The organism is Pseudomonas sp. 5Vm1k, assembly GCF_056161485.1.
On the sequence record NZ_JBSPCZ010000010.1, the window covers coordinates 227,617 to 277,979 of the forward strand.

General features: G+C 60.3%; 49 protein-coding genes (1 of these 49 running past the window's edge). 22 read left to right on the forward strand and 27 right to left on the reverse strand.

Annotated features, from left to right (window positions below; all coding sequences use genetic code 11):
* Together ACWIKB_RS20745 and ACWIKB_RS20750 are read right to left on the reverse strand one after the other, a co-directional pair.
* On the reverse strand, positions 1–376 hold the 5' end (the start) of the coding sequence (locus tag ACWIKB_RS20745) for an AraC family transcriptional regulator (protein WP_475269123.1). The gene continues 458 nt to the left of window position 1, outside the view; 376 of the gene's 834 nt are visible here — the first part of the coding sequence; the start codon lies at positions 374–376; its stop codon lies off the left edge, out of view.
* Positions 377–410: 34 nt separating this feature from the next.
* Positions 411–908, reverse strand: coding sequence for a VOC family protein (locus ACWIKB_RS20750; RefSeq protein ID WP_475269124.1), 498 nt, complete (start codon positions 906–908; stop codon positions 411–413).
* A 149-nt stretch (positions 909–1,057) separates the two neighbouring features.
* Between ACWIKB_RS20750 and ACWIKB_RS20755 the strand changes: the two genes are divergently transcribed.
* Positions 1,058–2,401, forward strand: a complete 1,344-nt coding sequence (locus tag ACWIKB_RS20755; protein WP_475269125.1) for an XAC2610-related protein — start codon at positions 1,058–1,060, stop codon at positions 2,399–2,401.
* On the opposite strand, the gene ACWIKB_RS20760 is transcribed toward ACWIKB_RS20755, so the two are convergent.
* The 3 genes from ACWIKB_RS20760 to ACWIKB_RS20770 are packed head-to-tail and all read right to left on the reverse strand — an operon-like array spanning position 2,398 to position 6,335.
* Positions 2,398–4,788, reverse strand: coding sequence for a TonB-dependent siderophore receptor (locus tag ACWIKB_RS20760; protein WP_475269172.1), 2,391 nt, complete (start codon positions 4,786–4,788; stop codon positions 2,398–2,400). The genes ACWIKB_RS20755 and ACWIKB_RS20760 overlap by 4 nt on opposite strands.
* A gap of 35 nt (positions 4,789–4,823) precedes the next feature.
* Entirely contained in the window at positions 4,824–5,807 is a 984-nt protein-coding gene (locus tag ACWIKB_RS20765) for a FecR domain-containing protein (protein WP_475269126.1), read from the reverse strand.
* Positions 5,808–5,810: 3 nt separating this feature from the next.
* The gene (locus tag ACWIKB_RS20770; protein WP_475269127.1) at positions 5,811–6,335 is read right to left on the reverse strand and encodes a sigma-70 family RNA polymerase sigma factor; all 525 of its coding nucleotides are present in this window, start codon (positions 6,333–6,335) and stop codon (positions 5,811–5,813) included.
* A gap of 293 nt (positions 6,336–6,628) precedes the next feature.
* On the opposite strand from ACWIKB_RS20770, the gene ACWIKB_RS20775 reads away from it, so the two are divergent.
* Together ACWIKB_RS20775 and ACWIKB_RS20780 are read left to right on the forward strand one after the other, a co-directional pair.
* A complete protein-coding gene (locus ACWIKB_RS20775; protein WP_475269128.1) occupies positions 6,629–6,877 on the forward strand; it encodes a transmembrane sensor/regulator PpyR in 249 nt (82 codons plus the stop codon).
* A complete protein-coding gene (locus ACWIKB_RS20780; protein ID WP_475269129.1) occupies positions 6,877–8,127 on the forward strand; it encodes an NnrS family protein in 1,251 nt (416 codons plus the stop codon). The genes ACWIKB_RS20775 and ACWIKB_RS20780 overlap by 1 nt, the downstream gene beginning before the upstream one ends.
* Here ACWIKB_RS20780 and ACWIKB_RS20785 read toward each other — a convergent pair.
* The gene (locus tag ACWIKB_RS20785) at positions 8,111–9,040 is read right to left on the reverse strand and encodes a LysR family transcriptional regulator (RefSeq protein WP_475269130.1); all 930 of its coding nucleotides are present in this window, start codon (positions 9,038–9,040) and stop codon (positions 8,111–8,113) included. The two genes, ACWIKB_RS20780 and ACWIKB_RS20785, sit on opposite strands and share 17 nt — an antisense overlap.
* A 112-nt stretch (positions 9,041–9,152) precedes the next feature.
* On the opposite strand from ACWIKB_RS20785, the gene ACWIKB_RS20790 reads away from it, so the two are divergent.
* The 5 genes from ACWIKB_RS20790 to ACWIKB_RS20810 all read left to right on the forward strand — a co-directional run bounded on the left by ACWIKB_RS20790 (position 9,153) and on the right by ACWIKB_RS20810 (position 14,167).
* The gene (locus ACWIKB_RS20790) at positions 9,153–9,998 is read left to right on the forward strand and encodes an oxidoreductase (protein WP_475269131.1); all 846 of its coding nucleotides are present in this window, start codon (positions 9,153–9,155) and stop codon (positions 9,996–9,998) included.
* Positions 9,999–10,264: 266 nt separating this feature from the next.
* Positions 10,265–10,720 (forward strand): (2Fe-2S)-binding protein, encoded by a 456-nt coding sequence (locus ACWIKB_RS20795; RefSeq protein ID WP_027923374.1) that lies wholly within the window; start codon positions 10,265–10,267, stop codon positions 10,718–10,720.
* A gap of 9 nt (positions 10,721–10,729) precedes the next feature.
* On the forward strand, positions 10,730–12,901 hold the full coding sequence (locus ACWIKB_RS20800) for a xanthine dehydrogenase family protein molybdopterin-binding subunit (RefSeq protein WP_475269132.1): 2,172 nt from the start codon (positions 10,730–10,732) through the stop codon (positions 12,899–12,901).
* A gap of 1 nt (position 12,902) precedes the next feature.
* Positions 12,903–13,484 carry a hypothetical protein gene (locus tag ACWIKB_RS20805; protein ID WP_475269133.1) on the forward strand — a complete coding sequence of 194 codons (582 nt, stop codon included), beginning with the start codon at positions 12,903–12,905 and terminating at the stop codon, positions 13,482–13,484.
* A gap of 74 nt (positions 13,485–13,558) precedes the next feature.
* Positions 13,559–14,167: a GGDEF domain-containing protein gene (locus ACWIKB_RS20810; protein ID WP_475269134.1), complete on the forward strand. Its 609-nt coding sequence runs from the start codon at positions 13,559–13,561 to the stop codon at positions 14,165–14,167.
* Here ACWIKB_RS20810 and ACWIKB_RS20815 read toward each other — a convergent pair.
* The gene (locus ACWIKB_RS20815) at positions 14,114–15,400 is read right to left on the reverse strand and encodes an amidase (RefSeq protein WP_475269135.1); all 1,287 of its coding nucleotides are present in this window, start codon (positions 15,398–15,400) and stop codon (positions 14,114–14,116) included. The two genes, ACWIKB_RS20810 and ACWIKB_RS20815, sit on opposite strands and share 54 nt — an antisense overlap.
* Entirely contained in the window at positions 15,397–15,822 is a 426-nt protein-coding gene (locus tag ACWIKB_RS20820) for a VOC family protein (RefSeq protein WP_475269136.1), read from the reverse strand. The genes ACWIKB_RS20815 and ACWIKB_RS20820 overlap by 4 nt, the downstream gene beginning before the upstream one ends.
* A gap of 111 nt (positions 15,823–15,933) precedes the next feature.
* Between ACWIKB_RS20820 and ACWIKB_RS20825 the strand changes: the two genes are divergently transcribed.
* Positions 15,934–16,788, forward strand: a complete 855-nt coding sequence (locus tag ACWIKB_RS20825) for a LysR family transcriptional regulator (RefSeq protein ID WP_475269137.1) — start codon at positions 15,934–15,936, stop codon at positions 16,786–16,788.
* 95 nt (positions 16,789–16,883) lie between these two features.
* Here the strand turns inward: ACWIKB_RS20825 and ACWIKB_RS20830 are convergent, their stop codons facing one another.
* Positions 16,884–17,342: an REP-associated tyrosine transposase gene (locus ACWIKB_RS20830; RefSeq protein WP_475269138.1), complete on the reverse strand. Its 459-nt coding sequence runs from the start codon at positions 17,340–17,342 to the stop codon at positions 16,884–16,886.
* Positions 17,343–17,566: 224 nt separating this feature from the next.
* Positions 17,567–18,451 (reverse strand): LysR family transcriptional regulator, encoded by an 885-nt coding sequence (locus ACWIKB_RS20835; protein ID WP_475269139.1) that lies wholly within the window; start codon positions 18,449–18,451, stop codon positions 17,567–17,569.
* Between the two features lie 127 nt (positions 18,452–18,578).
* Between ACWIKB_RS20835 and ACWIKB_RS20840 the strand changes: the two genes are divergently transcribed.
* The 8 genes from ACWIKB_RS20840 to ACWIKB_RS20875 all read left to right on the forward strand — a co-directional run bounded on the left by ACWIKB_RS20840 (position 18,579) and on the right by ACWIKB_RS20875 (position 26,111).
* Complete coding sequence (locus tag ACWIKB_RS20840) at positions 18,579–19,727, forward strand: muconate cycloisomerase family protein (RefSeq protein ID WP_475269140.1); 1,149 nt, start codon at positions 18,579–18,581, stop codon at positions 19,725–19,727.
* Positions 19,728–19,737: 10 nt separating this feature from the next.
* Entirely contained in the window at positions 19,738–20,028 is a 291-nt protein-coding gene (catC, locus tag ACWIKB_RS20845) for a muconolactone Delta-isomerase (protein WP_054053539.1), read from the forward strand.
* A 51-nt stretch (positions 20,029–20,079) separates the two neighbouring features.
* The gene (gene catA, locus ACWIKB_RS20850; RefSeq protein ID WP_475269141.1) at positions 20,080–21,009 is read left to right on the forward strand and encodes a catechol 1,2-dioxygenase; all 930 of its coding nucleotides are present in this window, start codon (positions 20,080–20,082) and stop codon (positions 21,007–21,009) included.
* A gap of 134 nt (positions 21,010–21,143) precedes the next feature.
* The gene (locus tag ACWIKB_RS20855; RefSeq protein WP_475269142.1) at positions 21,144–22,103 is read left to right on the forward strand and encodes an AraC family transcriptional regulator; all 960 of its coding nucleotides are present in this window, start codon (positions 21,144–21,146) and stop codon (positions 22,101–22,103) included.
* A 217-nt stretch (positions 22,104–22,320) separates the two neighbouring features.
* Positions 22,321–23,685: a benzoate 1,2-dioxygenase large subunit gene (gene benA / locus ACWIKB_RS20860; RefSeq protein ID WP_475269143.1), complete on the forward strand. Its 1,365-nt coding sequence runs from the start codon at positions 22,321–22,323 to the stop codon at positions 23,683–23,685.
* Entirely contained in the window at positions 23,682–24,170 is a 489-nt protein-coding gene (gene benB / locus ACWIKB_RS20865; RefSeq protein WP_475269144.1) for a benzoate 1,2-dioxygenase small subunit, read from the forward strand. The genes benA and benB overlap by 4 nt, the downstream gene beginning before the upstream one ends.
* 10 nt (positions 24,171–24,180) lie before the next feature.
* Positions 24,181–25,194, forward strand: a complete 1,014-nt coding sequence (benC, locus tag ACWIKB_RS20870; RefSeq protein ID WP_475269145.1) for a benzoate 1,2-dioxygenase electron transfer component BenC — start codon at positions 24,181–24,183, stop codon at positions 25,192–25,194.
* Positions 25,195–25,337: 143 nt separating this feature from the next.
* Positions 25,338–26,111, forward strand: coding sequence for a 1,6-dihydroxycyclohexa-2,4-diene-1-carboxylate dehydrogenase (locus ACWIKB_RS20875; RefSeq protein ID WP_475269146.1), 774 nt, complete (start codon positions 25,338–25,340; stop codon positions 26,109–26,111).
* A gap of 5 nt (positions 26,112–26,116) precedes the next feature.
* On the opposite strand, the gene ACWIKB_RS20880 is transcribed toward ACWIKB_RS20875, so the two are convergent.
* A complete protein-coding gene (locus ACWIKB_RS20880; protein WP_475269147.1) occupies positions 26,117–26,479 on the reverse strand; it encodes an NUDIX hydrolase in 363 nt (120 codons plus the stop codon).
* A gap of 204 nt (positions 26,480–26,683) precedes the next feature.
* Here ACWIKB_RS20880 and ACWIKB_RS20885 point away from each other — a divergent pair, with 204 nt between their 5' ends.
* Positions 26,684–26,875 (forward strand): SPOR domain-containing protein, encoded by a 192-nt coding sequence (locus ACWIKB_RS20885; RefSeq protein WP_475269148.1) that lies wholly within the window; start codon positions 26,684–26,686, stop codon positions 26,873–26,875.
* Between the two features lie 51 nt (positions 26,876–26,926).
* On the opposite strand, the gene osmE is transcribed toward ACWIKB_RS20885, so the two are convergent.
* Positions 26,927–27,292, reverse strand: a complete 366-nt coding sequence (gene osmE, locus ACWIKB_RS20890) for an osmotically-inducible lipoprotein OsmE (RefSeq protein WP_475269149.1) — start codon at positions 27,290–27,292, stop codon at positions 26,927–26,929.
* A 13-nt stretch (positions 27,293–27,305) separates the two neighbouring features.
* Positions 27,306–27,545, reverse strand: a complete 240-nt coding sequence (locus tag ACWIKB_RS20895; protein WP_475269150.1) for a hypothetical protein — start codon at positions 27,543–27,545, stop codon at positions 27,306–27,308.
* 165 nt (positions 27,546–27,710) lie between these two features.
* Here ACWIKB_RS20895 and ACWIKB_RS20900 point away from each other — a divergent pair, with 165 nt between their 5' ends.
* Positions 27,711–28,046 carry a hypothetical protein gene (locus ACWIKB_RS20900; RefSeq protein WP_401322110.1) on the forward strand — a complete coding sequence of 112 codons (336 nt, stop codon included), beginning with the start codon at positions 27,711–27,713 and terminating at the stop codon, positions 28,044–28,046.
* 153 nt (positions 28,047–28,199) lie between these two features.
* Here ACWIKB_RS20900 and ACWIKB_RS20905 read toward each other — a convergent pair whose 3' ends face one another.
* A complete protein-coding gene (locus tag ACWIKB_RS20905) occupies positions 28,200–28,754 on the reverse strand; it encodes an RrF2 family transcriptional regulator (protein WP_475269151.1) in 555 nt (184 codons plus the stop codon).
* Between the two features lie 285 nt (positions 28,755–29,039).
* Here ACWIKB_RS20905 and ACWIKB_RS20910 point away from each other — a divergent pair, with 285 nt between their 5' ends.
* Positions 29,040–30,242: an NAD(P)/FAD-dependent oxidoreductase gene (locus ACWIKB_RS20910; protein ID WP_475269152.1), complete on the forward strand. Its 1,203-nt coding sequence runs from the start codon at positions 29,040–29,042 to the stop codon at positions 30,240–30,242.
* Between the two features lie 216 nt (positions 30,243–30,458).
* Here ACWIKB_RS20910 and ACWIKB_RS20915 read toward each other — a convergent pair whose 3' ends face one another.
* From ACWIKB_RS20915 to ACWIKB_RS20970, 12 genes are all read right to left on the reverse strand, one after another.
* A complete protein-coding gene (locus ACWIKB_RS20915; protein ID WP_475269153.1) occupies positions 30,459–32,936 on the reverse strand; it encodes a TonB-dependent receptor plug domain-containing protein in 2,478 nt (825 codons plus the stop codon).
* 36 nt (positions 32,937–32,972) lie between these two features.
* Positions 32,973–33,470 (reverse strand): RidA family protein, encoded by a 498-nt coding sequence (locus ACWIKB_RS20920; RefSeq protein WP_475269154.1) that lies wholly within the window; start codon positions 33,468–33,470, stop codon positions 32,973–32,975.
* 149 nt (positions 33,471–33,619) lie between these two features.
* Positions 33,620–35,194, reverse strand: coding sequence for a flavin monoamine oxidase family protein (locus ACWIKB_RS20925; RefSeq protein WP_475269155.1), 1,575 nt, complete (start codon positions 35,192–35,194; stop codon positions 33,620–33,622).
* Between the two features lie 102 nt (positions 35,195–35,296).
* Positions 35,297–37,429: a TonB-dependent receptor gene (locus ACWIKB_RS20930; protein ID WP_475269156.1), complete on the reverse strand. Its 2,133-nt coding sequence runs from the start codon at positions 37,427–37,429 to the stop codon at positions 35,297–35,299.
* 418 nt (positions 37,430–37,847) lie between these two features.
* Positions 37,848–38,807: a D-isomer specific 2-hydroxyacid dehydrogenase family protein gene (locus tag ACWIKB_RS20935; RefSeq protein ID WP_475269157.1), complete on the reverse strand. Its 960-nt coding sequence runs from the start codon at positions 38,805–38,807 to the stop codon at positions 37,848–37,850.
* The gene (locus tag ACWIKB_RS20940; protein ID WP_475269158.1) at positions 38,804–39,991 is read right to left on the reverse strand and encodes an acyl-CoA dehydrogenase family protein; all 1,188 of its coding nucleotides are present in this window, start codon (positions 39,989–39,991) and stop codon (positions 38,804–38,806) included. The genes ACWIKB_RS20935 and ACWIKB_RS20940 overlap by 4 nt, the downstream gene beginning before the upstream one ends.
* A 205-nt stretch (positions 39,992–40,196) precedes the next feature.
* Positions 40,197–41,207: an ABC transporter substrate-binding protein gene (locus tag ACWIKB_RS20945; RefSeq protein ID WP_475269159.1), complete on the reverse strand. Its 1,011-nt coding sequence runs from the start codon at positions 41,205–41,207 to the stop codon at positions 40,197–40,199.
* 13 nt (positions 41,208–41,220) lie between these two features.
* Positions 41,221–41,904, reverse strand: coding sequence for a peroxiredoxin-like family protein (locus tag ACWIKB_RS20950; protein ID WP_475269160.1), 684 nt, complete (start codon positions 41,902–41,904; stop codon positions 41,221–41,223).
* Entirely contained in the window at positions 41,901–43,247 is a 1,347-nt protein-coding gene (locus ACWIKB_RS20955; RefSeq protein ID WP_475269161.1) for an LLM class flavin-dependent oxidoreductase, read from the reverse strand. Before ACWIKB_RS20955 ends, ACWIKB_RS20950 begins: the two co-directional genes overlap by 4 nt.
* Before the next feature lie 15 nt (positions 43,248–43,262).
* Positions 43,263–44,225, reverse strand: coding sequence for an ABC transporter substrate-binding protein (locus ACWIKB_RS20960; RefSeq protein WP_475269162.1), 963 nt, complete (start codon positions 44,223–44,225; stop codon positions 43,263–43,265).
* Positions 44,226–44,679: 454 nt separating this feature from the next.
* Positions 44,680–46,263 (reverse strand): rhodanese-related sulfurtransferase, encoded by a 1,584-nt coding sequence (locus ACWIKB_RS20965; RefSeq protein WP_475269163.1) that lies wholly within the window; start codon positions 46,261–46,263, stop codon positions 44,680–44,682.
* Positions 46,260–46,868: a cysteine dioxygenase family protein gene (locus tag ACWIKB_RS20970; RefSeq protein ID WP_475269164.1), complete on the reverse strand. Its 609-nt coding sequence runs from the start codon at positions 46,866–46,868 to the stop codon at positions 46,260–46,262. The genes ACWIKB_RS20965 and ACWIKB_RS20970 overlap by 4 nt, the downstream gene beginning before the upstream one ends.
* Positions 46,869–47,098: 230 nt before the next feature.
* Here ACWIKB_RS20970 and ACWIKB_RS20975 point away from each other — a divergent pair, with 230 nt between their 5' ends.
* On the forward strand, positions 47,099–48,004 hold the full coding sequence (locus ACWIKB_RS20975) for a LysR family transcriptional regulator (protein ID WP_475269165.1): 906 nt from the start codon (positions 47,099–47,101) through the stop codon (positions 48,002–48,004).
* 119 nt (positions 48,005–48,123) lie between these two features.
* Positions 48,124–48,918, forward strand: a complete 795-nt coding sequence (locus tag ACWIKB_RS20980; protein ID WP_475269166.1) for a class II aldolase/adducin family protein — start codon at positions 48,124–48,126, stop codon at positions 48,916–48,918.
* A 123-nt stretch (positions 48,919–49,041) separates the two neighbouring features.
* Here the strand turns inward: ACWIKB_RS20980 and ACWIKB_RS20985 are convergent, their stop codons facing one another.
* Positions 49,042–49,983: a Dyp-type peroxidase gene (locus ACWIKB_RS20985; protein WP_475269167.1), complete on the reverse strand. Its 942-nt coding sequence runs from the start codon at positions 49,981–49,983 to the stop codon at positions 49,042–49,044.
* Positions 49,984–50,363 lie beyond the last annotated feature (380 nt).

Genomic DNA, 50,363 nt, shown 5'->3' on the forward strand with positions numbered 1-50,363 from the left:
GCAGATGAGTGATGGAAAACCGGCGATAGGCCTGGTCCTGGCTGAACCCCAGTTGATGCTGCAAGTCTGTCAGCCACGGCGTCTCGACGTACAGCATCAGGTACGACCAGGGTTGGTCGTCGATAGGGTTGCAGGCGTGGACATCGCCGGGATTCATCAGCACCACGGTGCCGGTGCTGACCTCGAATTGCGCCTGCTCGTGAACGTACGTGCTGCACCCGGCGGTGATCGCGCCGATGGAAAAGTGCGCGTGGGAGTGCCGGGCATAGCAGACCTCGCGCCCGTCGGCGATGGCCCGGGCCTCGATGAAGGGCAGGGCGTCGTCGCGCCAGAAACGCGGGGCTTTATCGGCATCTTTGGCAACGGTGTGCTTCATCGTCGGCGTCCTGGCAGGTCAGCGCACGAGTGTATTAGCTCTCGCCATGAAAGGCGCGTTGCAGTTCGACGATGTCGAGTTTTTTCATCTGCATCATCGCTTGCATGGCCCGTTGGGATTTGACCGTGTCGGGGTCTTTGAGCATCTCCATCAGGGCCACCGGGACGATCTGCCAGGACACCCCGAACTTGTCCTTCACCCAGCCACATTGCTCAGCCTCGGGGACGGCGGATAACGCGCCCCAGAAATGGTCAACCTCGTCTTGCGTATAACAATTGACCTGGAACGACACCGCTTCGTTGAACGTAAACACCGGGCCGCCATTGAGCCCGGTGAAGCTTTGGCCGTCGAGTTCGAAACTCACGGTCAACACCGAGCCTTCCGGGCGGCCATGGAACTCGAAACCGGCCTTGCCGTAATGGGTGATGGCGGTGATTTTCGAGTGATCGAAGATCGAGCAATAGAATTTGGCAGCGGCTTCGGCCTGATCGTCGAACCACAGGCAGGGTGTGAGTTTTTGCACGCGTTGCATGGCGGTTCTCCTCTGCGGGTTAATCACGCTGGACTATCAGCGTAGTCAGTCTGTAGTCGGTTGGGAGGGCCGTAGATCGACAAGTCGCAGCCCGGACCGTTTGTCGTTAGACTGGCCGCCCCGATTTTGCCGCAAGGACGCTCAGCATCATGGTTGCCCCTCGTTTTTTGGCTGTTGCCTGCCTGTTCGCCAGTGCTGGCGTGAATGCCGAACCGTTAACACTGCGCCTCACTGATCCAGCGCACAAATATGCGATTGAGGTGCTGTTCCCGCAACCGCCGGTGCAGACATTCGATAGCGCTCCGGCGACTATCACGCTCAAGGACAAAACCAGCGGCGCCGTGCTGCAAAGCATCGACTCGCCCGAGGCGTCAGCCTTGTTCAAGCCTGGCAGCAACGAACTGGCGGCTGATCAAAACCTGCTGGTGTTCGGTGATTTCAATTTCGACGGCCAGCAGGACATGGCCGTGCGCAATGGCAACAACGGCGGATACGCCGAGCCTTCCTACGATATTTACCTGTTCGATGCCGATAGTCCGACGCTGGTCTTGAACAAGGCCTTTTCCGCGCTGACCCGTGAGCCGCAGTTGGGGCTGTTCGGGATTGATCACGCCGGTAAAAAACTGCTCACCCAGACCAAGAGCGGTTGCTGCTGGCGCCAGAGTGCGACCTGGGAAATTCAGGGCAATAAGCCGGTGATGATTGCCGAGAAAATCGACGTCGCGCAGAGCCCCTCCGAAGGCAATCCTTTCATGCCAAAGGGGTATGTGGACGTCACTCGTCGTGAATTGAAGTCGGGGCAATGGCTTGAACAACATGGGCTGGAAGGCCCGTTCGGCGAGCCTCCGGTCATGCTTCGGGGCACGCTCGATGGAAAAATCCCGGTCGAACTGTGGTGGCAGCTCCAGGGTGAAGCCTATGTGGGTGAAGTCCGTTACACCAAAAGCGGCAGTGGTCAGCCGATCCGCTTGATCGGCACGGTCTATGAAGATGGCGGCGTGGAATTGCATGAAATGTCTGACGACGGTGAGATGACCGGCGACTGGTTTGTGGAGGGACTGCCCAATGAACGGGGCGGGCAGGAAGGCACCTGGGTCAGTGGCAAGCGTCGATTGAGCATCGATACGCGACCGACCGCCTTCAAGGTCGCCCCGCAAAAACTCGAGCGGGTCGCGACGGATCAACGGGAGGGGCATTATTTAGTGCGCAACGCCGAGGAGCAGCGGGTCGGTGAATTGATCCTGAAAATACTGCCCGGTCCGGACAAGACTTCGCCTGAAATAGCAGACATCACGTTCACGCGTGATCAACTCAAGGAACCGACGACCGAAGCTCATCACCAATCCCCATTGCTGGCCGGCAATCTGGTGATTGCGCTTGATGACAAGGGCGATCCACTGTTCCGAGTGCAGTTGCTCAACGGCGGGGCAGACGTGACCGGTTATGGTGCTGAGTACGCCAAGTTTCGTGGTGCTTACGTGAAGCAGCCCTAGAACTCCCACTTGGTGGTGAGCTGCACACTGCGCGGCTCACCATAAAATCCGGTGCCGAAATTCCCAAGCCCGGTGTAGTAGGTCTTGTCGAACAGGTTCTTCACATTGAGTGCAGTGCTCAGATGCTCGTTGAAGCGATAGCGCGCCATCACGTCCACCAGGTAATAACTCTGCTGGGTGATGCGCGCGTACTGGCCGCCGTCGTTGGGATTGGGCTGGAACACATTGCCAAAAAACGCACTCTGCCAATTCACCCCACCACCGACCGTAAGGTTTTCCCAAGCCCCTGGCAGCCGATAGGTGCTGAAAATCCGCACCACTTGCTCAGGCGCCGTGGTTTGCAGCACTGAGCCGTAGACGTAATCGCCCTTGGCGTCGCGAGTGTGGTTGTAGGTGTAGCCGGCGGAGAGTTTCCAGCCTGCGGTCACTTCGCCGGCCAGTTCCAGTTCGAAACCTTTGGTGGTCGCGCCTTGCACCGGGCGATAGATCGACTCGGTGTCGACGCCACTGACGTATTCGGCGAGGTTGTCCTGCTCGATGCGGAACACGGCGAAACGGGCGTTCAGTCGCCCGGCGAAGTACTCAGCCTTGATGCCGGCCTCGTAGGCATCGCCTTCCACCGGATCGAGCAGTCGCCGATCCGCGTCCTTGCTCATCTGCGGCTGATAGATGTTGGTGTAGCTGGTGTACACCGAATAGATGTCGTCGAGGTCATAGACCAGTCCGGCGTAGGGCGTGACAACACCGGTTTGCCGGTAGCTGTCGCGCACGTCCGGGGTGTGGGTGTCGAGGTAGTCGAGGTGGTCGCTGCCCTTGAAATCACTGACCCGCCCGCCGAGGATCAGCGACAGATTGTCGGTCGGCTTCAGGCGTGTGGCCAGGTAGGCACCGGTCTGGCGCTGGACGATGTCGTCACTGCCGACCTGCGGGATGTCCGGTTTCGGGAATTCGCCGCGCCAGTCGAAGATGCTGCTGTCCAGGGCCGGGTAGATCGAGCCGAACACCGGGATGTCCTGGCGGGTGTTCATCGACATGAAACCGGCGATCAACTCGTGCTCGCGACCGAACAGGCTGAACGGGCCGCTGAAGTTGACGTCGAGGTTGTCCTGCACCTCATCACCCTTGAACTTGCCCATGTACATGAACATGCCGTCCCCGCTGACCGGGTCCGGGTTGCCGCCGCTGGCCGAGCCGAGAAAGGTGTCGTGCTGGCGGTGCTTGCGGTCGTAGCTGACTTTCAATGTCCAATCGTTGGCCAGTCGCTGTTCCAGCGCGGCAAACAGCGTCTGGTTGTCGAAGTCGCGGCGGCTCCAGTCGGTGGCCGGGTTGAACGAGCGTGAGAAATGCGTGCGCGAGCCGTCGCTGTTGAACATCGGGAAACCGGTCCAACTGGCGCCACGGGAGCGGGTGTTTTGCTGGTCGATGCCGAAGGTCAGCAGCGTGTCCGGGGTCAGGTCGGCTTCGAGGATGGCGTAGGCGATGTCCTTGGTGTTTTGATAATGATCGGCGCGGGCGCTGCGGTCCTGATAGACCCCGACGAAGCGTCCGCGCACGTTGCCGCTGTCGGTCAGCGGGCCGGAAATATCGCCCTCACTGCGATAGCTGTCCCAAGAGTCGGCAGTGCCGCTGACCGAGGCCTTGAAGGCTTGGGTCGGGCGCTTGCGGATCAGGTTGACGGTGGCCGACGGATCGCCCGAACCGGTCATCAGGCCGGTGGCGCCCTTGATGATGTCGACGCGGTCGAAGGTCGCCATGTCGGTGCTGGTGGTGCCGTAATCGTAGACACCGTCGTAGTCGGTATTGACGCCGTCGTACTGGAAATTGGTGATCGGCAGGCCACGGCTGGAAAACTCCCAGCGCTCGCTGTCGTAGTTCTGCACGCTGATGCCGGGGGCGCGGCGCAGGACATCGGCGATGCTGGTGCCGCCCTGATCGTCCATTTGCTGGCGGGTGATGACCGTCACCGATTGCGGCGTTTCGCGCAGGGAGAGCGGCAGGCCAGTGGCTGAAGACGTTGAACCAGTGGTGTAGGCGTGAGTGGCTTCGGTGATTGCGCCAAGGTTGAGGCCCGCGATATTCGTGGCGTCCAGTACCAGTGGCGCGTCGGGTGATGCTTGCAGGACATAACCGCCGCCAGCCTGGGGCAGGGCTTGCAGGCCGCTGCCTTGCAACAGGCGCTGCAAGGCTTGCTGGTCGGTGAAATCGCCCGTCAGGCCCGGACTGAGTTTGCCGCTCGCGAGGTCGTTGTGGCCGGCGAGGAAAATTCCCGCCTGTTCGGCGAAACGGTTGAGCACGCTGACCAGCGAACCGGCGGCGATTGCGTAATGACGCTTCTGGCTGACGGGTTGCTCACTGGCGGCTGGAGCGATGCCTGGCGCAAGACTCATCAGCCCCGCCGCCAGCGCAAAGGCTATCGGGCGAATCACGCTTTCGGGCCGACGCTGACCCACCAAGGCAAGGTCCTCTGCACCCGTATCGGCAATGCCGCTTCCAGCAGGCGCAACGCCTGATCGGTGTCCTTGAGCGGGAACGAACCCATCACCGGCAGCCCGGCGATCGCCGGATCGCAGGCCAGATGTCCCGTTCTGTAGCGACTCAACTCTTCGATCAACTGGCCCAACGGCAGGTTGTCCGCCAGCAATACACCGCGACGCCAGGCTTCGCGCCCTGCAGCGGCAGACGTGGTCGTCAACATCTGATCTTCACTGAACGCCAGTTGCTTGCCGGCTTCGACGACCTGCACCTGACCCTGCAAGGTGTGGACTTCGACCGCGCCTTCGTAGACGTTCAGCAGCGTGCGCTGTTCTTCCTGTCGCACACTGAAACGCGTGCCCAGCGCGCGCATCTGGCCGTGGGCGGTGTGTACCAGGAACGGTCGGTGGATGTCCTTCGCGGTATCGATCAGCACTTCTCCGCAACGCAGCAGCAACAATCGTTGCGCGCCATCGAAACGTACGTTCAGCGCGCTCAGTGCGTTGAGCCAGATCCGGCTGCCGTCGCTGAGCAGGGTTTCCCGGGTTTCGCCGGTGCCGGTGGAGAGGTCGGCGGTCCAGCGACCCAAGGTGTCCGGCAACGAGGTTTGCCGCCAGGCGCCCCAGCCCAACAGGCTGCCCGACGCCAGGATAAACAGGCTCTTGAGGGTGTGGCGGCGGCTGACCGGCGAGCGAGCGGTGTGGCGCAACACATGGCTGGCAGCTTGCGGCTGATCATCCTGCAGGGCGGCGAAGCGTTGGCCGACGCGCTCGACATAGCGCCAGGCTTGCTGATGGTCGCCGCTTTGCGCCAGCCAGGCTTGCCAACGCTCGCGTTCCTGTTCGCCGGCCTGCTGATCGTGCAATTGCACATACCATTGGGCCGCCTGTTCGAGGCTGGCGTGGCTGATGCTGTTCGGGGACGTGCGGGGCATGGGTTACTCGATCAGCAGGCCGTCGAGTTCGGCCTCAAGCACCGCGCAATGCATCAACGCTTGGGCCAGGTACTTCTTGACCATACGTTCGCACACCCCGATTTGCTCGGCGATGGCGCGGTAGGGCAGGCCATGCAACTGGGCGAGGATGAACGCATCGCGTACCCGCTGGGGCAGCCGTTGCAGCATGGCGTCCACTTCATACAGGGTCTCGACAATGATCGCCCGTTGCTCCGGTGACGGTTGAACCGCCTGAGGCCGCGTGGCGAGGGTGTCGAGCCAGGCTTGCTCCAACTGACGGCGGCGCCAGTGATCGATGCACAAACCCCGGGCGATGGTCGCCAGGTAGGAGCGCTCACGGGTTTCGCAGTCGAATGCTGGCGGACGCTTGAGCACCCGGATAAACGTGTCATGCGCCAGGTCGGCGGCATCGAAGGCGTTATTCAAGCGACGGCGCAGCAGCTCATGCAACCAGCGGTGGTGCGAGAGGTAGAGGTTCTGAACGCTGGAGATATCGGCGACCGTCATCGTGAGCACTTATCCATGGGCGACCGGCGCCTTCGGTGCAAATAAGAATGGGTCGCGATTAAACCAAATGGCCTGAGTGTTCGCAAATGATATTGGTTTGCTTTTAGGCGGGTAGGCGGGGTGATTGTTTGTGATGTAGTCACTATGACTTTGATTTGAGTCATTAAGACCATTTAAGGGCTGAGTCATATTGACTGCGCTGTGGCCAACCTGTTGATTTGCAAGCCTATAAATCATGGCATGGGTTTTGGATTAACCCACGTACAACTGAACGGCTTCAGGAGTACGGAAAAATGTTCGATTTCTTCAGCAATCCCCACAACGTTCTGCACCTGTCGAGCAAAGTGCTGGGCCTGGGCCTGACTCTGCTTTTAGTCGGCATCTACGGCGCATACCTCTACAGCGGTCACTTGCCCATCGTGGCGCTGGTGTCGATGCACGCCATGACCATCATCGGCCCGACCTTGCTCAAAATCGGCTATGTGATGCGTTTGCTGGCCCAGCATCGGTTGGCAACCCACTACGTCGGCGCGGTAGCCTGATGCGCAAGTCCAACACAACCGGTGGGAGCGAGCCTGCTCGCGATAGCGGACTGGCAGGCAGTAAAAGTGTTGAGGCCACAACCGTCATCGCGAGCAAGCTCGCTCCCACAAGGGCAGCTGTTTTCAGTCTTGGGTTCCGACCGTTCTTCCTCGCCGGCGCCGGGTTTGCCGTGCTGGCGGTGGCGATCTGGGCACTGTGGTTGTACGGCCGGTTACCCGGTGCGCAACCGGTTGGCGGGATGCTGGCCTGGCATCGGCATGAAATGCCCTTCGGTTTTGCCACGGCGATCATCGCCGGGTTCCTGCTGACAGCGGTGCCGAACTGGACCGGGCGTCCGGGCCTGAATGGCTGGCCCTTGATTGGCCTGGTGCTGGTATGGCTGTTGGCGCGACTGGCCTGGTTGCTGCCAATCAACCCGACGCTGTTGATTGCCCTGCAACTACCGTTTCTGCCGTTGCTGGCCGGGTGCCTGGGGCGGGACTTGGTGGCGGCGGGCAAACGCGACAACTATCCGATCTTGCTGATGATCACGCTGCTGGCGGGCTGTCAGGTGCTGACGCTGTGGGGGCTGGTGAGCGATGACGCCGGATTGCAACGCCATGGCGTGCTGGCCGCGTTGTGGCTGGTGGCGGCGCTGATGAGTGTGATTGGCGGGCGGGTGATTCCATTCTTCATTCAGCGTGGCTTGAATCGGCCCGCTGCGGCACCGGCTCAGCCGTTGCCTACCCGAGTGTTGCTAGTGGGCAGTTTGTTGGCTGCTTTGTCTTTTGTCGCCGGTTTGAACGACGTACCCAAGTTGTGGCTGGCCGCGTTGTTCCTGATGCTCGGTGCTGTGCATCTGCTGCGGTTGTGGCGCTGGTACGACCGGGGCATTTGGCGGGTACCGTTGTTGTGGTCGCTGTACCTGGCTTACGCCTGGCTAGCGGTCGCGACGCTGGCCATGGCGCTGTGGCATGCGGGGCTGATGTCGCAACAGAGCCTGGCCACTCATTCGCTGGCGGTCGGCGGGATTGGCGGACTGATTCTGGCGATGATTGCCCGGGTCAGCCTGGGACATACCGGCCGCTTGCTCCAGCCTTCGAAAGCCGTGGTGCTGGGTTTCGCCTTGCTGCTGCTCGCCGGTGTGTGCCGGGTGTTGCTGGTGCCGTTTTCCGCCGCGGGATTGGGATTGTCGGCGCTGCTCTGGTGTACGGCGTTCGGGCTGTTTCTGACGCGTTATACCGGCATCCTGCTCAAGCCGAGGGTCTAGCGCCGAGGCCGCCACGTTCGGCGATCCAACGGGTCGTCATGTCGATAAACGCCCGCAATTTCGGCTGCGTCTGCGTGCGGCTGGGGAAGTACAGGTACAGGCCCGAACTCAGCGGCACAAACGGTTGCAGCACCCGTTGCAGGCGTCCATCGGCCAACTCGTCGGCAATCTCCAGGTCGCAGGCATACGCCAGGCCCAAGCCATCCCGGGCTGCTGCCACCAGCAACTTGCGGTCGTTGACGATCACGCCACCGGCGACACCGACGGTGAAGTCGCGTCCTTCGCGACGAAATTCCCAGCGATGGGCGTTGCCCGAGGTCGAAAAACGAAAGCCGATGCATTCGTGCCCGGTCAGCGCTTCAGGCGTGGCAGGTTGCCCGGCCCTGGCGAAATACGCGGGAGAGCCTACGACCGACCATTGCAGATCAGGCGTCAGGCGCACGGCGACCATGTCTTTCTCGATCGACTCACCCAACCTGATCCCGGCATCGAAACCGCCCGCCATCAAATCCACGGTGGCGTCGTCGAGGGAAATATCCAGGGTGACTTGCGGGTGGGCCTGGCGAAACAGCGGGATCAACGGCTCGATCAATAACGCGCCGGACAGCCGTGGCGCGGTGATGCGCAGCGTCCCCATCGGTTGATCGCGAAAACCGCTGAGCACCGCCAGCGCTTCATCGATTTCACTGGCGGCCGGGCGCAAACGGTTGAACAGGCTGGCGCCGGCCTCGGTTAGCGCAACGCGGCGGGTGGTGCGCTGGAACAACAGCACGCCGGTGCGCCGCTCCAGCAATTTGATCGCATGGCTGACCGCCGTGGGCGTGACGGCCAGACGGGTAGCGGCGAGGGTGAAGCTTTTGTGCTCGGCCACCGCGAGGAATTCGGTCAAGCCGTCGAACGGGTCGTGATTCATGGTCCGCCTATTATGAAACTGCGTTTCATAGTGCTTGTAACACGAGGGCATTTCTCCCACCAATCTTGCGGCGTACCTTGGGCACATCTCCAACCCACACAAGGTATCGATCATGAGCACTTCCAACGCTTTCAAACGTGTCTGGCTGGTTACCGGCGCATCCCGTGGCATCGGCGCGAAAATCGTTGCCGCCGCGCTGGCCAACGGTGACGCGGTGGTAGCTACCGCCCGGAATGCGAGCACCTTGATTGAGCGTTTCGGCGATCAACCGGGCTTGCTGGCCGCCACCCTCGACGTCACCAACGAAGCCCAGGGCGCCGCAGTGGCAAAAGCCGCCATCGAACACTTCGGGCGAATCGACGTGCTGGTCAACAACGCCGGTTTCGGTTTGCTCGGCGCGGTGGAAGAGGCGAGCAGTGATGAGATCAAGCGGCTTTACGAAACCAACGTCTTTGGCCTGCTGAATGTCACTCGTGGGGTGCTGCCGTACATGCGCGCCGCCCGTAGCGGTCATGTGATCAACATCTCTTCGGTGGGTGGCTTCCAGTCGGCGCCGGGCTACGGCGTGTATTGCTCGACCAAATTTGCCGTCGAAGCCCTGAGCGAAGCGCTGCATGGCGAACTGGCGCCACTGGGGGTGAAAGTGACCGTGGTCGAACCGGGCTACTTCCGTACCGATTTCCTCGACACCAACTCCCTGGTCGAATCCCCGGAATCGATCGCCGACTACGCCCCGACCGCCGGTGAGGTGCGCAAACTGGCCAAAGCCGTCAACCAGCAACAACCCGGCGACCCGGAGAAACTGGCCCAGGCGCTGATCACCCTGGTTGAAGCCGAGCAACCACCGTTGCGCCTGCCGCTGGGGACTGATTCAGTGCGTTACATCGAGGCCAAGAATGCGTTCGTCGCTGATGAGCTGAACACCTGGCGCACGTTGTCACAATCCACCGATTTCTAACCCCCTGAACCAATCCCTGTGGGAGCGGGCTTGCTCGCGAAGGCGGCTTAACATTCAACATCCATGTTGCCTGACACGCCACTTTCGCGAGCAAGCCCGCTCCCACAAGGGATTTTCGACAGTCAGGGATACGTGACCGGCGGTCGCAGAAGCTGGCCACCAGGTCAATCTGCGCTTAGCTGTATGGATAACCCGAGGCGCGCGTAGGTCCTGCATTACCACAGCGGCGCCCCTTCAGAACACCGTGAGTCTGAGGAAGATCCGCCATGTTGACCCTGAATATCAATGGCAAGGACCAGGCGCTGGATGTCCCCGCGGACATGCCGCTGCTGTGGGTCCTGCGCGATGTCGCGCACCTCACCGGCACCAAGTTCGGTTGCGGCATGGCCCAGTGCGGTGCCTGCACCGTGCATGTCGATGGCGCGCCGCTACGGTCCTGCATCACCCCGGCCACCGCCGTGGCCAACGGGCAAAAAATCCTCACCATCGAAGGCCTGTCCACTGACGGTTCGCACCCGGTGCAACAGGCCTGGGCCGAACTCGACGTGGTGCAGTGCGGTTACTGCCAGTCGGGGCAGATCATGTCGGCCGCCGCACTGTTGGCGAAGATCCCCAAGCCCACCGACAGCGACATCGACCAGGCGCTCTCCGGCAACATCTGCCGCTGCGGCACTTATCCAAGGATCCGCGCTGCGGTCAAACGTGCCGCCGAGATCGGTTGAGGCCATGTCATGAACAGCATCATCAAACCCGTATCACGTCGCGGTTTTCTCAAGGGCAGTGCCGTGCTCGGCGGTGGTCTGGTGGTGGCGTTTGTCATCCCCGGCGGCCATCGTTTCGCGATGGGCGCCGAGAACCAGGGCAATGCCTTCGCCCCCAATGCCTTCCTGCGCATCGCCAATGACAACACCGTGACCATCCTGCTCGGCCACTCCGAGATGGGCCAGGGCATCTGGACCGGACTGACCATGTTGATCGCCGAAGAACTGGACGCCGACTGGTCGAAAATCCGCGTAGAACACTCTCCTGCCTCGGCCAAGGATTATGGTTTGGCAGGCTTTGGCGGCATGCAGATCACTGGCGGCTCGACCTCGACCTGGATGGAGTTCGACCGCTATCGCCAGGCTGGCGCCGCCGCGCGGTTGATGTTGATCGACGCCGCCGCCAAGCGCTTCAACGTCGCACCGTCCGACATTCGCACTGAACCGGGCGTGGTGATTGCCGGTGACAATCGCGCCACTTACGGCGAACTGGCCGATGACGCTGGCAAGTTACCCGTGCCAGACCCGGCCTCGATCAAGTTCAAGGAAGCCAAAGACTGGAAGATCATCGGCAAACCGACCAAACGCCTCGACACCCCGGAGAAAATCACCGGGCGGGCCAAGTTCGGTATGGACGTGCAGTTCGACGGCCTGATGACCGCCATGGTCGCGCGCCCGCCGGTATTCGGCGGCAGCGTCAAAACCTTCGAAGGCGCCTCGGCACTGGCGGTGCCAGGGGTGCACAAAGTGGTGCAGGTGCCCACGGGCGTGGCAGTGATTGCCGATCATTACTGGGCGGCGAAACTGGGCCGCGATGCGCTGAAAATCGACTGGGACCTGGGGCCGAACACCGGGCTCGACAGCGTGAAGCTGCTGGAAAGCTTCCGCCAACTTGCCGCCACCCCCGGCGTGCCGGCCAGCCAGGCCGGTGATGCCGCCGCCACATTGAAGAAAGCGGCGAAAACCATCGACGTTGAATACAGCGTGCCGTACCTGGCCCACGCGCCGATGGAGCCGCTCAACTGCACGGTGAAAATCACCACGGACAAATGCGAGATCTGGACTGGCACTCAGTTCCAGACTCTCGATCAAATGGTCGCGGGCAAAATCACCGGGCTCAAACCCGAACAGGTGGAAATCCACACCGAATTCCTCGGCGGCGGCTTCGGCCGTCGGGCCAATCCGACCTCGGATTTTGTCGCCGAAGCTGTGCAAGTCGCCAAGGCGGCGGGCATGCCGGTGAAAACCGTGTGGTCCCGTGAGGACGACATTCGCGGCGGCTACTACCGTTCAATGTTCCTCCATCAAGCGAACATTGGCCTGGATGCCGACGGCATGCCGCTGGCCTGGAAGCATGTGATGGTCGGGCAGTCGATCATGGACGGCACCGCGTTTGCGGCGACCATGGTCAAGGACGGCGTCGACAAGACGTCGGTCGAAGGCGTGGCCGACAGTCCTTACATCGAGGGCCTGGCTAATCACCAAGTGGAACTGCACTCACCGAAAACCGGCATCAGCGTGCTCTGGCTGCGCTCGGTGGGGCATAGCCACAACGCGTTTGTCATGGAGTCGTTGATCGACGAGATGGCCGATGCGGCCGGCAAGGACCCGGTGGAGTACCGACGAACCTTGCTCAAGGAGCATCCACGACATTTGGGCGTACTGAACCTGGCAGTGGAGAAGGCCAACTGGACCGCACCACTGCCTGACGGTCACGCCTTGGGTGTGGCGGTGCATGAGTCGTTCGGCAGCTACGTCGCCCATGTCGCCGAAGTGTCCGAGGACAACCTGAAGATTCGTGTGCACCGGGTGGTGTGCGCGGTGGATTGCGGCATCGCGGTCAACCCGCAGAGCATCGCCGCGCAGATGGAGTCCTGCGTCACCTTCGGCCTCGGTTTTGCCTTGCGCAGCAAACTGACGTTCAAGGATGGCCAGGTGGTGCAGTCCAACTACCACGATTATCAGGTGCTGCGACTCAATGAGATGCCGGTGGTGGAGGTGCATATCGTGCCCAGTACCGACAAACCCGGCGGCATCGGCGAGGCCGGTGTGCCGCCCGTGGCGCCAGCGGTGGCCAACGCGGTGTTTGCCCTGACCGGGCAGCGTCTGCGGGAACTGCCGTTGCAACTGTCGGGGGTGTGACATGAGACGACATTTGATCCTGGGTGCCGTGGTGTTGGTGGGGCTGACCGGCTATGCGTCGGACCTGTTCGCAGCGGACAATCCGGCGGCGTTGAAAGCCTTCGACACCGTGCAGAAGGTCTTCCAGAGCCCCCGCTGCCAGAACTGCCACATCCCTGGCGATTCACCGTTGCAGTTCGATGCCGGCACCCCACACATGATGAACGTCGTGCGCGGCATGGACGGCAAGGGCGCCGCCGGTTTGCCTTGCGCCACCTGCCACGCCGAAAACAACCCCCCGGCCAGTTACGGCCCCCACGCACCGCCAGGCGCCCCGCACTGGAGCCTGCCGCCCGCAGCACACAAAATGGCCTGGATCGGCCTGCCGGCAGACAAGCTCTGCGCATTGATCAAGGACCGTTCCAGTAACGGCGACCGGGATTTCGCTGCGCTGATCAAACACGTCAGCGACGACAAACTGGTGCTCTGGGGCTGGAATCCGGGCGGCAATCGGGCGCCGGTTCCGGTGCCGCACGACATCTTTGTCACGCAATTCAAGCTCTGGGCGGACGCCGGAGGTCCATGTCCCGTGGCGGGCATCTGACCAACGGCGGCTTAAAAAGGAGTCAAACCGGATATGTGCGGCTCTAACGTACATACCCATCGCAGGAGTGACACATGCTGGTTCCAGGCAAACCGATCAAACCGGGCGCTTGCGCAGACACCTTGCACGGTCCGGACACTGCACTGCAGGAGCGCGAAATGCTGCGCGACCTGGCGCGTCAGGCCGAGCAGGAACTGACCGCGGTGCAGGTGGCGAGCATGGATGAATTGACGCTGCTGCCCAATCGTCATGGCTTCGACGCCTTGGCTCAACGGGGGCTGGACGCTTGCTTACAATTGGGCAAACCGGCGACATTGCTGTTTTTCGACCTCGATAACTTCAAACACATCAACTATCTGTATGGCCGCGCCGAAGGCGATGACGCCTTGAAAACCTTCGCCGATGTGCTGCGGATCGCCTTTCGCGAAAGCGATGTGATCGGTCGCATGGGCAGCGATGAGTTCGCGGTCTTGCTGACCGGCGCCAACGCGGTGGAGATCCCGGCGATCCGGGCGCGGCTCGAAGAGATGCTCGACGAGCGCAACGCCACGGTGCATTGCGGTTATGACATTCGCTTCAGTGTCGGCCAGATCGAGTTTCATCCGGCGCTGCACCAGACCGTGGACGGTCTATTGGCCGCGATCGGTGAGCAGATCAGCGGCCGCCCGTTCGGCCACTCGTAACAGCGCAGCGTCATTTCGGAACCGGCCGATCATCTGTAGCCCGATCGGCAGCAATCCTTCAGCGCGTGGCAGCGGGAGATTCACTTGCGGCCAGCCGAACGCGCCCCAGAACTTGATGTAGTCCGATGGGCCGGTGTTTTCGGCGCTGTCCGCATACAGCGGTGCGACGCTCCCGCAACACGGACCGAGCATTGCGTCGAACGGTTGGCAAATCTCATTCAGGATCGGCGCAAGGGCCGCCAATCGAGCCTTGGCAGCGGATTCCTGGTCCCACGTTGTGGCCGCCGCGCGGTCGAACATCGCCAGTATCGAAGGGCTTAACAGCGCCCGATGTTGTTGAAACTCCTTCGCCAGTGAACGGGCGCCTTCGCAATCGTTGATCAACAGGTGGTCGTCGAACACCCCGGCGAAATCATCCGGCAGTTGCACCTCCGTAACCTGATGACCAGCGCTGCGCAAGTGTGCAATCGCTTGTTCCAGAGCGTTGGCCACTTCGGGAGCGACTTGATCCCAGCGCTCGGTGCGATAGAAGCCCAAACGCAGGGGGCGCTGTTCGATGTCAGGCACTTTGAATCCTGGAATCAACACCCGCGCCACAAGATTCAGATCCCGCACCGAGCGACCATACCAGCCGACGGTATCGAAGCTCGGCGCCAGCGGTTTTATCCCTTCCAGCGACACCAGCCCAAACGACGGCTTGAACGCGAACAGGCCGCAGTAGGACGCCGGTTTAAGCAGCGATCCGGCGGTCTGGGTGCCCAGCGCCACGGCAAACAAATCCGCTGCCATCCCAGCCGCCGAACCGGCGCTGGAACTGCCCGGCGTGCGCTCCAGATCATGAGGGTTGCGGGTCGGGCCGGTGCGCATGTAGGCAAATTCAGTGGTGTGGGTCTTGCCCATGATCAGCGCGCCGGCTTGGCGCAGCAGGGTCACCACATGGGCGTCCCGGGATGGTTGATGGTCGGCATAGATCGGCGAAAAGAACTGCGTGGGATGGTCAGCGCTGTCGATGATGTCCTTGACGCCCACCGGCACACCGGCCAGCAGACCTCGGCCATCATTTAGCGCGGCGTGCAGGCGCACCTGTGGCGGTTTCAGCGAGACGAAGGCGTGGATGTCCGGTTCCAGGGTTTCGATGCGCTGAAGAAAGGCATCGGCAATGGCTGCGACGGTTATCTCGCCATCGCGAACCGACTGACTGAGGGCGGTGGCGTCCAGGGCAGGGCGGCTCATTTGGCGAACAACTGGCTGATGTCCTTGAACGCCTTGAACTCCAGGGCATTGCCGCAGGGGTCGAAGAGAAACATCGTCGCTTGTTCACCCACCAATCCCTGAAAACGAATACCAGGCTCGATCACGAACTGCGTGCCAAGGGCTTGCAGGCGTTCGGCCAGGGTTTCCCATTCCGCCATCCCCAGCACCACGCCAAAGTGCGGCACCGGCACGTTGTGGCCATCCACGGCGTTGGTGTGAGCGGCTTCTTGCGAGGCGTTCTTCGGCGCCAGGTGAATCACCAGTTGATGGCCGAAAAAGTTGAAATCCACCCAGTGGTCACTGGAGCGGCCTTCTTCAAGACCGAACACTTCGCCATAGAAACTGCGTGCGGCCGCGAGGTCATATACCGGAATCGCCAGGTGAAAAGGGGAAAGCTGCATCGTGTCATCCTCAACGGTCGAAAGTTGAATCTGAGTTTAGTCCTGTGCTTTTTGATTAAAAGACGATAATTTTTGCGTCGAGCTCAAATTATTTCGATCAATGGCGAACCTATGCTGCGGGAACTGAAAACCTTTATCGCGGTGACCCGCTACGGCACGTTCGCGGCGGCCGGCATGCACATCGGCCTGACGCAGTCGGCGGTCAGTGCGCAGATTCGCAATCTGGAGCAGGCGCTGGGCATTCGTTTGTTCGACCGCACCGGACGCCAGGCACTGCTCAATGCGGCAGGCCAGCGGGCGTTGCCGATGGCTCGCGAGATGCTGGAAACCTTCGCGCGCATGGCGGTCAGTGATGACGTCAGTGAATATCGCGGCGAGCTGAAGATTGGTGCGGTGGCCACGGTGCAGACCGGGTTGTTGCCCCAGGCGTTGTTGCGATTGAGGCAGCAGGCACCGTTGCTGGAGCCGAAATTGGTGCCAGGGGTGTCGCTGAATTTGCTGAGTCAGGTCGATACTGGTGAAGTGGACCTGGCGATCCTGATCAAGCCGCCATTCGAACTGCCCAAGGAGCTGTCGGCGCAAGTCATCCGCAAAGAACCGTTTGTGCTGATCGTGCCTGCGGATTTGGAGGGCGATGATCCGCTGCAACTACTCGCCGACCACCCTCACGTGCGCTACGACCGCAACTCATTCGGCGGACGCCTGGTCACGAGGTTTCTGCGTGAACAGCAGATTGACGTGCGGGTGGCGCTGGAGCTGGATGAGCTGGAGGCGATTGTGAAAATGGTCGAATGCGGGTTGGGGGTTTCGTTGTTGCCCGAGGCGGGATTGTGGGTTGAGCATGGGGCGAAGGTGAGGGTGATTGCGTTGGGGGAATTGACGTTCTATCGCGAGATTGTGTTGTTGCAGCGCTATAGCCAGCGCACGCAGCCGATCCAGCAGTTGTTTTCGCGTTGTTTGTTTTGAAGATCAAAAGATCGCAGCCTTCGGCAGCTCCCACACAGGCTCGGCGTTGTCTCTGTAGGAGCTGCCGAAGGCTGCGATCTTTTGATCTTGCCGTTTCAAAACCAAATGGCATCCCACAAAGAGTAATCACCCACTCGGCTGACCAACCCCGCACGCAAAGGATTCAGGACGATGTACCGTGCCGCATCCTTGATATCTTCATCACGACGTAACGCGCGGTCGTAATACCCCCGTTGCCATATTCGGCCTTGGCTGCAGCGCGCAAGATTGATTGAGCGACTGCTTCTGGATTTGATGCGGCACATCAGCTCGGCCAACGTGCCGTGATGCAATTCCACCAGCCAATGCAAATGATCCGGCATCACGACCCAAGCCATGGATGTGACCCAAGAGGTTTGATCAGCATGGCGCAACTGATCGACCAGAAGCCGCCCCAACCGCCAATCGGCGAACACTGGTTGACGTTGTTCAGTAACAGCGGTCAGCAGGTAGATACGACCTGATTCAGTAATGCGTGCCTTGGGCAGGCGACATCCATTTGCAGCGACAGGCATTCCTTTGCCCTCCTTGAGATGTGTTTGCAAATGAACGTTAGTCGATGCAATTTCTGTCGTCGGCCAAAGCGTTTTCGGGATATTTCAAGTGCGCCATTTCCGCCAATCTGATGTCGTATGCGGTCCCTGTAGGAGCTGCCGAAGGCTGCGATCTTTTGATCTTGTTTTTAAAAGGCCAAATCAAAAGATCGCAGCCTTCGGCAGCTCCTACGTTGAGTCACGGTTCAGTTCTGGGGCACCAGCTCATCAATCATCTGCAAACAATGATTCAACCCCGGCGAGACATCGCCCACCCGTCGGCTGAGGATGATCGGCGAGGTGGCGTTGTCTTCCAGCAGCGGGGTGAAGCCGATGTCGTCGCGGTGCAGCAGTTGCACCGAGGCGGGTACCAGGGTGACGCCGATGCCGGCGCCCACCAGGCCGATCGCGGTTTGCAGTTCGTTGGTCCATTGCGCCACATGGATGCTTACGCCGTAGGACTCGAACAGTGCGATCACATGGTCGGCATAGCTCGGGCGCGGGTTGCCGGGGTAGAGCACGAAGGGTTCTTTCGCCAGTTCACGCAGGCTGATGGGACCGGCCAGCAGCGGGTGGCCGGCGGGCAGGGCGGCGACCAGGCGATCTTCGGTGAGCACGGTCTGGATGATCGCCGGGTCGTCGATGCGGATGCGCCCGAAACCCACATCAATGCGCCCGGCCTTGAGCGCCTGCACCTGTTGCAGAGTGGTCATCTCTGACAGACCCAATTCAAGTTCCAAGCGCTCATGGTTGCGCAAGCGGCGAATCAGTTCCGGCAGCACGCCGTAGAGTGTCGACGGTGCAAAACCGATGCCCAGCCAGGTCTTTTCCCCGAGGCCGATCCGCCGCGTGTTGTCGCAGACCTTGCCCAGTTGCTCCAGCAGCGCACTCGAATGCTCATGAAAAAACCGCCCGGCGTCGGTCAGCTTCAGCGGTCGTCCACGCTCCAGCAGCAGCACCCCGAGTTCATCTTCCAGTTGCTGGATCTGTCGACTCAAGGGCGGCTGGGCAATGTGCAACAGTTCGGCGGCGCGGGTGAAGTTGAGGGTTTGAGCCAACACCTGAAAATAACGCAGGTGACGCAGTTCCATGGGGCCTCCAGACGCTGATGGGTTGAATACCTTTAAGGTATCAAGCCAGACCAATTCTATATTGGCCGCCACGGAAAAGCCGTATGAGAATCCGATCCAGAACTTTAAGAACCTGACGGGTATCGACATGCTTGCAACAGCCATTGAATCGATCGAGACGATCATCGTCGATCTGCCGACCATCCGCCCGCACAAACTGGCGATGCACACCATGCAGAACCAGACCCTGGTGATCATCCGTGTGCGCTGCGCCGATGGCATTGAAGGGATTGGCGAATCCACCACCATCGGTGGCCTGGCGTATGGCAATGAAAGCCCGGACAGCATCAAGACCAATATCGACAAACACTTCGCGCCGTTGCTGATCGGCGAGGACAGCAGCAACGTCAATGCGGCGATGTTGCGCCTGGAACGCAGCATTCGCGGCAATACCTTTGCCAAGTCCGGTATTGAAACCGCGTTGCTCGACGCCCAGGGTAAACGTCTTGGCCTGGCGGTCAGCGAGTTGTTGGGCGGGCGGGTTCGCGAGGCGTTACCGGTGGCCTGGACCCTGGCCAGTGGCGACACCGCGCAGGACATCGCCGAAGCGGAAAAAATGCTAGACCTGCGCCGGCATCGGATCTTCAAACTGAAAATCGGTGCTGGCGAGGTCAATCGCGATCTGGCCCACGTCATCGCGATCAAGAAAGCCCTGGGCGATCGCGCTAGTGTTCGGGTCGATGTCAATCAGGCCTGGGACGAAGCGGTGGCACTGCGCGCCTGCCGAATCCTCGGCACTAACGGCATCGACCTGATTGAACAACCGATCTCGCGCAATAACCGCGCTGGCATGGCACGCCTGAATGCGATGAGCCCGGCGCCGATCATGGCCGACGAGTCCATTGAATGCGTGGAGGATGCCTTCAACCTGGCGCGTGAAGGCGCGGCGTCGGTGTTCGCCCTGAAGATCGCCAAGAACGGTGGCCCGCGCGCTGTGTTGCGAACCGCCGCGATTGCCGAAGCGGCCGGTATCGGCCTGTACGGCGGCACCATGCTCGAAGGCGGGATCGGCACGCTGGCCTCGGCCCACGCGTTTATTACCCTGAACAAACTGGCCTGGGACACTGAGTTGTTCGGCCCATTGCTGTTGACCGAAGACATTCTCAGCGAGCCGCTGGTCTATCGCGATTTCGAACTGCATGTGCCAAAAACACCGGGTCTGGGCTTGAGCCTGGATGCAGAACGCCTGGCATTTTTCCGCCGCGACAAGTCTTCCACTGCCGTTTATAAAGCCTGAGGAGAGCATCATGCTGTTCCACGTAAAAATGACCGTGAACCTGCCGCTCGACATGAACCCCGAACTCGCCACTCGGCTCAAGGCCGACGAGAAAGCCCTGGCCCAGCGCCTGCAAGAGCAGGGCAAGTGGCGCCATCTGTGGCGCATCGCCGGGCACTACGCCAATTACAGCGTGTTCGATGTCGACAGCGTTCAGGAACTGCACGACCTGCTGATGCAATTGCCGCTGTTTCCGTACATGGCCATCGAGATCGACGCGCTGTGCCGGCATCCTTCTTCGATTCGCGAGGATGACCGCTGAACCCGGCCGCTTCAGTTCGCTACGCTTATAACTACAAGATGAGGAACCACCATGAACGTCAAGATTTCCCACACTGCCAGTGCCCAGAAGTTTCTCGAAGAGGCCAGCGGTCTGCTCAACGATGCCGGTGATCCACGGGTCAAGGCACTGGTTTATCGGATACTGCGGGACTCGGTGAACATCATCGAAGACCTGGCCGTGACCCCTGAAGAGTTCTGGAAAGCTGTGAATTACCTGAACGTGCTGGGTTCGCGTCAAGAGGCGGGTTTATTGGTGGCCGGGCTCGGTCTGGAGCATTACCTGGACCTTTTGATGGACGCCGAAGACGAGCAGGCCGGCAAGTCCGGCGGCACGCCACGCACCATCGAAGGGCCGCTGTATGTAGCCGGTGCGCCGTTGTCTGAAGGCGAGGCGCGACTCGATGACGGTGTCGATCCGGGCGTAACTTTGTTCATGCAAGGCCAGGTGTTTAATACCGCTGGTGAACCGTTGGCCGGGGCCGTGGTGGATGTCTGGCACGCCAATACCGGTGGCACCTATTCGTACTTCGATGCCACGCAATCCGAATTCAACCTGCGTCGCCGGATAGTCACCGATGCCGAGGGCCGTTACCGGTTCCGCAGCATCGTGCCGTCGGGCTACGGCTGCCCGCCGGACGGTCCGACCCAGCAATTGCTCGATCAACTGGGTCGCCACGGGCAGCGGCCGGCGCATATCCATTTCTTTATCTCGGCGCCGGACCATCGCCACCTGACCACCCAGATCAACCTCGACGGCGACAAATACCTGCACGACGATTTCGCCTATGCCACCCGTGATGAGCTGATCGCCCACATCACTTTCAGCGACGATCCGCAGCGTGCGGCGGCCCACGGTGTCAGCGGTCGATTTGCCGAAATCGACTTCGACTTCACCTTGCAGTCGTCCGCCCAGCCTGAGGAGCAGCAGCGCATGGAACGTGTGCGCGCACTCGAAGACTGACAGCGCACTATTGAGCCTCCTGTGGGAGCGAGCCTGCTCGCGAAGACGGAATCAGCTTCAACATCATCGTTGACTGACACTGCGCTTTCGCGAGCAGGCTCGCTCCCACACACATCAACAACGAGAGTGACCCGATGATGCACGCGCAACTGTTGAGTCAGCGCAGCAGAGTGTTCGACCACGCGGACCCTTACGCAGTGTCGGGCTACGTCAATCAGCACGTCGGCAATCATTGCATTCTGATGCCCCGCGCCGGCCGGCCGCTGGCCAGCCTTGATCACCGAAAATTCGCCAGCCTGGACCTGTGCCGCATCAGCTACGGCGCCAGTGTGCGGGTCACGTCAGGTGCGCTCGACAGCATTTATCACCTGCAAGTCCTGCTGCGCGGCCACTGCCTGTGGCGCGGGCATGGTCAGGAGCATTACTTCGAACCTGGCGAGTTGCTGCTGATCAACCCCGATGATCCGGTGGACCTGACGTACTCTGACGATTGCGAAAAATTCATCCTCAAAGTCCCGACTCGGTTGTTGGAGTCGGTATGCGATGAACAACGCTGGGGCTATCCGGGGCAGGGCGTGCGGTTTCTGCAGAACCGTTATCAGCTCGATCAACTGGAGGGTTTCGTCAATCTGCTGGCGATGATTTGCCAAGAGGCCGAGGCCACCGAGCAGATTCTTAAGGTGCAGGAGCACTACGCGCAGATCATCGTCAGCAAGATGCTCAGCTTGATGAAAACCAATGTGAGCCGGGTCAGCCTCGGCTCGCCGTCGGCCACGTTCGAGATGATTGCCGATTATATTGCGCGCAACCTCAAGCAAGACCTCGACAGCGAGGCACTGGCCCGCCTGGCGCGGATGAGTTTGCGTTCGCTGTATGGCTTGTTCGAACGCAACGCCGGGGCTACGCCGAAAAACTACATCCGCCAGAAACGCCTCGAACGCATCAACGCCTGCCTGAGCGACCCGAGCTGCAACGTGCGCAATGTCACGGAAGTGGCGATGGATTATGGCTTCCTGCATCTGGGACGGTTCTCCGATAGCTACCGCAAGCAGTTTGGCGAGTTGCCGTCCGACACCCTCAAGCGCCGGCACTGACTGTATTTACCCTGTGGGAGCGAGCTTGCTCGCGATGAGGCCAGCACATCCAACATCTCTGTTGACTAATACTCCGCTATCGCGAGCAAGCTCGCTCCCACAGGGTTGGCGTCGCTGTTGCAGAAAACGGATAAAGGTCTGCACCCATCGGATAGTCCGCCCAATCCCCCCGTCCTAGCATGGCCCTGCCTGAATAAAAACAATGGAGGCGGCGGCCATGTCCCTGCGACCCGAATACCTTCACTCCCTGCTGGAAGACGACAAAGAAAACGGCATCTACCGCTGCAAGCGCGAGATGTTCACCGACCCGCGGCTGTTCGACCTGGAGATGCAGCACATCTTCGAAGGCAACTGGCTGTACCTGGCGCATGAAAGCCAGATCCCCAATATCAACGATTTCTACACCACCACCATGGGCCGCCAGTCGATCTTTATCGCGCGCAACAAGGCCGGTGAACTCAACGCGTTCATCAATGCCTGCAGCCATCGCGGCGCCATGCTGTGCCGGCACAAAACCGGCAACAAAAGCTCCTACACCTGCCCGTTCCACGGCTGGACGTTCAACAATTCCGGCAAGCTGCTCAAGGTCAAGGACCCGGCCGAAGCGGGTTACCCGGCGAGTTTCAACTGCGAAGGCTCCCACGACCTGACCAAGGTCGCGCGTTTCGAGTCTTATCGCGGCTTCCTGTTCGGCAGCCTCAAGGCTGATGTGGTGCCGCTGGTGGAACACCTGGGCGAGTCGGCGAAGATCATCGACATGATCGTCGACCAGTCCGCCGATGGCCTGGAAGTGCTGCGCGGTTCTTCCAGCTACATCTACGAAGGCAACTGGAAACTCACCGCCGAAAACGGCGCCGACGGCTACCACGTCAGCTCGGTGCACTGGAACTACGCGGCCACCCAGAACCAGCGCAAACAGCGCGAGGCCGGCGAAGACATCCGCACCATGAGCGCCGGCACCTGGGCCAAGCAGGGCGGTGGTTTCTACTCGTTCGACAAGGGCCACATGCTGCTCTGGACCCGCTGGTCCAACCCCGAGGATCGCCCGTTGTTCGAACGTCGCGACGAACTGGCCCGGGACTTCGGCCAGGCCCGCGCCGACTGGATGATCGAGAACTCGCGCAACCTGTGCCTGTACCCGAACGTGTACCTGATGGACCAGTTCAGCTCACAGATTCGCATCGCCCGACCGATCTCGGTCAACCGCACGGAAATCACCATTTATTGCATCGCCCCCAAGGGCGAAAGCGACTGCGCGCGGTCGAGCCGGATTCGCCAGTACGAGGATTTTTTCAACGTCAGCGGCATGGCGACCCCGGACGATCTGGAGGAATTTCGCTCGTGCCAGACCGGGTATCAGGGCAGCGTCACCACCTGGAACGACATGTCCCGTGGCGCCGAACACTGGGTCGAAGGCGCCGACGACGCGGCCAGGGAAATCGACTTGCACCCACTGCTCAGCGGCGTGCGAACCGAAGACGAAGGTTTGTTCGTGCTGCAACACAAGTATTGGCAACAAACCATGCTCAAGGCTTTGGCCGCCGAACAGTCCGAGCTGATCGCCGTGGAGGCTGTGCAATGACCATCACCTATGAAGCCGTGCGCGATTTTCTCTACCGCGAAGCCCGCTACCTCGACGACAAACAATGGGACGACTGGCTGGAACTGTACGCCGCCGATGCGTCGTTCTGGATGCCATCCTGGGATGACAACGACGAGCTGACAGAAGACCCGCAGCGGGAAATCTCGCTGATCTGGTATGGCAACCGCACTGGCCTGGAAGACCGCATCTTCCGCATCAAGACCGAGCGCTCCAGCGCGAGCATTCCGGACACTCGCACCTCCCACAACATCAGCAATATCGAGTTGCTCGAACAAACCGATGGCTTGTGCAAAGTGCGCTTCAACTGGCACACCCTGAGCTTTCGCTACAAGACCGTCGACAGCTATTTCGGCAGCAGTTTCTACACCCTCGATGTGCGCGGCGAAAACCCGCTGATCAAGGCCAAGAAAGTGATCCTGAAGAACGATTACGTTCGCCAGGTCATCGACGTTTACCACTTGTGAGGCGGCCGTCATGACTCATTCCATCGCATTCAATTTCGAAGACGGCGTTACCCGGTTCATCGACGCCGATCCCGGCGAAACCGTGGCCGATGCCGCGTATCGCCAGGGCATCAATATTCCGCTGGACTGCCGCGATGGCGCGTGCGGCACCTGCAAATGTTTCGCCGAGGCCGGTCGTTATGAATTGGGCGACGAGTACATCGAAGACGCCCTCAGCGCCGATGAAGCCGGGCAGGGTTTTGTCCTGACCTGCCAGATGCGCGCCCAGAGCGATTGCGTGGTCCGGGTGCCGGTTGCGTCGGATGTCTGCCGCACTCGCCAGGCCAGTTTTGAAGCCATCATCAGCAACCTGCGCCAGTTGTCCGACAGCACCATCGCGCTGTCGATCAAGGGCGAGGCCCTGAGCAAACTGGCGTTCCTGCCGGGGCAATACGTGAACCTCGGGGTGCCCGGCAGCGAGCAGACCCGTGCGTATTCCTTCAGTTCGTTGCAGCGTGACGGCGAGGTCAGTTTCCTGATTCGTAACGTGCCCGGCGGCTTGATGAGCAGCTTCCTCACCGGCATGGCCAAGGCCGGCGACAGCATGACCCTGGCCGGGCCGTTGGGCAGTTTCTACCTGCGCGATATCCGCCGCCCGTTGTTGTTGCTGGCGGGCGGCACCGGTCTGGCACCGTTCACCGCGATGCTGGAGAAAATCGCCGGGCAGGGCAGTGAGCATCCGTTGCACTTGATTTACGGCGTGACCAATGACTTCGACCTGGTGGAACTCGACCGACTGGAAGCCTTCGTCGCGCGCATCCCGAATTTCACTTACAGCGCTTGCGTAGCCAATCCCGACAGCCAGCACCCGCTCAAGGGCTACGTGACCCAGCACATCGAGCCCCGGCATTTGAACGATGGCGACGTCGATGTCTACCTGTGCGGCCCGCCGCCGATGGTCGAGGCCGTCAGCCAGTTCATTCGTGAGCAGGGCATTGCGCCGGCCAATTTCTACTACGAAAAGTTTGCCGCCAGCGCGGCCTGAAATTTTCTGCGGCGATACCCACCCGTAGGAGCTGACGAGTGAAACGAGGCTGCGATCTTTTGATCCTGTTTTTCAAAACCAAGATCAAAAGATCGCAGCCTTCGGCAGCTCCTACACGGCACAGTCGTCACAATGAGGTGTGTATGAACAGGTTTCAGGAAAAAGTCGTGCTGATCACCGGCGCCGCCCAAGGCATCGGTCGGCGGGTTGCCGAGCGAATGGCGGCAGAGGGCGCGCGATTGATATTGGTCGATCGCTCGGAGCTGATATTCGAGGTGCAACAGCAATTGGGTCAGGCCAGTCAGGTGCTCGCGCTGACCGCCGACCTTGAGCAATACAGTGAATGCAGTCGCGTGATGAAAACCGCTGTCGAGCGCTTCGGACGCCTGGATGTGCTGGTGAACAACGTCGGCGGAACAATCTGGGCCAAGCCTTTCGAGCATTACGAAGAACAGCAGATCGAGGCCGAAGTCCGTCGTTCGCTGTTCCCGACGTTGTGGTGTTGCCATGCCGCGTTGCCGTTCCTGCTCGAGCAAGGCAGCGGCGCCATCGTCAATGTGTCCTCCATTGCCACCCGCAGCATCAATCGCGTGCCTTACGGCGCGGCGAAGGGCGGGGTGAATGCACTGACCGCGTGCCTGGCCTTTGAAACCGCCGGTCGCGGGGTTCGGGTCAATGCTACGGCACCCGGCGGAACCGAAGCGCCACCGCGGGTAATTCCGCGCAACAGCGCCGGGCAAAGCGCCCAGGAGCAGGTCTGGTATCAACAGATCGTCGACCAGACCCTCGACAGCAGTTTGATGAAGCGTTACGGCACGCTGGATGAGCAGGCAAGCGCTATCCTGTTTCTGGCCAGCGACGAGGCCTCGTACATCACCGGGATGATCATGCCGGTGGGTGGTGGCGATCAGGGCTAAGCACGTTACAAGCGACGCTGAAACGCTTTGACGATCCGCAGCGTGGCGTCGCTGACTTTCAGGTTTTGGATGGCGTCCAGCGGATGCCACATGCAATCGATAATTTCGTTGAGCGGCCGGAGTTGATACAGGTCCACCACCGATGCTTCATACACATGGTGCCGAGTGTCGCCGGCTTCCAGTTCCATCAGGTACAGCATGCCGTCGACCCCAAGCCCGGTTTCTTCCGCCAGTTCCCGCACGGCGGCGTCCATTTTGGTTTCGCCTGGCTCGACCGTTCCACCGGGCAAGGTCCAGCGACACCTGGGCTTGCGCACCAGGAGGACGTGTCGGTCTTGCTCGCAAATAACGGTGGCGCGTACTTTCATGTGTTACCTGATTGCCCGTTTGTCATAAAACAGTCATAAAAATGCAATATTCAGGCCGGGGCCCCGTGTTTCGGCGGTTTCAAGGGTTGGAGTGACCGTGCAAGCCAAAAGTGCAACTTGATGTCGCGACGTCTGGTCGGCGCCTGGGGCTGGGCCGGGTGTAAGGTAAGCGAGTCAATTTTCACTGCCCAAAAGGAGGTGACTATGAGCATTGAGATGCTGACCAAGATGCACATGAACGGTTATGACGTACTCAGCGTGAACCACGGCCCATGGCGGGTGTGCACCAAAGGTGACCGGTTGGGTGCCTTTGGCAGTCGGGAAGAGGCACTGGCATTCGCCGCGTCCTTGCCGGCATATAAAGCGCGGCCAGGTCGGCCGGCGCGCAACCAGTAGTCAATGGTGTACGTATAGCCCCGGCCTGTGCCGGGGCTTTTCATGGGTGGGTCAGTAGCCGCCACCGCCACCCATCCCGCCTGAAGTATGAGAGGGCTCCCTGGCTTTTCGCTGGGCATTGCTCCATTCCGCGCAACTCATGAAGCTGGTGTGATCGACCTTGCCCGAGCCGTTAAAACTGACGTTGTAGGGTTGCTGATGACCGGCCTGCGTCAGTTTGTAGTCATAACAGCTGCCGGGCTCCACCGTACGATCGGTGACGGCCAGCGGCTTGCCGCCGATTTGCTCGACCTGATCCTTGCTCATGCCGTTCTCGACTTTGGCGACCAGCGGCTGGTTGCGATAGACATGCGAATCGGAGCTGCAACCAGCCGTTGCCGTCAGCACGGCGAGCAGGGCGAAAACAGGCTTGTTCATGGCAGTGGTCCCGTTATTGAGGTTTCGTTCGGCTGATGTGCCGCGCCTTGACCTCCTCGGCGTAGCCCTTCAGCCGTTCTTCGTCCCCCTGGAGCACCTCCCGCAGCCTTAGGGCTACTTGGGCATCCACTTCATTGCCGGCCTGGCGAAACTGCTCCGCCAGGCGCAAAAGTTCTACCGCCGACCACCGCAGATTCGACTCCACACTCTGGAGGTCGCGCCGAAGTTCCTGTTCGAGTTCGTTAAGCCACATGATGATCTCCTGCAAAATCCCCGCTACGAAAGATTAGTCCCGTTTACCGTGCGCAGTGTCCCGTTCGTAAGGGCATGCGTCGGTTCTGTCGCTTTCGCCAATCGTTCGCTGGATGTCTGCGTGGGTACGCGCTACATTCGCCGTTTTTCAGGATGAGGACGCGTCATGCGCATGTTGATAGCGGGGGTAGCTGTGGCTATGTTGGCGGGTTGTTCATTGCCTGCGTCCCTGGTGCCAGGTGAGCCCAATGTCAGCAAATACAGCAGCAAACCGCCCAAAGACTACGTCGCGTGCGTGCTGCCGTTGTGGCAGCAGCAGATTCCCAAGACCACTCAAATTGGCATTTCCAACGGCTATCGCCTGACGGCGCCGAGCATCATTACGGCGGACGAGATTCTGGATATCGTGAAGTCGAAGGATGGCAGCCGGGTGTCGCTGTATCAGGGGCCTCCGTGGGCGAAATCGGCGGCGATGCGGCAGGCGGTGCGGGACTGCCTGTAAGACTGGATATCGAATATGAAAAAAGCCGATGCCGGATGATTCCGGCTTCGGCTTTTTTTTGTGGCGAGCGAGCTTGCTCGCGCTGGGGTGCGCAGCAGCCCCTGTTGCGAGCGCTGCGCACTCGAGCGCGAGCAAGCTCCTTCGCCACAATAGTTAGTCGGTGATGTCGGTCAGTGTGATGTTCTGCTCGCTGCCGATGCCTTTCTTCTCCCGGCGATCCCCCAGCCATTCATCCACCTGCCCGGCGAACTCCGGCGGAGCCTTGCGCCCGACCTTTCGGGCCAGGTCAAGAATGGTGGTCTGGGCGAGGGCGTCTTCCATGCGTTTCTGCGCGGTCATCATCGCCCCGTGCACCGCGCAACCGCCGTCCAGCGCCCAGGCCGGCGCCGAGCCTTCAAACAAGGCGCAACGGCCACGAATCTCACGGCAATCAAAGATCAGCTTCTGGCCGTCGATGGCGTTGACGATGTCCAGCAGGGTGATTTCATCGGCAAACCTGGCCAGTTTGAAACCGCCGCGCACGCCTTCAGTGGCCACCACCAGCTTGGCCTTGGCCAGTTTGGTGAAGATCTTGGCCAGATAATCCAGCGGTACGCCCTGCAGTTCTGCGAGGTCGCGCACGCTCGCCTCGCGGGAGTCGCCGCCATTGCCTACCAGAAAAAGCAGGCAATGAATGCCGTACTCAACGCCTGCGCTGTAAAGAGACATAGTGATCTCCGACTAATATAGTCGCAAATCTTAGCAGCGCAACGGAAGGTCGGCAACGCGCTTCATCGTCTGCTGTTGCTTGCTGGTGCATGTTTTCAAGAGACGCATGGCCAGTAAAGTCCGGTTTAGAAGGGTTGCACAAACAGATCTGATAAACCGATTGGAATGATCAGTAATGTTGACTTGTTTGATTTAAAGACGACCAATAGAGTCGTAGTTATTCGGTCGGCAGCGGTCGTTGACCCTAAACAAATTCATCACCTGGTTTTCCACTCGGAGTTAAAAATGAAACAGCAGATTCTGGTCATTGGTGCGGGTTTCGGTGGCATGTGGACAGCGTTGAGCGCGACGCGTCTGTTCGATATTCATAATCACGACGCCGTTGAAGTGATCGTCCTGGCCCCACAGGCCGAGCTGCGGGTGCGTCCGCGCTTCTACGAACCGAATGCCCATCAACTGGCTGCGCCGATTGGCGAGCTGTTCGATGCGGTAGGCGTGAAGTTCATCCAGGGCGCCGCCGAAACCATCGACGTTGAGCAAAAACAAGTGGGCTACATTGATGCGTCGGGCGCCAAACAGGTGTGCAGCTACGACAAACTCGTTCTGGCTAGCGGTAGCCGTTTGGCGTCGTCCAACACCCCAGGCGTGGTCGAATATGCATTCGACGTGGATCAGATCGAACAAGCCGTGCGCCTGGAAAACCACCTGAAAGCCTTGGCCAATCTGCCAGAAAGCAACGCTCGCAACACCGTCGTGGTGGCTGGCGGCGGCTTCACCGGAATTGAAACTGCGACTGAAATGCCCGCTCGTCTGCGAGCAATCCTGGGTGATCGCGCCGACATCAACGTGATCATCGTTGATCGCGGCGAAAAAGTCGGTGCGTCCATGGGCGCTGAAATCAGCCAATCCATCGCCGAGGCCAGTACTGAACTGGGGGTGAAGTGGCAGTTGAAATCGACGGTTGTTTCGGTCGATGCAAACGGTGTGACCCTGGCCGACGGCCAACGCATCGAAGCCAATACCGTGATCTGGACCACCGGCGTGCGCGCCAGCTCGCTGACCGAACAGATCCCGGGCGAGCGGGATAATCTTGGCCGTTTGCACGTGGACGCGCACCTGAAAGTCATTGGCCAGGACGATATCTTCGCTACCGGCGACGTGGCTTACGCGGCCTCCGACGACATCGGCAACCACGCGCTGATGACCTGCCAACACGCCATCGTCCTGGGTCGCCACGCCGGCAACAACGTGGCGGCACAGATTCTCGGCGTGGACCCGACGCCGTACAGCCAGCCCAAGTACGTGACGTGCCTGGACCTGGGCGCCTGGGGCGCGGTGTACACCGAGGGTTGGGATCGTCAGGTGAAACTGGTAAAGCAGGAAGGCAAGGAACTCAAAACCCAGATCAACACCGTGTGGATTTACCCGCCGGCAGCCAATCGTGAAACGGCATGGGCCGCTGCAGATCCGCTGATTCCCATCGCCTAAGTCATAGAAGTCCGCACAAATAGTGTTGATATATAAGGGCTTACGATTTTAATTAACCGAACGGTGTGCAGAAAAATATTGTTTCAAAGTGTTTTAGTAGGTTAATATTGCCCCGCGTTCACCACCACGGTTTATGCATTTTTAAGTCCCAGGCGTCCATCAGCTGCCTGGGATTTTTTTTTGCCCGCGATTTGTGTCCCTCAAAAGAAGCGGCGATCAAAACGCATATTGCAAACGGGTGTAGTAGTAACCGCCGGTGAAACCGAACGGTGAATAGCTGCCCCAGTTATCGCCGAACGACGAGTTGGGCACGCCGATATGGTCCGGGTATTTGTCGAACAGGTTCTGCGCGCCCACCGCCACGGTCAGTTGTTTGCTCAGGGCATAGGCGACGTCTAGGTCGGTGATCCATTTCGCTGAGTACTCGCGGTCCAGGCTTGGATCGCTGGAGCTGTTGACCTCGGTATAGGTGCCATACCGGGTCAGCCGCAGATTGACGTCGAAGTCGCTGATGCCCCAGTCGGCGGCGAAAATCATCTTGCTGCTCGGCGAGGTCTTGGTGATCAGCGCCCGGGACTGACGCCCCATCAATTGGAAGTTGCCTCCCAGTGCAGTCAACTGTTCCGGCGTGTCGTTCACGCTGAGGATCTGCGTGTGGTTGTAGTTCAGCGCAGCGGTCCATTTAACCGTGCCGTAGCGGTTCAGATTCTGTCGATAGTTACCGACCACATCGACCCCGGACGTGCGGGTGTTGGCGCCGTTGGTGAAGTACTGCGCACCCGCCGTGGCCGGTACGCCGATGCCGTCGAGCAGGGCGGCGATGCCCGGGCCCTGGAAGCGCTCGCTGAGGACCAGTCGATCACGCAGGTTGATCACGTAACCATCGACAGTCAGGCTCAGGTCTTCGCTCGGGGTCAGGGCGAAACCAAGGCTGAAATTTGTCGAGCGCTCCGGTTTCAACGCTTCGGCACCCAACGCCTGAGCGCCGGCCGAGTCCACCGGCAAAATCACATAGTTATAGGACTGGTAGACGCCATTAATGGTGTCGAACCCGGTCGAGCGTGCGGTGAAAATCTGGTTGGCCAGTGACGGCGCGCGAAAGCCGTTGCTGACGCTGCCGCGCACCGAGAACACCGGGTTGAACTCGTAGCGGGTGCTGAGCTTGCCACTGCGGGTGCCGCCGACGCCTTCGTTGTAGTGCTCGTAGCGGCCGGCGACACCTACGTACCATTGCTCAACCGGGTAGAAACCCAAATCGATGTAACTGGCGACGCTGTTGCGGCTGACTTTCTGCGCATCTTGCGGAGTAATGCCATTGGTGACTTGTGCCCCAGGATCGGGACGTTGCCCGGCTCGCGGACTGTCGACCGGGAACACGTAGCCGCCATCGATGTACGAAGCTTCGGACCCGGCGCGGGTTTCGTAACTTTCGCGCCGATGCTCGAAACCGAAGGCCACGTCCATGGGTTTGGCCAAGCCGATGTCGTAGCTGTTTTTCAGGTCGAGGTTGCTGGTCAGTTGATCGGCGATGTAAATGCCCGAGGTGAACTTGTTCGGGGTGTTTTCGCCAAGGGATGGGTTCTGGTTGTCGTAGGTCCGTTGCTTGGCGTAGTTACGTCCGTAAGTACTGCTCAGGTCCCAGGCCCAACCGCCAAAGTTGTCGCCCTTGGCGCCGAACGCGGACTGGAAGTCGGTTTCGTTGATCAACCAATACGGGCTGTAACCATCGGGATAGCCGTTGGGGCCGGTGGTGATGGTGTTGCGTCCGCTGGGCAGGCGGAAATTCTGGCCGTCGTTGTTCTCGCGGGTGGCTACGGTGGAGAACGAATACAGGGTCAGCGCATCGTTCAACGGTAGGTCGAGGTTGTAGCCGGCGTCGGCCAACTGGCTGCGCGGCAAACCGTAGCCTTTGTAGGTGTGGTGACTGGCGTCGGCCTCGCGCGGATCGGGCGAGCCATCGGCCTGCGGGTAGTAATGGGCGCTGTAGCCGTTACTGCCAGCCTTGTTGTCGCGCTCCTGATAGCGGGTGTCGAGGGACACATTGAGCACACCGGCTTCACCGACCTGAAACCCGTAGTTCAGGGCTTCCTGCCCGGTACCGCGCTTGCCGTCGTAGCCCTGGCCGAGGGTGGTGTCGGAGCTGCCGCCGGTGGTCTGCTTGAGGATGATGTTGATCACCCCGGAGATCGCGTCCGAACCGTATTGCGCCGCCGCACCGTCGCGCAGCACCTCGATATGGTCAATGGACGCCACCGGGATCAGGTCGAGGTCGCTTGGCGCCGCGCCGCTGTTGATCCCGTTGATATTCAGCGTGGCGCTGGTGTGCCGGCGCTTGCCGTTGACCAGCACCAGCACGTGGGAGGCGGTCAGCCCGCGCAGGGTCGCCGAGCGCACCACGCCGCTGGCATCCCAACCGGCGCGGTCCGGCAGGTTGAACGAAGGAATGAATTTACTCAGCGCTTCGAGCAGGCTCGGTTTGCCAACGGAGCGCAGTTGCTCGCCGGTGACCACGTCGATGGGCGTAGGGCTGGTGGTCACGGTGCGTTGCTCTGCACCTCGGTTGCCGGTGACTACCACGGTGTCGAGGGTCGGCGAGCCGGTTTCGGCGGCTTCGAGGCTGAACGAGGTCAGGCTGCAAGCAAACGACAGCGGCAATAACAGAGGACGGTAAGCAGGTACTGGGCAGTTGCGCATAAAGGTGAAGCTCCTGAATATCGGATGTTGTCCGTGTCATTTCTTGCGCGCGGCAACGGCTTCGATTTCCACCAGACCGCCGGGCAGCGGCAGCGCCACGACCTGAATCGCCGTGCGCGCCGGTTTGTTCGGTTGCGCGGCACTGCCGAAGAACGGTGTATAGCCTTCCTGCAACCCAGCGAAATCGAGCTTGTTGCCTTTGGCCGGATCACCCACCAGGAACACTCGCAGTTGCACCACATCACCGAGGTCCAGGCCCTGGCTTTGCAGCACGCCTTTTAGCTTGTTGAGAATCGAAGTGGTCTGGGTCGCGGTATCGCCATAAGCAGCGAAGGAATCTTTGGGGGCTTTCGGGTCATGCAGATCGGCGAGCAAACCGCTGACGAACAACAGTTCGGTTTGCGCTGGCACCGACACCGCCAGGGAAATCGGGAAGTTCGAGTTGGGCAGGGCGATCCGTTTGATGTCGTCGGCCTGACTGGTGAGGGCGGTGGCGGTCATGAGCAATCCTGTGAGCAAGGTAATGGCTTTCATCGTTCAGTCCTTTAATGGAAAAGCGTCAGGGAGTGATGAACCTTTGTGGGAGCGGGCTTGCTCGCGAAAGCGGTGTGTCAGGCAACATCGATGGCGGCTGATACACCGCCTTCGCGAGCAAGCCCGCTCCCACAGGGGGGACTTGCACCTCAGGCAGCAACGCCCGATTGAGTGCGTTCGGCATGTCGGCCAATCAGCCCGACGATGCGCCGCGCCGAGTCGGCGGCGCTGTTCTGCCAAATGCCAACACCGCCATGGGCGAGGGCGTCGCTGGCCAGGTAAGTACGGCCCTGGGGTTCGTTGAGGATTTGGTAGGCGCTCTCGCCAACTTCGTCGTTGACGATCCATGGGCCCTTGCTGAACGGCACCTTTTCCCAGTTGATCGCTACCGGCTTTTGCAGCTTGGCGCCGTGCCCGGGGTGCAGCAGTTCGACGGCTTGCCGGGAGGAAGCAAACTGTTCGGCGAGGGATTTTTTGCTGAAGGCCTGGGCTGATTCGCTGGTGTTATAGGCGGCAACCAAAATGCCCTGGGCGCTGTTCAATCGGTCGCTGGGGTACCACAGGCCTTTGACTTCATGATCCAGGTAAGACAAGCCGCCGTAGATGTTGAAGTCGGTTTCCCAGAACCGCGGCGACTGCCAGGCGACTTTGTTCGCCCGATCGCTTTGGGCGCTGAGAATCGCTTGTTTGAACGGCTGGCTGAAGTTGCTCGGCAGCTTGGCCAGCAACGGCAGCGGCACAGTGACCACGGCGTAATCGGCGTTCAGAGTCTGGGTCTTGCCGGTCTTGCGATCCCGGTAGGTGATGCGGCTACCGTTTTCGGAAGTCTGGATATCGCTGACTTCGGCGTTGAAGCGCACCGCGTCCTTGAGTTTGTCGTAGAACGCATAAGGAATGCGGTCCATGCCGCCGACCGGTTGGAACATGGTCGAGGAAAACTCCGGAATTTCATCGAACACCAACGCACCCCAGAGCTTGGGATTGAGCAGGGTTTGCAGTTCCAGCGGGGTGCGGGTGATGCCGGTTTGATCACCAGCGCCGGGTACGCGGGTGTAGCCCGAGCGCACCGAACCTTTGTATTGGAAATCGGCGTTGAGGTCGCCGTAGACCTTGAGGAAATTCAGCAGAGCCTGGCGGTCGTCGACGCTCAAATCCTGATCCAGGGCTTTGCGGCTGACGGTGCGCGCCAGCAGTTCGGACAATTGGCCACGGGTGTCGTTGACAGCCTGGCGCAACTGGAACGCCGGTTTGCTCGGGTCCGGCAAGGCCAGCGCGTTGCGGCTGCTGTTGACCAGCACTTGCAGTTCCACGCCCAGCTCGCGGCAGTAGCCGAGGATGGTCTGGTGATGGCTGGGAATCCGCGCCGGGCCGGCGTTGAAGAAGTGCCCGTCATCGAAGTCGACGGTCTGGCTGACGCCGTCATCGAATTCCACTTTGGTGCCGCGACGCAACGTCCAGTTACGCCCGCCAACCCGCTCGCGGGCTTCGAGGATCGTTACGTTGAAACCGGCCTTGCGCAGCTCATAGGCACTGACCAGTCCGGAGATACCAGCGCCGACCACCACCACCTGTTTGCCTTTGCCACTGCTGCCCAGTTGCAACGGTGTGAAACTCGCCGCCACGGCCTGAGGCGTCAGCCCCAGCGCACCGAGGGCGCCGACGGCGGCACCATAACCGCCGACGGCGGCAATACGGGTAATCATTTCCCTACGTGAGAAGGCCATGGTTCAGCTCCTTGATGTACTTGCTTTGGAAGGTCTCTCAAATCGACGCGGACTCCCTACGGGGATCGCGACCATCAAGAGATGTGTCGATGTTTTCGGGGGTCAGAGGTCGTAACGCACCGACAACAACAGGGTTCGCGGGTCGTTGATCGAGTAGAAGCGAGCGCCACTGGACGGCACGTAGCCGACCGATTGCGGGTAGGCGCGGTCGAGCAGGTTTTTCACTGCCAGCGTGGTGGTCCAGTGGCCATCGCTGGAGATGTAGCGGGTGTTGGCGTTCCAGAAGGTCTGCTTGGGGATTTCCTGCACGTCGTCGTTCAACGCGTTGGCGTAGGACTTGGTCTGGAATTGCGCATCGGTGCCCGCCAGCCAGGTGCCGGGCAGGCCGGCCGGGATCGTGTAGTTGAGGCCGAGGCTGGCGTTCCAGCGTGGCGAGAACACCAACTGCTTGCCGTTGGCATCGACACCGGCACCGCTGGCATTTTCGAAGTCGTCGTACTGGCTTTGCAGATAGCCAACGTTGGCGGTCAGTTGCAGGTCGTTGGTCAGTGCCGTCAGGGTTTCCAGCTCGACACCATAGGTGTGTGCCTGACCGACGTTGGTCCGCAGGCTGACACCCAGGGCCGGGTCGTAGGCGTTGGTCTGCAAGTCCTTGTAGTCGTTGTAGAACAACGCGACGTTGGCCCGCAGGCGTTGGTCGAAGAAGTCACCCTTGAAGCCGGTTTCCCAGGTGGTCACGTCTTCTGGCGAGAACGCCTGTTCGGCGGCGGCCTGAGTCGGCGCGCGGTTGTCGTAGCCGCCGGCCTTGAAACCTTTGGCGACGTAGGCGTACTGATTCAGGTGCGGGGTCCAGGCGTATTCGAAGCCGATTTTCGGGCTGGTGGACTGCCACGATTTGCTCGAGTCGGCGCTGAAGTTGGTACCGGTAATCTGCCGGTTGGTGTTGATCGCGTAGTTGGTGTAATCGAAATTTTTGTGCTCACGGGTAAACCGTAGCCCGGCGATCAGCGACAGTTGCGGGGTGATCTTGTAACTGCCCTGGCCATACAGCGCGTAGCTTTCGGTGTTGGTTGTGCTGTATTGGCCCTGGCCGATCACCCGGTTGCGCGCGACGGAATAGGTGAGGTTGTCGCGGTCGGCTTCGAATTTTTCGCGGTACAGGTACAGGCCGGTGCTGAAGCTGAATTTGTCGTAGTCGCCGTTGAGCTGGAATTCCTGGGTGGCATAGTCCTGCTTATAGGTGATCAGGTTTTGCTGGATCAGCGCTGCCTGGCCCGAGTTGTCGTAGTCCACCGGTTGATTGAACGCCGAATAAGCGGTCACCGATTTGAAGTTCAGGTTGTCGTTGATCGTATAGATCGCGCGCAGCACCGAGCTGCACTGATCGAGGCGGTTCTTCGGATCGAGGCTGCTGTAGCTCTTGAATTTGTCGAAGTGGCCGTTGGCATCAAACGGTGTGTAGCTGGTGGTGTCGCCTCGGTCGAAGGTGCCGGCCAGGGTCAGTTGCACATCCCATGGCGAATCGATCGGATTGAAGCGCAGCTTGCCGCGATAGGACTGGATATCGACGTTGTTCACATCCTTGTCACGGGTCGGATCGGAGACGGTGCCGTCGCGGGTCAGGCGAATCGCCGAAAAGCTGCCGAACAAGGCGTTGTCCACCAGCGGGCCGCTGATCAGGAAACGGCCGTTCTGCGCGTTGTAATTGCCGGCCCCGAGTTCGAAGAAGCCACGGGTTTCCTGGGTCGGATCGCGGGTGATCACACGGATCGCGCCGGCGCTGCTGTTGCGTCCGTAGAGCGTGCCTTGGGGGCCGCGCAGTACTTCGACGCGCTCGACGTCGTTGAAGTCGAGCATCGAGGAAATCGCCCGTGGGATGTACAGGTCATCGGCGTACACCGCGACGGCGGATTCCTGGATCGGATCGGTCTCGCCAATGCCGCGAATCCCGTAGGTCTGGGCGCTGTAGGAGATCGACTGACGGCTGAGGGTCAGGTTCGGCACTTGCCCGGAGAGGTCGCGGATGCTTTTGATCTGCTTGTCGTCCAAGGTCTTTTCGTCAAACGCCGAGATCGCCAGCGGAGTTTTTTGCAGGTCTTCGCTGTGGTGTTCGGCGGTGACAGTGACAACGGGGAGGGCACCATCCTTGGTGTTTTCGTCGGCGTGGGCCGACAAGCCGAACAGGGCCAGCGAGACGGCCAGCGTCAGACGGTTTGCAGTGAAGGTGTTGTGCATGGTGAGCCCCAGGTGTGTAAGTGCGGCGTTGGCGTTGTTAGTTTTTTTTGGGCAAAGCGTTGCCGGGGCCATGATTCGAAAGCCATGGCGGCGGGGGCTTGAGCCGTTTTCAGGTTTTGGGTGTAGCGGTTGACCGTGGAGTGGTGTCGGCCGGAAAAACGTGCAGTTCCGTGAGCCTCCACCTGGTCAGGGGTCGGTGATGGTTGTAACAGTATTTGTATAATGCGGCGCTGTAAAAGTCCGATTAGTTATAAGTTAATTATAAAAAATAGGCATTAAGTTTTGAGTATAGATGCGTAAAGCTGATGTTGTTGAGGGGCAGTCAAAACGAATTCGCGGGCAAGCCTCGCTCCTACAATTGGGATGTATTCCCCTGTAGGAGCGAGGCTTGCCCGCGAAGACGGTGGATCGGCCGGAATCAATACCCGCGCTGTACGTTCGCCAGGTTCTCCGGCGCCAACCCATTAAGGTAACGCTCAAGATTAGGCAGGAAACTGTCGGCAATCTCGTTCCGGCTGTTGCTGGAAATCGCCGAGGTATGCGGCGACAGGCGAACCCGTGGATGGGCATAGAGCGGATGCCCGTCCGGCAACGGTTCCGGCTCGGTGACGTCCAGCGAAGCCAGTCCGATCGCGCCGCTGTCCAGCGCCTCAAGCAACGCCCCATGGTCGAGCAAACCACCACGGGCAATGTTGATCAGGTGCAGACCTGGCTTGGCACTGGCGAGCACCGCGCTGTTGACGATATGCCGTGTTGCACCGGTCAAAGGCGCGGCCAGCACCAAGTGATCGGCGCGGGCAAACAAGTCATGGATATCCCGCGCGGCCTCGACGCCTTCCACCTCAAACGGCGCCTGACTCTGCCGCAACGCCAGCACATTGATGCCCAAGGCGTGAGCCTTGGTCGCCAGGCTGCGGCCAATCGCGCCGAAACCAAGAATCCCCAACGTGGTGCCCTTGAGTGGCGTCAGCGCGGTGAAATTCCATTGCGCGTCATGCACCCAAATGTCCGGCAGGTGCTTGGCGGCGGCGAAGATCGCTGCCAGGGCAAACTCGGCAATATTATCGGCGGCGCTGCCCCGGGAAGTGCTGACCGGTGGGCCGTTGAACAGCCATTTGGGATAGAAGTCGATGCCGGAAGACACCACGTGAATCCACTTCAAACCATAAGGCCAGCCTGGTGGCGGCGTGTCCGGCGCCAGGTAGCCACGCACATTGATCGGCCGCGCCAGCAGAACGCTGACTTCGGCCGGCAGGTCGCTGGGCACGCCGGCCGGCACGTCGAGAACCTGGGCCCCCGGGTGCGTGAGCGCGAGGCGCTGGCGGATTACATCGTTGAAATCTTCATCCAGTTGGCTGGCAATCACGAGCTGGCTCATTGGCTTTCCTTTTGCTGGCGCTGGGCGAAAACGGCTTTGCCGACACCTTGCAGCACGGCGTCGTTTTGCGGGGTATGGACGCGACTGCACAACACATCGCGGTAATGCCGTTGCAGCGGATTGTGGCGTGACAAACCGGGGTTGCCGGACGCCTCAATGGCCAGCTCGACGGCGCGGATGGCGTTGCCGGTCACCAGGTATTTCAGTTGTGCGGCGTTACCTGCTGGCGTGCGTCCTTCGGCGGCGGCATCCAGCAGGCTGCGGTTGGCGAACAACAGCGTGTCGATGTGGCCGACGGTTTCCTGAAAGCGCGGCAGGGTCGACAGCGCCGCACCGAGGTTGGACGGCTTGCGTTGTTCCAGCCAACCGACAAACCAGTCGCGAGCGGCTTGGGCAACGCCGTCGTAGACCGACGCCAGCAACACCGACATCCACAGGAAACCATCGCCATCGAGTTCGGGTTGCGGCGCGCTCCAGGGGCTGACGCTGACCGCGTGATCCAGCGGCACCAGCACATTGTCGAACACCACTTCATGGCTGCACGTGGCGCGCATGCCCAGGTGATCCCAGTCTTCGATGATGCTGATGCCTGGCGTGTCCTTGTGCACCAGCCAGGCACCGACCAGCGGATCTTCATCGGTGCTGCGCGCCCAGACACTGAACCACGTCAGGCCATGGCTGCCGGTGGAGTAGATCTTCCGACCGCTGATGCGCCAACCGGCGGACGTGCGCCGGGCAACGGTTGCCGGTAAACCACCGCGAGCCGGAGTGCCAAGGTCGGGTTCGACCCGCAGCGCATTGATCAACGCGCCTTGCCGGACGGCGTCCTCGGCCACTTGCAGGCGCAGCGCTTCGGGCCAGTTTTTACTGTCCTGCAGGCGTGCGTGCTGGATGTACTGCATCACCAGGATCAACGCTGTCGAGGGTTCACCCTTGGCGATTGCGCTGATTGCCTTGCGTGCCTGGACCAGACTCGCACCGCCACCGCCGAGGTTTTTGGGAACGGTCAGTGAGACCAGGCCGTGCTGGTGCAGCAACTTGAAATTGTCGTGGGGGAAGGCGCCGCTTTCGTCATAAACGTGTGCGGTAGCGCCGAGTCGGGCGCCGATATCTTCCAGCAGTGCTTCGAAATTGGCCGCTTCGATGGAGCGCAGTGGCGGAGCGTGTTGAGAAGAAAGACTCATGATGGATTCACTCGATCAAAAGGTGAGAGCCGGAAGTTGATCTGTGGCGAGGGGGCTTGCCCCCGTTCGGCTGCGAAGCAGTCGTAAAACCTGCTGGCACGGTACGTCTGAAAGAATGCTGGGGTCGCTTCGCAACCCAACGGGGGCAAGCCCCCTCGCCACAGGCAAGCCCCCAGCCACAGGGTTTTGTGTTCGGCCTTAGGGCTCATATCGGCAACAACTTGAACTGCCGATCCCACAACGGCCCGACATCCAGCCGTTCGCTCAACACCCCCGCATCAAAGAACAAATCCGCGACTTCCTGTTGCGAGGCAATCGCATGGTCATCCACTTCAAGGACTTTCCACGGCTGGCTGCGGCTGTTGTACATGTCGAGAAACACCGCTTTGTCGACGCCCAGCAACTGCGCTGACTTGGTGGCCCACGGCTCGGGGTTGTCGTTGATCCATTCCAGCGTGCGCGCGGTGCGCTGCAAGTAATCCTGAATCGCTTGCTTGCGCAGCGGGTCTTCCAGGGCGGCGGGGCGGGCGGCCATCAGATAGTTGCCGGACAGGTAGCCCAGCGCGGTCTTCAGCACCCGGGCGCCACTGCGGAATTTCGCCAATTGAATAAACACCCCATAAATCACCCACGCGTCGAGCTGACCGCTCTGGAACGCGCTGAAACCATCCTGCGGCGTCAGCGCGACCGCCGTGATGTCGTTCATGGTCAGGCCCTGTTCCTTCAAGGCCTTGATCAGAAAGTAATGCGAGGTAGTCGAGCGCACGTAACCGACCCGTTTGCCGCGCAACTGCCCGACGGAGTCGAGTTTTGAGTCCTTGGGAATCAGGATCACCTGATTGTTCACATCGCCCTGTATCACCGCGATCAGCCGCGGTTGGCGATGGCTCTGGATCGAGAAGATCGGCGGGATCTCGCTCATGGAGCCAATGTCCAGGCTGCCCGAGGCCAGCGCTTCGACGATCAGGTTGCCGCCGGCAAATTCGGCGTAGTCGACTTTATAAGGGCGGTTGGCGGTGCCGGCGTCCTCGGTGAAATAGGATTCCTGGCCACGGTAAGTGGCGACCCCCAGCGTCAGGTCCGACAGTTGGGTGTTCTGCGCGAACGCTCGGGTGCTCAGCCCGAGCGAGGACAATCCCAGCGCTCCGACGGCAATCGAACTGGCCGTCAGGAAACCGCGACGATTGAACTGCCCCTGTGTGATGTTTTTCGTCATGGTCAGGCTCTTGTCAGATAGCGAGTTGCACGGGTGTTTGCCCGAGCAGTTGTTCAACGGCGCGCAACACCGGGTCGGCTTCGGTGCGCACCAGCCAGTCCGGGCTGACCTCGGCGAACGCCACGGTGCCGTCCCGGGCGATCACCACCACGGTCGGCTGCGGTAATTCCCAGGTGCCGGTGCCAGTGGTTTCGCCGATGCTCTTGCCCTTGGCCAGCGCGGCGTTGCGCGAGGCTTCATCGAAGCTGTAGAGAATGCCCAAGCGCCGGCCGAGCTGATTGTCCGGGTCGCTGGCCACTTGCAGTTCGAGGTTGTGCCGGGTCTTGATCTCGATCAGGCGCTCCGGCACTTGCGGGCTGACCGCCACCAGCGGCACTCCCAGCGCATGCAGTTGCGGGTAGAGCCGGCGCTGGTAATAGGGCAGGGCGATATTGCACGCCGGGCAGCCAGCGAAGCGGAAGAAAATCAGCACCGCCGGGCCGTTGGTGAGCAGTTCATCGCGGGTAAGCGGGCCCCCTTCGACCTTCAACAGCGTGAAGGGCTCCAGCGAATCGCCGACATTGACGAAGTCCTCGACCCTGGCTTCATCCACCAGGCGCTGACGCTGGTCGATATTGACTTGCAGGGCCGCCGGTTCCCAGGTCGCCACGCGTTCGGCATGCAGGTTCGCGAGCAATTGATTGAGGGATTCGCTCATGCCACTGCCTCGCTTTTCTCGTGAACCTGAGGCGTGGTGTGACGGTTGGCGGGCACGTCGAGCCCAAGGTTGTCGCGCAGGGTCGCGCCGCTGTATTCGTCGCGCAACAGACCGCGTTGTTGCAGCACCGGCACCACCAGTTCGGTGAAATATTGCAGGCCATCGGGCAGCAGGGAGTTGATGATGAAGCCGTCCGCAGCACCTTCTTCGAACCAGGTCTGCAGGGCATCGGCAACCTGCTCGGGTGTGCCGACGAAATCCCGCCGTGGCCGGGAGAAGCGCAGGGCGACTTCACGCAAGCTCAGGCCTTCATCTTTGGCCAGTTGTTTGATCCGGTCCGACCCGCCTTTTTGGCTGTTTGAGCCCAGATCGCCCAACTCGGGGAATGGCGCGTCCAATGGATATTGGCTGAAGTCGTGATCATTGAACGGCCGGCCGAGGGCGACAATCGCATCTTCAATGCTCACCAGTTCCACTGCCTGCTGATAGCGGCTTTCCACTTCCGTTTCATCGCGACCCACGATTGGGCGGATGCCCGGCAGGATCGACAGTTTCTGCGTGTCACGGCCGAAGCCGCTGGCGCGTTTTTTCAGGTCCTGATAGTAGGCGCGGGCGTCATCGAAGGATTCGGGGCTGACGAAAATCGCATCGGAATTCTCGGCAGCAAAATTGCGCCCGGCCTCCGAGGTGCCAGCCTGGAAAATCACCGGTTGACCTTGCCGGGAGCGGGCGATGTTGAGCGGGCCTTTCACCGAGAAAAATTCACCCTTGTGCTCCAGCGCATGCAGTTTGCCGGGGGTGAAAAACTCGCCGCTTTGCTTGTTGTAGGCGAAGGCGTCGTCTTCCCAGGAGTCCCACAAACCCTTGACCACATTCACGTGTTCCTTCGCGATGCGGTAGCGCACGGCATGCGGCGGATGTTCGGCCTTGCCGAAATTGTCGGCGGTGCCGCTGAGCCAGGAGGTCACCACGTTCCAGCCGGCGCGACCGCCGCTGATGTGGTCCAGCGAAGCAAACTGCCGGGCAACCTGGAACGGTTCGGTGTAGCTGACGGTGACGGTCGCCACCAGGCCGATATGTTTTGTGGTGGCCGCCAACGCCGAGAGGATGGTCAGCGGCTCGAAGCGATTGAGGTAGTGGGGGCTGGATTTTTCGTGAATGTGCAGGCTGTCGGCGATGAACACGAAGTCGAACTTCGCTCCTTCGGCCAACTGCGCCTGTTGCTTGTAAAAATCGAAATTTACGCTGGCATTTGGCTGTGCCTGCGGGTGACGCCATTCGCCCCAGCCGTGGCCGACACCGTGGACCATCGCACCGAGTTTCAGTTGACGTTGTGTACTCATGTTTTTGCTCCTGAATTAGCGCGATGCCTGGCTGAGTGGGGCACGCTGGGCGTTGAAACTCTTGTCGAAGCCTTGGGAGACGTCGATGTGTTTGGTCAGAATTCCTTCTTCCTGATAAATGTCCGCGGTGGTTTGCAGGCCGCTGATCACCGTGTCGTCGATGGCTACCGGTTGCATGTGCGTGCCTTTGGCCACGGCGATATGCACGGCCAGCGGCAGGCCGGTGACCTTGGCCTGGGCGGCGGCGTATTCCTCGGGATGGTTGTTGGTCCAGCGGTAGGCGCGATCGACCCGGGCGACGAAATCGTCCAGTTGCTGGCGCTTGCCAGCGATCGCCTGGCTGGTGGCGGCCAGGTACAAATGATTGGTCAGCAGGGTGTCGCCGCTGGCCAGGACCTTGGCCTGACTTTGCGTGGTGGAAATCGTGGTGTACGGGTCCCAGGTCGACCAGGCATCGGCGCTGCCGTTGTCCAGCAGAATCCGCGACTCGCTGGGCAGCAGGTAGATGAACTGCACGTCGTGGGTGCTGAGGCCGACGCTGCGCAAGGCCTTGATCGCCAGAAAGTGACCGATGGAACCGCGCGTGGTGACGATCCGTTTGCCCTTAAGGTCGCTGGCGTTGTTCAGCGGCGAGTCCTTGAGCGCGAGGATCGCCGTGGTGTAACGGCCTTCGGCGTGGATGATGCTGACGACTTTCAGAGGAGCGCCGGCGCCGAGGGCGAACACGTAAGGCGCATCGCCGAGGGCACCGATGTCCACCGCGCCGGCGTTCAACGCCTCGCCTAACGGTGCGGCGGCGGGGAACTCGGAGAACTGGATCTCATAAGGCACATTCTTCAATTCGCCGGAGACTTCCAGCAGCACCTTGATCGTAGATTTTTGATTGGCCACCAGCAGCGGTTGCAGGTCGGCGGCGTGACTGATGGCGGTGAAGCCTAGTGTGCAAAAGAGGCTCAACAACAGTGGTTTGAGTGACATGACAGGCTCCAGGCGAGTTGTTGTGCTTCGTGTTGCCTCCGCCTGGAGAAGGGGTCGGTCTGTGCTTGACGTTATCTCTATAAAAAGAGCTTGGGAAAGTCTTTCTGGTTATATGCTAATTATTAAGTAAGCTGATTATCGAAAAGTACATTATGAAAATAATGCATTTAAAGTAATGCCGAAGATCATCAATTTCGCCGCAGAACCTGTAGGAGCGAGGCTTGCCCGCGAAGCAGACAACGCAGTTTTTCAGGCCTTGCGCGTTATCGTTCTTCGCAGGCAGCCACACTCCTGCGAGGCCGCAAGGTCTGAAACTGTATGCCCGCCGTGTGCAGTCATACACCCCGGCAAATCCAGGCGGCAGGCGCAGGTATTTTCTGGAACGATGAAAAACCTGTGGCGAGCACGCTTGCTCGCCACAGGTTCAGAGGGAGGCTGACATCCGTCAGGTTACTCAGATCACAAAAAAGCCATGGGTAGCGTCGCGGGCCAGTTGCGCGACCAACCCATATTCCCAATCCAGATAGGCTTGCATCGCTTCGCGCGGGCTGTCTGTGCCTTCATAGGGACGGCGATAGCGGTCGATGCGCGGCGAAGCCAGGTGCGTTTCGCCTTCTTCCAACGGCAGTTGCGCGGCGATCCAACTGACGGTGCCGCCCTTGAGCAGGAACACCGGTTTGCCGGTCAGTGCTTCGACGTCGGCGACGGCTAGCCGCGCCAATTGGCTGCTGCCACAGGTCAGAACGTAGCGTTCTGCTTTTGGCACATTGGCCAGGGCTTCGCGCAATTGCCCGCGCAGTGCCCACCACGCGCCGGGGATGTGGCGCTTGACGTAGTTGGCGCTGCTGGTGAAATCCAGCACCACGCTGTCGCCATGGGTCAGCCATTCAGCCAGGGTTTCGGGGCTGATTTCCTCAGCCTGCTGCGGTGCTGGAACCGGCGCCTGCCAGGCACCTTTTTCGCTGAAGTGCGCAGGCTGCGCATCGTCCAGCACATGCACCTCCCAACCCAGTTGCGAGAGCCAGGACGCCGACATGTTGGCGCGCACACCGTCGTCATCTACCAGCACCAGGCGCGCACCACGCACGCTGGCGAAGTGATCGGTTTCCTGCACCAGTTGGCCGCCGGGTGTCGAGCGGGCGGCGGGCAGGTGGCCGGCTTCAAATTCTTCCGGGGTGCGCACATCGAACAGATACGTGCTGCGGGTCGATTCCTGCTGCCAGCGCTGAAGATCAGCCAGATTGGCGCGGCCAACCAGCGCTTTATCGGCGACGCGACGGGCATCCTGGGCGGCAATGTGGCGGTGTTCTTCGCTGGTCGGTGCAAACCGGCGCGACTGGCCGTGTTGCAGTTGTTGACCGGCGAGGGTCCAGCCGATGGTGCCGTTGCGTAAGGCAGACACCGGGTTCGGAATGCCGGAGTTGATCAACGACTGAGTGCCGATGATGCTGCGGGTGCGACCGGCGCAGTTGACGATGATCCGCGTCGCGGGGTCTGGGGCCAATTCGCGGGCACGCAACACCAGTTCCGCGCCGGGAACACTGATGCCGGTGGGAATGCTCATGGTCTGGTATTCGTCGAAACGCCGGGCATCGAGCACCACCACGTCGGCTTCGCTGTCGAGCAGCGCCTGAACCTCTTCCGCCGCCAGGGATGGCGTGTGGCGCTGGCTTTCCACCAGTTCACCAAACGCTTTGCTCGGCACGTTGACGTCGATAAACAACTCGCCACCGGCGCGGCGCCAACCGTCCAGGCCACCTTCCAGCAGACCGACATTCACATAGCCCAAACCTTGCAGGCGCTGCGCCGCGATCTGCGCCAGGCCTTCGCCGTTGTCGTAGACCGTCACGGCGGTGTCGAGCCGTGGAATCCGCGAATACACCTCAAGCTCAAGTTTGGACAAGGGGATATTGGCCGCGAACAACGGGTGCGCTTCAGCGAAGGGCGCTTCTTCACGCACATCGACGAGGGCCAGTTCTTCCTTCTTCAGCAGAGCCTTGCGAATGTCGGCGAAGGTGCGGGTCAGTACGTTGCTCATAGGGCTTGGCTCTCTTTGGACAGATCCCAGATGTTGGGGAGAAAGGCGTTGGAATAACCGGAGATAAACAGTTTCTCACTGCCATCGGGCTGATACACCGCGCGGCGCACGGCGCCGATGTTGGCGCCGTAGACATGAATGCTGATGGAGACCTGATCATCAAAGGCGTTGCTGACTTGATGGATGTCGCCAATCTTCGGCGACACGGCTTCGACCTGACCGGGTTGCAACTGAATCCGGTTGCCCTCGGGTACCAGCGTGCCGTCGGTGTGGCGGGCGAAGCCCTGGGAATATTCGGCGCCGCGCAACATGCCGATCAGGCCCCAGACCCGATGATCGTGGATCGGCGTGCGCTGCCCCGGCCCCCAGACAAAACTCACCACACTGAAGCGCTGCCGCGAATCGGCGTGCAACAGGTATTGCTGGTAGCGTTCCGGGTCGGGGCGGGCAAAGTCTTCCGGCAGCCAGTCGTCATGGCTGACCAACTGACCGAGCAGCTTGCCGCCGCGATGCAATAGGTCACCCTCGCGCGGGTTGCTGTCGATCAATTCCGCCAGGGCGCCTATGAATGCTCTGAGTCTCTCCGGGTGTCGGGCCTGGGTCATGGCGATTCCATCGTTGGTTTCGAAGATTGTTAAAAATATCTAAGCATAATGATCATGTTTAATATGCTATTTTTTAATGATTAGGTTATAGCTGAAAGGAATTTAGAACCCATCTGAATAGCGTTAGACGTTATCGATAGAGCCGTGCCTGTGCTTCGGGCTATCCAGATGCCAGCAATGGAACTATGCTTTTCAAACATCTTATTGACTGTTCTCTATGTGCGGCCCAAATGAAAATTGATGATATCGATGCCTTCGTCGAAGTGATCCGTTGCCAATCCATCAGCCATGCCGCCGAGTCGTTGCAGCTGACTCAACCCGCGATTACCCGACGTGTGCAGAACTTCGAGCAAGCGTTGGGCGTGGAATTGTTCGACCGCAATACCAAACCGCTCAAGCCTACTTTGATCGGAACCCGGGTGTATGAACAGTGCCGTTTGATCCTTCGGGAAATGGACGCGCTGCGCGAGCTCGTGGCGACTGACGCACCGCCCACCGGGCTGCTGCGCCTGGGCGTGCCGCAAACCATCGGCGATGTGGTGCTGCTCGACGCCCTCAAGCATCTGCGCGTCGAGTACCCGGAATTGCGCGCCCAAGTGGCGACGGGCTGGGGCAGTCAATTGGTCGGCAAGATCGAACGCGGTGAGCTGGATGCGGCAGCGGCGCTGTTCCCAGCGGGCAAGATTTTCCCGGACAACATCGTTGGCGAGTCCATCGGCAAGATGGAACTGGTGGTGGTCTGCGCCAAGGCGCAAGTGCCCAAGCGGCCGTGCAAACTGGCCGATATCTACCAGAGTGGCTGGATTCTCAACCCCGATGGCTGTGGTTTCCGCGCCGGGTTGCAGCGGACCTTGTCGGATCAAGGCCTGGCCCTGCGGGTCAACCTGGAAACCTTCGGCACCGAGTTGCAGCTAGGCCTGGTCGCTGACGGTCTGGGCCTCGGGCTAGTGCCGCGTCCGTTGCTGGAGCGCAGCGCGCATGTCGATCAACTGGCGGTCATGCCGCTCAAGGATTTCAAGCCGGTAATGGACCTGTGGCTGATCTACCCGCACTTCCTCGGCAACCTGCAAGGGCCGGTGGATGCCTTTGGCAAACTGGTCGCCGGCTCGCTGCAGAAGATCAAGAGTGCGGCGTGACGGCAGGCTGAAGACATAAAAAAAAATGATAATTAGCTTAGATTAAAATGTGCTTTTTATTATTTTTGGCCTTCCCATAGGCTGGCTGCAATTCTTAAGGCCATCCAGGAAGTTTTGCCATGAGCAGCGTCAGCCCGTTGTCCAGTGTCTCGAAAAATGTTCGCCAACGCGTCACCCCCGAAGAATGGGAAGTGCGGGTCAAACTGGCTGCGGCCTATCGGTTGGCGGCGTTGTTCAAGTGGACCGATCACATCTACACGCACTTTTCCGCGCGGGTGCCGGGGCCTGAAGAGCATTTCCTGATCAATGCCTTCGGGCTGCTGTTCGATGAAATCAGCGCTTCCAACCTGGTCAAGGTCGACCTCGACGGTACCATCGTCGACGACCCGACCGGCCTCGGCATCAACTACGCCGGGTACGTGATCCACAGCGCCATCCACGGCGCGCGTCCCGACCTGCAAGCGGTGTTGCACACCCACACCCGCGACGGCATCGCGGTATCGGCCCAGCGCGATGGGCTGTTACCGATTTCCCAGCACTCCATTGGTTTCTCTGGGCGAGTGGCCTATCACGGTTACGAAGGCATCGCCCTGGACCTCGACGAGCGTGAACGGCTGGTGGCGGACCTGGGGGACAAAAGTGTGTTGATCCTGCGTAACCACGGTTTGCTGACGGCGGGTGTCAGCGTTGAACATGCGTTCCAGCAACTGCACGGTCTGGAGCGTGCCTGCAATATTCAGATCGCGGCCCAGGCGGGTGGCAACGCCGAACTGGTGTTCCCGCCGGCCGAGGTGGTGGCCAAGGTCGAGAAGCAGGCTGAGGTGTTCAAGAGTGGTGACGGGCCGGGTGTGGCGCGGCACTGGGATGCGCTAATTCGACAGTTGGAACGGACTGATACGGCTTACAAAGAATGAATCCAACACCACAACCCCTGTGGGAGCGGGCTTGCTCGCGAAGGCGGTGGATCAGTCAATATTGATGTTGGCTGACACTCCGCCTTCGCGAGCAAGCCCGCTCCCACAGGGGATTGTTTATGGCTAGCGATCCGCCAACTCTTCCAGCAAATCCGCCGAAGGCACGAAAAACAAACCACCGGTGACTGCCGTGCTGAAATCCAGCAAGCGGTCATAGTTGCCCGCAGGCCTGCCAACAAACATGTTCTCCAGCATCAGCTCAATCGGCTCGGGCGAGCGGGCATAGCCGATGAAGTAAGTCCCGAACTCGCCCGCGCCTGGGCGGCCGAACGGCATGTTGTCACGCAGGATTTTCACTTCCTGACCGTCCTTGGTGATGGTGGTCAAGGCGCTGTGGGAATTGCTTGGCTTGGCCGCATCATCGAGCTCGATATCCGACAGTTTGGTGCGTCCGATAACGCGCTCCTGCGCCTCAACAGACAGCCCGTTCCACGCATCCATCTTGTGCAAATACTTTTGCACCAGCACATAGCTGCCGCCGGCAAACTCCGAGTCTTCATCACCAATGATGGTGAATTTGGCCATGTGCCGGTCATCCGGATTTTCCGTACCGTCGACAAAGCCGATGATGCTGCGCATGTCGAAATAGCGGAAACCCTGGACCTCATCGACCACCGAAACCGCATCGCCCAACGCCGAGAGCAATTGCGTCGCCAATTCAAAACACAGGTCCATCTGGTCCGCACGAATGTGCAGCAGGATGTCCCCCGGCGTTGCCACCGCGCGGCGTCCCTCGTCACCGAATTCGCGAAAGGCGTGCAGCGAGGCCGGGCGCGGGCCGCCGAATAACGTGTCCCACGCGCTGGAACCAAAGCCGCAGACGCAGGACAGATAACCGGTTGGCACGCGTTTGCCGACGGAGCGGGTGAGGGCGGCGATGTCTCCGCACCAGCCCCGGACTTTTTCAGCGGCATCGCTGCCGGGCGCCAAGGTGGCCACGATGAAAATCGCGCTTTTTGTGATCGGGGCGCAGACGGCTTGAGGATCAGGCGTTGGATTAGTCATGGATATGAGCACTTTCATCGATGCGAAGTGCAAAGACAGTAGCAGGATAAAGGCTGTGAATCAGCCATCGAGACACCCGGGCGAACGAATGTAGGAGCAAAGCTTGCTCGCGAAAGCAGTGTGTCAGGCAACCTTGATTTCGCCTGACAGGCCGCCTTCGCGAGCAAGCCCGCTCCCACAGGGATTTGTGGTGGTAAAAAAAATTGCATGCACCACAGATGTCCTGTGGAAGCGAGCCTGCACGCGAAAGCGGTGTATCAGCCAACATCAATTTGGAATGTGAAGCCGCCTTCGCGAGCAAGCCCGCTCCCGCAATGAATCACCGCCGGACACAAATTCAGCACACACAGAAGATCCCCTGTGGGAGCGGGCTTGCTCGC

What these genes read in the sequence shown, in the direction of transcription:
- ACWIKB_RS20965 (WP_475269163.1), bottom strand. Translation starts at nt 46,263, where the DNA reads ATGAGCAACGTACTGACCCGCACCTTCGCCGACATTCGCAAGGCTCTG.
- ACWIKB_RS20785 (WP_475269130.1), bottom strand. Translation starts at nt 9,040, where the DNA reads ATGAATCACGACCCGTTCGACGGCTTGACCGAATTCCTCGCGGTGGCC.
- ACWIKB_RS20905 (WP_475269151.1), bottom strand. Translation starts at nt 28,754, where the DNA reads ATGTCTCTTTACAGCGCAGGCGTTGAGTACGGCATTCATTGCCTGCTT.
- ACWIKB_RS20895 (WP_475269150.1), bottom strand. Translation starts at nt 27,545, where the DNA reads ATGTGGCTTAACGAACTCGAACAGGAACTTCGGCGCGACCTCCAGAGT.
- ACWIKB_RS20855 (WP_475269142.1), top strand. Translation starts at nt 21,144, where the DNA reads ATGATGCACGCGCAACTGTTGAGTCAGCGCAGCAGAGTGTTCGACCAC.
- ACWIKB_RS20810 (WP_475269134.1), top strand. Translation starts at nt 13,559, where the DNA reads ATGCTGGTTCCAGGCAAACCGATCAAACCGGGCGCTTGCGCAGACACC.
- benA (WP_475269143.1), top strand. Translation starts at nt 22,321, where the DNA reads ATGTCCCTGCGACCCGAATACCTTCACTCCCTGCTGGAAGACGACAAA.
- ACWIKB_RS20910 (WP_475269152.1), top strand. Translation starts at nt 29,040, where the DNA reads ATGAAACAGCAGATTCTGGTCATTGGTGCGGGTTTCGGTGGCATGTGG.
- ACWIKB_RS20765 (WP_475269126.1), bottom strand. Translation starts at nt 5,807, where the DNA reads ATGCCCCGCACGTCCCCGAACAGCATCAGCCACGCCAGCCTCGAACAG.
- ACWIKB_RS20830 (WP_475269138.1), bottom strand. Translation starts at nt 17,342, where the DNA reads ATGCCTGTCGCTGCAAATGGATGTCGCCTGCCCAAGGCACGCATTACT.
- ACWIKB_RS20875 (WP_475269146.1), top strand. Translation starts at nt 25,338, where the DNA reads ATGAACAGGTTTCAGGAAAAAGTCGTGCTGATCACCGGCGCCGCCCAA.
- osmE (WP_475269149.1), bottom strand. Translation starts at nt 27,292, where the DNA reads ATGAACAAGCCTGTTTTCGCCCTGCTCGCCGTGCTGACGGCAACGGCT.
- ACWIKB_RS20750 (WP_475269124.1), bottom strand. Translation starts at nt 908, where the DNA reads ATGCAACGCGTGCAAAAACTCACACCCTGCCTGTGGTTCGACGATCAG.
- ACWIKB_RS20960 (WP_475269162.1), bottom strand. Translation starts at nt 44,225, where the DNA reads ATGTCACTCAAACCACTGTTGTTGAGCCTCTTTTGCACACTAGGCTTC.
- ACWIKB_RS20775 (WP_475269128.1), top strand. Translation starts at nt 6,629, where the DNA reads ATGTTCGATTTCTTCAGCAATCCCCACAACGTTCTGCACCTGTCGAGC.
- ACWIKB_RS20770 (WP_475269127.1), bottom strand. Translation starts at nt 6,335, where the DNA reads ATGACGGTCGCCGATATCTCCAGCGTTCAGAACCTCTACCTCTCGCAC.
- ACWIKB_RS20780 (WP_475269129.1), top strand. Translation starts at nt 6,877, where the DNA reads ATGCGCAAGTCCAACACAACCGGTGGGAGCGAGCCTGCTCGCGATAGC.
- catC (WP_054053539.1), top strand. Translation starts at nt 19,738, where the DNA reads ATGCTGTTCCACGTAAAAATGACCGTGAACCTGCCGCTCGACATGAAC.
- ACWIKB_RS20985 (WP_475269167.1), bottom strand. Translation starts at nt 49,983, where the DNA reads ATGACTAATCCAACGCCTGATCCTCAAGCCGTCTGCGCCCCGATCACA.
- ACWIKB_RS20955 (WP_475269161.1), bottom strand. Translation starts at nt 43,247, where the DNA reads ATGAGTACACAACGTCAACTGAAACTCGGTGCGATGGTCCACGGTGTC.
- ACWIKB_RS20835 (WP_475269139.1), bottom strand. Translation starts at nt 18,451, where the DNA reads ATGGAACTGCGTCACCTGCGTTATTTTCAGGTGTTGGCTCAAACCCTC.
- ACWIKB_RS20825 (WP_475269137.1), top strand. Translation starts at nt 15,934, where the DNA reads ATGCTGCGGGAACTGAAAACCTTTATCGCGGTGACCCGCTACGGCACG.
- ACWIKB_RS20760 (WP_475269172.1), bottom strand. Translation starts at nt 4,788, where the DNA reads ATGAGTCTTGCGCCAGGCATCGCTCCAGCCGCCAGTGAGCAACCCGTC.
- ACWIKB_RS20840 (WP_475269140.1), top strand. Translation starts at nt 18,579, where the DNA reads ATGCTTGCAACAGCCATTGAATCGATCGAGACGATCATCGTCGATCTG.
- ACWIKB_RS20800 (WP_475269132.1), top strand. Translation starts at nt 10,730, where the DNA reads ATGAACAGCATCATCAAACCCGTATCACGTCGCGGTTTTCTCAAGGGC.
- ACWIKB_RS20925 (WP_475269155.1), bottom strand. Translation starts at nt 35,194, where the DNA reads ATGGCCTTCTCACGTAGGGAAATGATTACCCGTATTGCCGCCGTCGGC.
- ACWIKB_RS20970 (WP_475269164.1), bottom strand. Translation starts at nt 46,868, where the DNA reads ATGACCCAGGCCCGACACCCGGAGAGACTCAGAGCATTCATAGGCGCC.
- benC (WP_475269145.1), top strand. Translation starts at nt 24,181, where the DNA reads ATGACTCATTCCATCGCATTCAATTTCGAAGACGGCGTTACCCGGTTC.
- ACWIKB_RS20790 (WP_475269131.1), top strand. Translation starts at nt 9,153, where the DNA reads ATGAGCACTTCCAACGCTTTCAAACGTGTCTGGCTGGTTACCGGCGCA.
- ACWIKB_RS20795 (WP_027923374.1), top strand. Translation starts at nt 10,265, where the DNA reads ATGTTGACCCTGAATATCAATGGCAAGGACCAGGCGCTGGATGTCCCC.
- ACWIKB_RS20900 (WP_401322110.1), top strand. Translation starts at nt 27,711, where the DNA reads ATGCGCATGTTGATAGCGGGGGTAGCTGTGGCTATGTTGGCGGGTTGT.
- ACWIKB_RS20755 (WP_475269125.1), top strand. Translation starts at nt 1,058, where the DNA reads ATGGTTGCCCCTCGTTTTTTGGCTGTTGCCTGCCTGTTCGCCAGTGCT.
- ACWIKB_RS20950 (WP_475269160.1), bottom strand. Translation starts at nt 41,904, where the DNA reads ATGAGCGAATCCCTCAATCAATTGCTCGCGAACCTGCATGCCGAACGC.
- benB (WP_475269144.1), top strand. Translation starts at nt 23,682, where the DNA reads ATGACCATCACCTATGAAGCCGTGCGCGATTTTCTCTACCGCGAAGCC.
- ACWIKB_RS20975 (WP_475269165.1), top strand. Translation starts at nt 47,099, where the DNA reads ATGAAAATTGATGATATCGATGCCTTCGTCGAAGTGATCCGTTGCCAA.
- ACWIKB_RS20930 (WP_475269156.1), bottom strand. Translation starts at nt 37,429, where the DNA reads ATGCACAACACCTTCACTGCAAACCGTCTGACGCTGGCCGTCTCGCTG.
- catA (WP_475269141.1), top strand. Translation starts at nt 20,080, where the DNA reads ATGAACGTCAAGATTTCCCACACTGCCAGTGCCCAGAAGTTTCTCGAA.
- ACWIKB_RS20820 (WP_475269136.1), bottom strand. Translation starts at nt 15,822, where the DNA reads ATGCAGCTTTCCCCTTTTCACCTGGCGATTCCGGTATATGACCTCGCG.
- ACWIKB_RS20805 (WP_475269133.1), top strand. Translation starts at nt 12,903, where the DNA reads ATGAGACGACATTTGATCCTGGGTGCCGTGGTGTTGGTGGGGCTGACC.
- ACWIKB_RS20915 (WP_475269153.1), bottom strand. Translation starts at nt 32,936, where the DNA reads ATGCGCAACTGCCCAGTACCTGCTTACCGTCCTCTGTTATTGCCGCTG.
- ACWIKB_RS20940 (WP_475269158.1), bottom strand. Translation starts at nt 39,991, where the DNA reads ATGAGTCTTTCTTCTCAACACGCTCCGCCACTGCGCTCCATCGAAGCG.
- ACWIKB_RS20880 (WP_475269147.1), bottom strand. Translation starts at nt 26,479, where the DNA reads ATGAAAGTACGCGCCACCGTTATTTGCGAGCAAGACCGACACGTCCTC.
- ACWIKB_RS20885 (WP_475269148.1), top strand. Translation starts at nt 26,684, where the DNA reads ATGAGCATTGAGATGCTGACCAAGATGCACATGAACGGTTATGACGTA.
- ACWIKB_RS20815 (WP_475269135.1), bottom strand. Translation starts at nt 15,400, where the DNA reads ATGAGCCGCCCTGCCCTGGACGCCACCGCCCTCAGTCAGTCGGTTCGC.
- ACWIKB_RS20920 (WP_475269154.1), bottom strand. Translation starts at nt 33,470, where the DNA reads ATGAAAGCCATTACCTTGCTCACAGGATTGCTCATGACCGCCACCGCC.
- ACWIKB_RS20945 (WP_475269159.1), bottom strand. Translation starts at nt 41,207, where the DNA reads ATGACGAAAAACATCACACAGGGGCAGTTCAATCGTCGCGGTTTCCTG.
- ACWIKB_RS20935 (WP_475269157.1), bottom strand. Translation starts at nt 38,807, where the DNA reads ATGAGCCAGCTCGTGATTGCCAGCCAACTGGATGAAGATTTCAACGAT.
- ACWIKB_RS20980 (WP_475269166.1), top strand. Translation starts at nt 48,124, where the DNA reads ATGAGCAGCGTCAGCCCGTTGTCCAGTGTCTCGAAAAATGTTCGCCAA.